The sequence below is a fragment of the Pseudoalteromonas sp. APC 3691 genome, assembly GCF_030408135.1.
Classification (GTDB): Bacteria; Pseudomonadota; Gammaproteobacteria; order Enterobacterales; family Alteromonadaceae; genus Pseudoalteromonas.
The window spans coordinates 57,672-100,447 of the sequence record NZ_JASDCB010000006.1; the positions used below are offsets into that span (position 1 = coordinate 57,672).

Consider the following 42,776-nt stretch of genomic DNA (forward strand, 5'->3'; position numbering starts at 1 on the left):
CTCGTCTGCTGCAAATGCAGGGGAAGATAACTTATGTGCTTGTGCTAATGCGTCTACTTTTACATTGTAACTACCAGGCTGAGCGTCTTTATCTGAGCTAATAGATATAAAATCATCATTGCCAGATGCAGTTCGCTTTTGGTAGTTATCACTATCGCCTAATGCTTCCATTGAGGTTTGCACTTTTTCGAGCGCTGACTTAAGTGCTCCTACAGCTGAAATATCAGTTGTTAACTTGCCTTCTCTTGTATTTAATCGAGCTTCAGCAGGTGCTTGTTCTGCATTTACTAGTGCATCAACAATATCTGATACTGCTAACCCAGAACCTAAACCAGTAAACGAAATAGCCATACTTCACCTCTTCAATACTTAAAAATAAACCAGCTAACTTTTATAAGTTAACACTTATAGGTGCTTACTAAACTGTTTGATCAATCAAAATACCAGCAGATTCAGACAGTTTAGAAACTAGGCTTAATACTTCCTCAGAAGGATATTGCTTAATTACTTCGCCACTGTTTTTATCAAGCACTTTAATTACATCACGACCTGAATCTTCATCTACCTTGAACTGCAAACTGCGATTCATTTCGCCCATAAAATCCTGCAATTGTTGCGCCATTTTTTCTAGCTGTTCACGCTCTAACGGCTGAGCAGTTACTTCTTGGTTATTTTTTTCGTATTGATTTTGCTGTAATCGTTGCTGATTTTGTGTGTCAGCTTGCTTTACATCGTCAACAGCGCGTTCGGTTAGCGAACTAGCTGCTTGCCCAGCTACTTTATCTTCACCCGCTAGCGGGGTTGGTAATGTAACTTCTGCATTGGAATTAATAGTATTCATAACAGATTCCTATTTTTCACTTAATTAAACAATAGCTCAATTAAAACCCTTAAACCACAAAAGGAGGTAGCTAAAGCCACCTCCTTTTTGTAAAACTAATACTGACTTTATGTACTAGCTAACCACTAAGCTATTACTTTAACTTATTAACCTAATAAGCTAAGTGCTGCTTGTGGTAACTGGTTCGCTTGCGACAAGATTGACGTACCTGCTTGTTGCAAGATTTGGTTCTTCGTCATGTTAGCTGTTTCGGTTGCAAAGTCAGTATCTTGAATACGGCTACGTGACGCAGATACATTTTCTTGAATATTAGCAAGGTTACTGATTGTGTGACCAAAACGATTTTGAACCGCACCTAAATCAGCACGCTGACTATCTATTTGTGCAAGTGCATCATCAATTACAGCGATTGCACTTTGTGAACCTAGCTCTGTTGTTAAATCAATATCTTTAACAGAATCGCCTTCAGCAACAACACTCACCGGCGTACCTGCGGCGCCATCCGTTACAGAAAAGTCAACTTTTGAAGATAAGGTTATGGTTTCTGTTGTAGCAGAGGCTGTAACTGCAGCTGTACCAGCATTTACTAACGCAGCATCACCTGTGGTAGTTGAAGTATCACTGTCGGCAAACGTAGCTGAAACTTCATTGCCACCGGTATTACCCGCACCAGCAAAATTAGTCAATGCTATAGGTGCGCCAGCTGTATTTGTAATTGTAATTGTACCTGAACCATCATCTTCTGCAGTATAACCATCCAAATCATTAATCGCTGATGCTATTTCAGTATTAGATGTACCTGTTATCCCTTCCCCACCTATGTCAAATGACATAGTACCGCCAGTGTCAAAATCAAGAGAGCTCAGTGTTGCAGTTGTAACAGAGTTTACTTCCGCAGTAACACCATGGTCACCTGTTGTTTCATTAATCGCAGCCGCTTTACCGGCTGCGTCTGAAGCAGCTGTAGCATCTACATCGTAAGTTTGACCACCTACTGCAAATGAAACGCTTCCAGCTGTAGCAGTGATGTTAGTAGTTGCTTCTAATGAACCAATTTTATCTGCGGCTGTGCTACTTAAACTAATAGAGATAGTTTCATTGGCATTTGAGCCAATTTGGAAGTTTTTTGAACCAAAATCTCCATTTAATAACTGCTGACCACCAAAAGAGGTGGTCTCAGAAATTCGCGTTAACTCATCTTGTAAAGCGGTTACTTCTTTTTGTAGAGAGGCTCTGTCATCATCAGAGTTTGAACCATTCGCTGATTGTAACGCTAGTTCACGCATACGCTGTAAAATGCTAGTAGACTCTTGCATTGAACCTTCAGCAGTTTGCGCCATAGAAATACCATCGTTAGCATTACGCTGAGCTACACCTAAACCGTTTATTTGTGATGTTAAACGGTTTGAAATTTGTAGGCCTGCCGCATCATCTTTTGCGCTGTTGATACGCATACCTGATGATAAACGTTCCATTGACGTTGCAAGGTCAGAACCTGATTGAGATAGGTTACGTTGAGCGTTTAATGAAGATACATTTGTGTTTACTGAAATCATAATAAAACTCCTGATTACTTTCGTAATGTTGCTATTTTAATTTAACCAAGAGCTGTCACAAATGTATGCTCAGCTCCGTACTGATTAAGTTAACGGCAGGAGGTAAATTATCTTTAGGAGTATTTTAAAAATAAATTAGTTTATTTACCCAGAAAAAGCTAACTGACTGTTTTAAATGATTAGTTATTTTAAATTGATTTAAAATACGGTTTGAATATTATGCTTTTAGCTATTTTTTACAATCTAAAAACAAAAAACGCACTTAATTTGAAGTGCGCTTATACAGCCTGATATTAGTTAAACCAATAACTAGCCACCTAATAAACTAATGGCTGCTTGTGGTATTTGGTTTGCTTGCGAAAGTATTGACGTACCCGCTTGCTGTAATATTTGGTTTTTAGTCATTTGTGCAGTTTCGGTCGCAAAATCTGTATCTTGAATACGACTACGTGACGCAGATACATTTTCTTGAATATTAGCAAGGTTGCTAATTGTGTGACCAAAACGATTTTGTACCGCACCTAAACCCGCGCGCTGATCATCAATTTGTGCAAGTGCATTATCAATTACATCAATTGCACTTTGTGAACCTAGCTCTGTTGTTAAATCAATATCTTTAACAGTATCGCCTGCAGCCACAACGCTTACAGGTGTACCTGCAGCGCCATCAGTTACAGCAAAATCAGCTTTTGAAGATAAAGTAACAACTTCCGTTGTAGCTGATGCTGTTGCTGTAGCAGTTGGAGTTGTTTCATTCAAGGCGGTCGTAGCTGGAGTAGCAGCGCTGTCAGTAAATGATGCCGCAGCACCTGTACCTGTACCTGTTCCTGAGAAACTAGTCAGTGCAATAGGAGACCCTGCAGCATTTGTGATTGTGATTGAACCTGAATCATTGACTGCTGTGTAACCGTCTATATCATTTATTGAAGCTGCAAGTGTATCTGCATCAGAACCAGTTACATTATTAGACCCGCCCAATGTAAATTCAATTGTGCCGCCATCAAAGTTCATAGATGTAAGAGTCGCCGTTGTAATATCAGCAACTGCTGCTGTTACACCATGCTCACCTGTTGTTGCATTAATCGCAGCCGCTTTACCGGCTGCGTCTGATGCAGCTGTAGCATCTACATCGTAAGTTTTACCACCTACTGCAAATGAAACGCTTCCAGCTGTAGTAGTAATGTTTGTAGTTGCTTCTAATGTACCAATTTTATCTGCAGCTGTGCTACTTAAGCTAATTGAGATGGTTTCATTGGCGTTCGCGCCAACCTGAAAATTTCGAGTGCCGTAAGAGCCATCTAATAATTGCTGACCACCGAACGATGTAGTGTCGGAGATTCTAGTTAGTTCTTCTTGTAAAGCAGACACTTCTTTTTGCAATGCATCACGGTCTTCGCTTGAATTTGAACCATTGGCAGATTGCAGAGCAAGCTCACGCATACGTTGTAGTATATTAGTCGATTCTTGCATAGCGCCTTCAGCGGTTTGCGCCATTGAAATACCATCATTGGCATTACGCTGAGCAACGGCTAGGCCATTTATTTGCGATGTTAATCTGTTTGAAATTTGTAGGCCGGCGGCATCATCTTTAGCGCTATTAATACGCATACCTGATGATAAACGCTCCATTGACGTTGCTAAGCCTTCGCCAGATCTTGTTAGGTTACGTTGTGCGTTTAGTGACGACACATTAGTATTTACTGTTAATGCCATTTTACCATCTCCTAGGTTTAAACAGAGTGTGGTTCAACACGATTTAACAGGAACCACTGTTCGATAATTTCTTACAATAAGAAAAGCATTTACTGTGCCAACTTTAAATTGGTTTTAACTCATTGTTTTAATTACAAAAAGTTTAGTTTGTTGAGTTTGGAAATAGGGGGTGAGGTTATTTAGAAAGGAGTGACATTTTTTTGCCGCGATTTTGTAGCCAATTTTTGCCGCTTTAAAGTGTTAAAGCGGCAAGGTATTTTTACTTATAATCTGCTTATAATCTGCTTATAAGTAATCGAATAATGAAAGGTTAGTTAAACGACCAAAAGTTGCTTGCGATGCTTGCAGTGCCGTTTCTTGTTTGGTTAGTTCGCTAATAGCTTCTGCCATATCAACTTCAACTAAGTTAGAGCGATTACTTTTATTTTGAATATCGAGTGCTAAGTTAGAATCGCTTACTCTTTCAAGCGCGTTCATACGTCCACCTAAACTTGCTTGGGTAAACACCACTTGCTCACTGGCGTTTTGTAATTGCACTAAGCTATCAGCAAGTACTTGCTGAAAGTCATCACCTTCAAGTGTGCCATCGTTAAGGCCGGTAATAAGTGCTTGCAATGTATTAAGTACGTTTTCTTTATGTGGTTTTTCAAGACTAAAATCGAGTTGGCCTGGAGCATTGCCCTCAAATTGAATTTTCATACCTGCAAATTCAATTGTATCATCTATAACTTCACCAGTTTGAGGCGGGGTAAGCGACACACCATCTTGTAAAATTTCGTATGTATCAGGATCGTTTGTTGTTGCACCAGCGGTTGTGACTACACTAAAAGTATTTGCTGTAGGTGAAACTGGAGTCGTTGGATCGGCATTGTATTTAGCTTGATGGAACTTATCGAACTCGGCTTGGCCATCAACATAAACAGTGCCTTTAGTAATATTATTTGTAGGTGTTGTTGTTGGTATGTCTGCTTTATTATCGAGTACATTTAGTCTGGCATCTGTTTTTTCAAACGTATCAAAGCCGTTATCACTCGCCTTAATTGATACACCTTCAGCTATAGTTATTTGGTGCTGGCCTTGGTCGCCATTATAGGTGTACTCACCCGCTGCAGAATCAAACTGATATGGCTGCGTGCTGTCTTGATATCCTGAAAATATGAATTTCCCGTCTTCTGAGCGGGTGTTCATTAAATTAGCTAACGTTTGTTGAATGCCACTAAGCTCTGATGCAATCGATTTTAAATCGTCTTTGGTGTAAACACCATTACCAGCCTGAATAGTGAGCTCTTGCGCTTGTTGTATATTACTATTTATGCTTTGTAATACGCTTTCTTCAGTTTCTAGCCTGCCGGTAAGCTGGTCGATATTTTTAGTGTATTGCTCATTCGTTTGTATTTTATTTGAATACAGCATAGCTTGCGAAATAGCAGCTGGCGCTTCTGAGGTGGTTAAATACTTTTCACCTGTTGTTACTCGCTCTTGAGCATTTGCAACACCTTGTTGGTTGTCGAGTATTTTATTTATGTTGTTTTGGTACATTAAATTATTTGATAAACGCATAATTACCTCGCCGCATTTAATAAGGTGTCAAAAATTTCTTGAGCTGCTGCTAAAACTTGAGCTGATGCTGAATATGATTGCTGAAAACGCAGTAAATTTGCAGCCTCTTCATCAAGGTTTACACCCGATAGTGATTCATACCATGCCTCAGACTGCTCTGCTAATGCATTAAACGCACTACCGCTTGTTATTGCTTGACCAGTTATAACGCCTATATCACTCACTAACCCTGAATAAGCTTGGTTGAACGTTTTATGGTTGTCGGCCGTTGCTGTTGTTTCTACATTTAAACGGACTAACTCACCATTCTGTAAGTCAGCTAATTTTAAACCATTACGGTTATCATCAAAGCCGCCTTCGTTAAACTCAAGTGTAAAGGTGTCGCCTGTTGCTGGAGTGCCTTCTATGTCAAAATCAAAACCATAATCGCTGTATGGCGTTCCTGCTTGAGATAAAACATTATTGCCTGGCGGTGGAATAATAATTGTTGTTGCCGTATTATTTTCATCAAAAATTTGATATTCGTTTGCAGTGCCTGTTTTAACTAGGGTAATACCGCCATTGGTCAAACCGGGAGCGGTGGTAAAACCACCCGATGTCACGCTTGTTACTTCTCCCACTGAAATAGTAGCGGTGCCTATATTATTTAAATCGTTAGCAGTACGGATTGGCGATGCTAGTGCTAAATCTTCTGCGCGCCCTGTTGCAAGTGTAATACTTGAAGCAGCATCTGAATTAAGCTTTATTTGAAATTGATCTCCCTCAACACCTGCCCCAGACACATTTACTTGAAGACCAAATGATTCGCCTGAGGTAATAGTCGATGAATCAATAACACCTGACGATATATCAGCAAGTGAAGGCTGCCCCAGCGGATCCCCTTTGTTATCTATAGGCTGAATACTTACTTCATTAGCATTGCCTGTATAGGTAATAATAAAGTCACTGGCAGGGAGTTCACTGCCCTTACCTGGCTCTACCGTGGCGGTCATACCGGCAGTACCTGTGTTAGCTTGATATGCATAAGCGCCAACGGTAGGAATATTAAAAATATTATCACCTAGCTGACCTGTTGCATCCATACCCAATTTGTTTTGCTCGTTAAATGCATCAGCTATCGCTAAGCCCATTTGACCAATTTGGTTTTGCGCAGGGACTAATATGTCATCTCTAAAAGCGAGTAAGCCGCCAATTTTGCCTTTAAGCTTACTTACATCAACTTCAAGCGGCACAGCTTTGCCACCATTAACGTCAAGCGTGAATTCTTTAAAGTTAGGATCAGGGTCGCCTGTCATCGAAAATAAGTTAAATGCGCCATTTTGCATAACAACCGCTTCGCCTGTGCCCATAAAAACGAGTTTTTCGCCATTTGGACCATCAAGCGTTTCTATGTCTATTAGCTCTGATAAGTCGCGTATTGCTTTATCACGTTCGTTATAGGTAGAGCTGGCATCTGCGGCGTTATTAGTGCCATTAACTGCTGCAATATTTTGATTTAGCGTGCTAATACTTTGAATGAGTGAGTTTGCTTCATCTGAAAATATTTCGAGCTGCTCGTTCACTATACTTTTTTGATCAAGCACGATGCCTGAAAGCCTATCCATTTGATCAATTAAGCTTTGCGCATCTGTCATTACTAATGAGCGGGCAACGGTAGATGACGGTTGATTTAGTGCTTCTTGCACGTTATTAAATAAAGAGTTAATACCAGTTGATAGATTATTCGACTCTTCAGAAAAAATAGTATCAACTCGATTAGCCTCAGTAATAAACTGATCGAAAAACGATTTATTAGAGGTATCACGATTTAGCTGTGACTGAGCAAACTCGTTTAATAATCGGTATGTTTCGCCTCGCCCTACTTGGTTATCAACCATAGTAGTAAACTCTGTACGCTCGCGCACATAGCCTTCGGTATTAACATTGGCGATATTTTTACTTGTCGTTTGCAATAGCTCCGAGCTTGCTCTAACCCCAGAACTGGCAATGTTTAATAAATTAAACGACATGTTACTCTACTCCTTGGCGGATCACGTTTGCCGCAATGTCTTTTAGCTGACTACTATTGAGCACTTTTTTTATTTTGCTGGCATAATTTGGATCGGTTGCATAACCTGCTTTTTGTAATGAATCTAAAAAGTCGTTTGGTTTAGCTGTATTTTGTAATGCTTCTTTGTAGCGTGGGTTTTGCGTTAAAAAATCAACGAAGTCGTTCACGCTGTCTTTAATTGAATCGTAGGCTCTAAAGCTGGCTTGTTTTTTAACGGGTGTGCCTTGCTCAAACTCAAGCGTTATTTTGCTTGCTTTATCGCCTTCCCAGCTTTTATCTGACTTAATATTAAATAAGTTATTTGAGCTGCCACCGTCATTTTTATTAATAATGTGCTTACCCCAACCGGTTTCAAGTGCCGCTTGTGCAACCATTACCGCAGGATTTAAACCAATTTTTTGCGCTGCCGTTTTAGCGTGTTCCCACACTGAACTTACAAACTCTTCCGCATTTTTAAATGTTGGGCTATCAGCTTTAGTCTCTGTAGTATCAACTTTAGGCTCAGCAATATCGGCTTTAGTACTCTTAACGATAAGATCGGGTTGCTTATTTTTTTGCTCATGAGGAAGCGCGGATCCGACTTGCGTATCGCTAAAGATATCGTTGGTTGTTCTAAGCACCGAGCCTGGCATAAAGTTTTTAGACTCAGGCGATAACTGCTGAACAATTAAATCGGCAAGGCCTAACGAGCCATTTGAAGAAAGCTCTGTTGAAAGTTGCTGATCGTGCATTTCTTCAAAAAACTTTACGCCACTTGAATTAAATGGGCTGTCTTTGTCTTCAAATGCTTCGTTAGCTTTGCGCATTCCTTTGAGCAACATTTGCGTAAAAATAGCTTCAAATTGTGCGGCCGCTTTTTTGAGCGCAGCTTTAGAGGCATCAGTTGATGCATCGCCGCTCGTTAAGGCTTCTTTACGAAGTGAATCTAAGTTGCCTAAATCAAAAAAGTTTTGTTTATCGAGGTGATTAGTTTCCATCGGCTTTTTGACACAAAATGAATAATGCAGTTAAAAATGCAAAAATTGAGCCACTACAGATAAAACAAGGAAGATAAAAATAATAAACTTAAGTTGCTGTAAATAAAAAGCCCTAATTTCAAAAATATGGGGCTTAAGTAATACGTTATTTATTGGCTTGGGTTATTTATATAACAACTAACTGTCCGTTAATTGCGCCGGCTTCTTTTAGTGCTTCTAAAATAGCCATTAAGTCACCAGGCGCTGCGCCTACTTCGTTAATTGCGCGAACTAAATCGTCAAGGCTTACACCTGGATTAAATACAAAGGCGCGCGAGTCGTCTTGGTTTACATCAATAATACTTTGCTGCGTGACAACTGTATCACCGTTTGCTAGCGGGTTTGGTTGTGACACATTTTGTTGTTCTGCAATTGTTACTGTTAAGCCACCATGAGTTATAGCCGCAGGCTGAAGCTTAACGTTTTTGCCAATGACAATTGTACCGGTGCGCGAGTTAACTATAATTTTAGCGGCCATGTCAGCTGGTTTAAATTCTAAGTTTTCGAGTGTTGATAAATACGATACACGCTGGGATGCATCGCGTGGTGCTATAACACGAATAGAAACAGAATCTATTGCTTGTGCGCTATTTGGGCCAACTAAGTCATTAATTGTTTTTTCTAGGCGTTTTGCCGTCGTAAAGTCTGGACGGTTTAGGTTGAAGGTAATGTAATCGCCTTGCATAAATGGGCTTTCTACGGTGCGCTCCACTGTTGCGCCATTTGGTATACGACCAACTGTAGGCGTGTTAATTACAACCTTACTGCCATCAAGACCTTGTGCGCCTAAGCCACCGACAATTAAACTACCTTGTGCAATTGCGTACACGTTACCGTCTACACCCTTTAAAAAAGTTTGTAGTAAAGTACCGCCACGTAAGCTGCCTGCACTACCAATAGAAGAAACCGTAATATCGATTGCTTGCCCAGGCTTTCTAAATGCAGGTAGTTCTGCATGCACCGCCACAGCGGCAACATTTTTAATTTTAGGACTTTGAGTTGAAGGTAGCGTAATACCAAAGCTGTTCAACATGCCTCTAAAACTTTGTTGTGTATATGAATTCTGCTCGCCAGTGCCAGGTAAACCAACCACTAAGCCATAACCAACTAGCTGGTTAGAGCGTACGCCTTCAACCATAGACACATCTTTTATGCGCTCAGCACTGGCGCTAAACTGCCAACCTAATAACACAACTAAACATAAAGCTTTAAGGCTATTCATGTTGTTACCCTCTAAAATGGAAACAGCGAACTGCTAAAGAAACGTGTAAGCCAACCAGGACTTTGCGCTTCTTGCGTTTGCCCTTTACCTGAGTATTGAATACGTGCATTAGCAATGCGGTTTGATTCAACCGTATTATCGGCGCTTACGTCTTGGGGGCGTACTAGCCCTTCTAAACGAATAAACTCTTCGCCGGTATTAAGCGTTAGCCATTTTTCGCCGCGTATAACTAAGTTACCATTAGGTAATACGCGCATTACATTAACCGAAATATCGCCCACTAAGCTGTTTGACTGGTTCGATTTTGAATCGCCTGTAAACGACGAATCGCTGCCAATACCAAACTGAATGCTGTCACCACCTATATTGACAGGTAGGCCACCTAATCCAATAACAGGGTCTAAGCTTGCCTCGGTTTCTTTGTCTGTTTCTGTTTTGGCGGCTTTTGTTGCTTGAGTAGACTCTTGCAGTTTAACCGTAATTATATCGCCAGTACGTAGCGCTTTTTTATCAGAATATAAGTCGTTTGATGTATGAGTATTAAATAATGAACCTGTGGCTACCAGCGGCTCTAAAATAGGCTCGGGGTACATAGGTGCGTAGTAAGGGTCGTCCTGCACTACTTCACTATTTTGCGTAGACATACAGCCACTTAAAAATAATGTGCCCGCTGTAAATAAAATAATATTACGCATAATTCCCCCTACTCTATTAAAGCTGTTGATTAATGTAACTCATCATTTCGTCAACGGCCGAAATTACTTTTGAGTTCATTTCGTAAATACGCTGAGTTTCGATTAGATTTACTAGCTCTTCAGTTACATTTACGTTTGAAGTTTCGAGTGAGCCTTGAATAATGCTCCCTAACCCTTCAACACCCGGGTTACCTTGTACCGGCGCACCACTTACAGCAGTTTCGGTATAAAGGTTTTGACCAATTGGCTCAAGGCCCGATGGATTAATAAAGTCACTAATTGTTAGCTGACCAATGACCACGTTATCGGCTTGCCCTGCAACACGTACAGATACTTCGCCGTCTTGCGAAACTGTAATTGATTGCGCGTCATCAGGTACATTCATTTCTGGCTGAATAACGTAACCAGCGCCCGATGTTACAATTCGTCCATCGCCATCAGTAGTAAACTGACCATTGCGCGAGTAAGCAATATTGCCATCTGGTTGCAGTACTTCAAAAAAACCTTCACCAGAAATCATCCAATCTAGTGAGTTTTCGGTGGTCAACATGTTGCCTTGCGTAAACTCTTTTTGGTTAGCTACAACTTTAGCACCCGCACCTAACATTAAGCCCGATGGCATTTCGGTATCTTGCGATGAACGACCACCTGGTTGATTAATATTTTGATAAAGTAAATCTTCAAATATAGCGCGGCTTTTTTTGTAACCTACGGTACTCGCATTCGCTAAGTTATTTGAAATAACCGATATATCGGTTTGTTGAGCGTCTAGCCCAGTTTTACTGATCCACAATGCTGGATTCATAATCGTGTCCTCACTTTAAAGTTAAACTATGCGTAATAACTGATCTTGACGCTCGTCAATTTCTTCAGCTGTTTTCATTAATTTCACTTGTAATTCAAATTGGCGCTGGTGGCTTATCATATCGACCATTTCATGAACTGGGTTCACATTCGACATTTCAAGCGAACCACTTAAAACTTTTACATTGGCAGAGGTATCTACTGTTACATTTGCTTTTGGTCTAAATAAACCATCGTTACCTTTTTCGAGCTGTGAGCTATTAGCTTCTACCACTCTAAGCGTATCTATTTCTTCTAAAAAGTTAGCGGGAGCGCCTTGTGGTCGTACTTGAATAGCGCCATCTTGGCTAAACCCTATTTTTTCGACTGGGACGGGTAAAATAACAGGTCCCCCTTCGCCAATTACTTGACGACCACCGCTGGTTACTAACATGCCTTGCGCTGTAATATTGAGCGTACCTACTTTGGTATAAGCTTCGTTGCCTGAGGCATCTTGCACGGCAAGCCAAGCGTTATCACTCATCGCGATATCTAAGTCGCGCCCGGTTTGAACAATGCCACCCGATACCATGTTAGAACCCGGACGCTCTTGCATTGAAAATACACGGGTAGGTAAACCTTCGCCAAACGCTTGCATAGAACGCGCCTGCGCAAAGTCGGCTTTAAATCCTGTTGTATTTGCATTCGCCAAATTATTGGCTTTAAGCGCAAGCCCTTGTAGGCTTTGCTTAGCGCCAGAGGCCGCAATGTAGACCATTTTGTCCATAGTATCGACTCACATAAAAAATCTCTGAACTTATAAATGCAAAATAGGTGCCAGATTAAATTTGACGCAACATTGAGAGGTATTTAGAAGGGCTTACAAAGAGGACTTATAAAAAAGGCTGCAAAAATGCAGCCTAATATATTCAATGGGGTTTAACTTATCGAATCTGCAAAATACTTTGCTGAATTGTTGAGTTAACTTCAAGCGCACGTGAGTTTGCTTGGTAATTACGCTGTGCAGTAATTAAGTCTACAAGCTCAGTGGTTAAATTGGTGTTTGATTGCTCGAGTGCTGATGAATTGATGCTACCTAAAGTACCTGAACCAGGTTCTCCAGCGATAGGCTCACCCGATGTTAAACTCTTCTTCCACGCTGTATCGCCAACTTGTTGTAACCCCTGCGAGTTTGAGAAACGCACCATAGCTACCTGGCCTAAAAATGATGTATCACCATTACTGTATGACGCTACAATTTTACCATCAGTACCAATATCAATGCCGGCTAAACGGCCAACCGTTGCTCCATCTTGCTCAAGCGCTTTCACCTCAAAATTACTAGCATATTGAGTAGGCACTTTATTTGCTGTACCAGTTTCATCACGCCAATTAACTTCGATATTTGCAGGAAAGCTTGCACCATTCGTTAATAAATCAGAAAGGCCTGCTGTACCGGAGGCTGCATCACCTGCAATTATCGAAATAGGATTAAAAGTATTCGCTACATTATCTACAGCTGGATCACCTGTTGTTGACGGTACGCCGCTTGAGTCAAATCCAAAAGTAGTCAAAGGCGCATAAGAGGTGCTTCCGTCCTGAAGTACACCGTCAGCTCCAAAACTGTCACCATCAAGAGTAGTATAAACATCCCATTTATTTGCGTTCTCAGCCACTGTTGCATCATCACGTTTTACAAAAAATAACTGTAAAACATGTGGTTCACCTAATGAGTCATAAACTGTAGTTGATGTTGATGAATTATAAGTAGCACTTTCATCTGGATTAAATGGAAGCGTTGGTGACTCAACTCGCGAATCTAAATTGAATGAGCTATACACACTTGTTGTTGCACGCGGAGAGCCTGATGAATCAGGAATTTGCAAAGCTGATGAAGTGCTTAGGCTTACTGATGTTGTATTACCTGTTGCTTCGTCAACAGGGAAGCCTTGCAAGAAATTTCCTTTAGCATCAACTATGAAATTATCTTGGTTTAACTTAAATGCACCTGCCCGTGTGTATGTTAAGTCTTGCGAAGATAAGTCATCTGTCATCGCGAAGTAACCTTCACCCGTAATCGCTAAATCAAGCGAATTATTAGTGAATTGTAATGACCCTTGATGAAACTGTTGTGCAACCATTGTCGCTTGTACACCATCACCATTTTTAGTCTTACCAGAGCTAAATACTGATGAAGCGTAAACATCGGCAAACTCAGCGCGCGACTCTTTAAAGCCTGTTGTATTTACGTTTGCAATATTATTTGCAGTTACGTCTAAATCTTTTTGTGCGGCAGCTAGGCCGGTTAATGCAATATTGAAGCTCATAATTCACCTCTAACCTGTTAATCTGTGGCCTGCTGGCAGGCAAGAAATATTAAATTTGTTACGCGATTTCTGCAATGTCGGTTAACCTAACCGCACCTTCTTTAGTGTTCACAATGATGCCGCTTGAGCCGTTAATGTTTACACTTTCAATATTTTTGAAAGTTGCAATAGGCAAGCTAGAAAACTGGCCATTGGTACTACCTTGTGCCGATAACGTGTATTCCCCTTCAGGTAAACGCTCACCGCTTTCATTATTACCATCCCAGGCGAAGCGAACAGCGCCCGCAGGCTGAGAACCCATATCAATTGTTCTCACTAGCTGTCCTGAAGCATCAGTTACACTAAGTGTTAAGCTTTCAACTGCACTTTCAGCAACGATAGACCCTTTAGCATCACCTGATTCATTTAAATCAACAGTATTTGACTCTAGTAAAGCCTGCTTGCCAACAAGCGTTGAAGCTTGCAGGGCTGAGTTTGATGTCATCGAAGTAGCCAACGTATCAAAATTTGAATTCAAATCACTAATACCTTGAGCCATCGTAAAGCTCGTCATTTGAGCAATCATTTGGTCATTATCCGCAGGATTACTGGGATCCTGATACGATAATTGCTGAGTTAACAAAGAAAAAAAGTCTTCTTGCGTTAACGCATCACTTTCACCATCGCTGGTCGCTACTTGCTTTTCTTGCCAGCGTATAGAGTCTAAATAGGATGAAGATGTACTAATATCGTTACTCATAACCTACCCTCGGTTACCGCTGCCCTAGCAACAGTGTTTTACTTAGCATTTGCTTTGCTGCATCAGCAACTTGCACGTTTGTTTGGTAAGAACGAGAGGCAGAAATCATATTTGCCATCTCCTCTACAACATTAACGTTGGGTTTATAGATATAGCCATTTTCATCCGCACTTGGATGGTTTGGGTTATATTCAATTTGTAATGGTGCATCGCTTTCAACAATGCCCAAAACTTTAACACCAACTGCGGAGCCCTGCTGATTACTTGCTGATGCTGAAGCTTTTGTTAGCTCAGCCGCAAATACAGGTTGGCGCGCTCGGTACGTTTTGTCTTGAGATGAACTAATGGTATTAGCATTAGAAATATTACTAGCTGTAGTATTTAAGCGAACGTTTTGTGCGCTCATACCCGAACCTGCAATATCAAAAACATTATATAAACTCATAATTTTTATCCTTGACTACCGAGAGCTTTATTCAGACCCTTGAATCTGCCGCTTAAAAATTGCAAGCTGGCCTGATACTCCATAGCATTCTGTGTATACAAGTTTCGTTCCACTTGTATATCAACCGAGTTACCATCGCCCGTATCTGATTGATTTGGCAAACGAAATGATTCAGAGTTGCCCATACTATGAGTACCTCCACCAATGTGTTTATCGTTAGTTCTTACCATGGTATTGCCGCTTTGCTGGGTTGACCTTGCCGCTTTTAATGCCGAGGCAAAGTCTATATCTTTTGCTTTATAGCCAGGCGTATCAGCGTTAGCTATATTAGTTGCAATTAATTCTGCTCGCTGTGAACGGATCAACATGGCTTGCGGATGCACACCTAATGCTTTATCAAAACTGATAGCCATAACCTTCTCCAAAAAATTGACTTACCCATGGATAAAGCAAAAAATAAGCCATTTATAATAAGGAGAGTTATATTTTTATAAGGCCATGTATCTAAATAGAAAAACGACGCTGAGTGCGTCGTTTTAGGGAAAGGAATTAGCTTAATTATTTCTTTTGGTAAATAATACCGGGGTTGCATCTAACCATATCGAACTCAGTACTTAAGCCAGTCAAGGACTCTGACGCGCCTAAAAACAAGTACCCTTTTGGATTTAACGCTTGTGCAAACTGATTAATAATTTTAGCTTTTATTTCAGGTGCAAAGTAAATAAGTACATTGCGGCAAAAAATAATATCAAATTTGCCCATTAACGCGTACGAATCAAGCAAATTTAAATGCCTAAAACTAACTTGTTTTTTTATTGTATCGTTTACTTGTGCCATACCGTTGCCGCTATCTTTAAAAAACTTTTTACGGCGTTCTGCCGATAAGCCTCTGGCAAGTGCAAGCGCGTCGTATTCTGCATTTTTACACATATCGAGCATGGTATTAGATATATCTGTACCAATAATTTGCGCTCCCATACGTAGCACGCCAGGTTGCTTAGTTTGAAACTCGGCAACCGACATGGCAATCGAGTAGGGTTCTTGCCCTGATGAGCTGGCAGCAGACCAAATTTTTAATGGTCTTCTTAACTCTTTAAATTCAGGGAATAATTTATTTTGAAGTAATTCAAATGGGTATTGATCTCTAAACCATAACGTTTCGTTTGTGGTCATTGCATCAACAACAGCGGCTCTTAATTGCCGCTCATGAAGGCCAAGTGTTTTACTTACTAATTGTGATAAAGATTCCACATTAAATCGAGCCATGAGTGGAGCAAGTCGACTTTTAACTAAGTATTGCTTGTTTTCACCTAAAACAATACCGCATTGCTGCTCTAAAAACGAACGAAACTGGTCGTATTCACTTTGCTGCAAATCTTTATTATTCAAATCAATAACACCTATTTTTATTGGTCACTATGGACCCATTTTTTAACCGCTGTTGCTAACTCATCAGGGTTAAATTTGGCGATAAAGTCGTCAGCACCTACTTTTTCTATCATTGCTTGGTTAAACACACCACTCAATGATGTATGTAAAATAACATGTAATGGTGCAAGCTTAGGATCTGCTTTTATTTCAGCTGTTAATGTATAACCGTCCATTTCTGGCATTTCAACATCAGAAATAAGTAATGCAACTCGCTCAGTAATGTCATTTTTACAATCAAGTTCTGCTATTTCTTTAAGCCTAATTAAAGCTTCTTTACCATTTTTAGCAAGCTCTGTTTGCACGCCTAACGGCTCTAGGGCACGTTTAACTTGGTTACGCGCAACAGCGGAGTCGTCTGCAATAAATACGATACGCTCGCCTAAGTCTTTTTGAATGTCGCCACTTTGTGCAACTTCAGCACTTACTTCTGTATTTACTGGGCAAATTTCGTTGAGAATTTTTTCTACGTCTAAAATTTCTACTAATTCATTCTCGATTTCGGTCACGGCTGTTAAATATGAATAACGCCCGGCACCTGATGGCGGTGGCATTATTTTTTCCCAATTCATATTTACAATACGCTCAACCCCGCCCACTAAAAAACCTTGAACCGAGCGGTTGTACTCAGCAATGATGATAAAACTGTCTTTAATATTTTCTATTGGGCGCCCGCCTACAGCCATCGACAGGTCGATTACTGAGATAGTTTGACCACGAATATGAGCAACACCACGAATATAAGCATTCGATTTTGGCATACTTGTAAGTGGAGGACATTGCAATACTTCCCTCACTTTAAATACATTAATGCCAAAACGCTGACGCCCTCTGAGCTTAAATAAAAGTAATTCTAGGCGGTTCTGCCCAACCAACTGCGTGCGTTGGTTTACTGAGTCTAAAATGCCTGCCATTCAAATCTCCTAAAGAAAACAAATAATGCGGAACGATAATTGCTTCCTATTAATAAAGCTACATAACATCGCGGGAGCGTCTACTTTTTGACGCAAAATATTTATACCCTGTTTGAAACCATAAGCATAGTCGAAACATTATGAGTTTGTTAAAAAAAGTCAGAAGATACAGTGTTTTTTATTTTGTTGCTAGCCTCTGCTTTGCATTCCCTTTGCAGGCCAAAGTATTTAGCAAAGATTTATTACAAGAGATGGCTGTTGCTTATATAACTGAGCAGATTGGTATATTAAAAAATACTAATATGCAATTAAGTGCACTGCCTTTAGATAGTCGCATTCCTGATCGTATTTGTAATTCTGACCTTGAATTATCAACTTCCGATGAACCACCATTTAACCGCCAAGTAACTTTACAAGCTAAATGTAATGATGCTCAAACATGGGCTCAATATGTCCATGTAAGAGTTGTTGAAATGGCGCCTGTTGTTGTAGCAATTGCTAACTTAGCTCGTGGTGAGGTAATAACTAAATCGCATTTGAGTGTTGAAATGAAACCAACTCACTTTGTACGAATACAGTATTTAGATGATCCCACAATTTTAATAGGTAGCAGAAGTAAACGAAATATTAGAAGCGGGATGCCCGTTTTACTAAACCAAATTTGTATGGTTTGTAAGGGGGATTCTGTTAATATTTACGCAAACCTCAGAGGCCTTAGAATTAAAACAACAGGTATTGCATTAGAAGACGGTACTTTGGGCGATCAAATACAAATTAAAAACAAAAAGTCAGGTAAAATTTTAAATGCGCGAGTAGATGGTGTAGAGTCTGTTCAAGTAAATATTTAATTTAGATTTATACTAAAGTATCCTACGTATATGCCGATAACTTGGCATAAGTTGGGTAATATACAGGTTTATTATTATGGTTAGTCAAGTTAATGGTAGTAATCAACAAGCTAATGCACTTACAAATGCAAAGCAACAACAAGTTGATTTAAAAAAAGATAATGCAAATACACAAGCTGCTCAGGCTCCTTCGCCTAAGGCTGCAAGTGATTCTGTAAGTTTAACGCCGCAAGCGCAGCAATTAAAAACGCTTCAAGATAAAGCACAGCAATCACCTGGCTTTGACAGCGATAAAGTTGCTGAGCTTAAAAAAGCAATAACTGAAGGTAAATACCAAGTGGATAGTGAAAAGCTTGCCAAAAATTTAGCTGATTTTGAGTTTAACGTATATGGCTGATCATAATAGTTTAATTAGCGTAAAACTAAACCAACAAGTAAGTTGTTTAGACTCTTTGCATACGCTATTAAACGACGAGCTTACTGCTATTGCCTCACGACGTGGTGCTGGTTTAAAAGAAATTGCCCAACAAAAAATGTCTTTTTTAACTAAGTTAAGCACTCTTGATAAAGAGCTAAGTAAGCTAATTGCTAGTAACGACTCACAAAATCCTGAAATATCTGAGCTAATAAGCCAAGTTAAAACTCAACTTGCACAATGCCAAAAACAAAATAACGTTAATGCTCATGCTGCCCGCCAAGCGCAACTAAGTGTTAAACAATTAAAAGAGATATTAATTGGCGCACCAACGTCAATGACCTACGATCAAGCCGGTAAATCTGTAAATACCGAGAGTAAACTGGTTCGTAACTTAAAAGCTTAAGCCCCAAATTTTACATTAAAAAAGCCTTATTGACTTATCAATAAGGCTTTTTTAATGTCCTTTATTCTTAAATTTAGTTATAAATAATACCAATTCACTTAATTATGTAAGCCCCCCCCTTAATAAATAATTAGGGGGGCTTTATTGGTATTAAATATCCGTTTGATTATTACTACTTTCAATTAAGTGTTTAATCATTTCCTCCGATTGATTTTGTACATCAACTGCAGGTGCTGCTGTATCAATGCTTCCCCCGCTTTGGGCTGGGGTATAAGCAATTGCAGAGCCTTCGTCTTCAACCAGTGTATTTAGCGCTATAAGCTGCTCTGCATCTTCGTTCATGATTACATCATCAATATTAAGCGGCTCCGCCGAACTCATTTGCACCGTTTGCTCAGGTGTTGATAGACCACTCAAGTTACCTAAATCTATCGTTTCAGTGCTTAATATGTTGTTGCTTGAAAGCAGATAAAACCTTTGTTATTGAACGATCTAAAATAAGTGGCAATAAAATACATCTGTTGAGCACTACGCAATCTGCTTAAAAATTAATCCTAACAACAGCATAGCACTCAATATAAGAGGATGAGATATTTTGAATAACTTTTTTAATTAACTGGGCTATTTAGTAATAAGTTACTTTTTTAACTTCGCGTGGTTTTACTTCACCTATGTATAAATCGTGCACACGCTTCATATTAAGCTCAAGCTCGGTCACGTAAGTGTCATCTACTGCGTAAGTTTTAATTATTTGTGCACCTTTAATAAGCCCCTGCACTTTACTTTCTAGGTAATCGTCTTGAGCAATTGAACCTTCCACCGTTGTTCCTGCGGTAATTTTTTGCCCATATACTTGTTCAGTAAGCTCGCGGTAAGCCTCAAGCTTAGAAGCTTTAATTGCCATAAGTTGCTTTTGCGACGCGTTAGCGCCTTTTTGTAAGCTAATAGGTGCATACCCTATCGCTTTTAAAACTGGGTAATTATTTGGCTCTACATATTTATATTCAACATGCTTATCAAAAACGCTGCTACAACCACCTAAGGTTAAACACCCAAGTGTAATAAGTAATGAAATCGCTCGCATAGCATCTAGCCCTTGTATAGTAATTAGCAGTACATATGCACGTTTAATGCCATTTATAGTATTACCAAATAACATTGGTACAGTCCTTGCTCTACCTAGTTAATAGCTAACGTTTAATTGGAGTAAAAGTATGAAGTCGTTTTTATCATTGGCATTTGCAGGATTAAGTGTAACGGCATTATTAACTTTCTCCCCTTTTACTAAAGCGCAGTGGTATGAATCAACAGGCCATGCGAACGTTCAAAATGGTGATACGAGCGCAGCTAAATCTGCCGCTATAAAAGATGCGATTACACAAGCGTTAGTGTTCTCTGGCGCACGGGTTAGCTCGGTGCAAACCTTGGTAGATGGCGTGTTAATGCAAGATCAGCTAAAAATTAGCAGCCACGGCGAAATTCAAAAAATTGAACTGATCAGCGAAAATAAATACGACAATAAATTTGCTGTTACATTACGACTCGATATTTTTTCTCAAACAGAGCAATGCCCACAAAATAGTTTTAATAAGTTTGTGGCCGTTACACAAAGCCAACTTGTTCATCGTGAACATGCCAAAATGGGTCAAATATTTGACGTAAGCAAAGCGATTAGCAAAAATATTTTTACCTCTCTGCAAAAATCAAAAATGAGCGCAGTGCCTATTGCTTACTATAATAATGCAATAAGCGTTGATAAATACTTTTCGCAGCAGCACGACTATTCAAACGCTCAATTAGAAGAAATATCTTCGCGCAGTAACGCTCAATATGTTCTGCTTAGCCAAATAACCAGCCTTTCGACTAGCGACAAACTCAATAACGATTATGCATTTTGGCAAGACGAGGCGTATGAGCGCAGTTACAACATTGAGTTTGCACTGTTTGATGGCACTACCTATGAGCAACTTTGGCAAAATAGTTACCATACTGAAGCAATTTGGCCATTTGAAAAAACAACCATAGTTGACGTTAATAGTGATAGATTTTGGCAATCGCCTTATGGGCAAAGCATAACCGATATCAACCAAGCAGTAAGTTATGACATTCAAGCAGCCATGGCGTGTTTACCTACTCAAGGTAAAATAATGCATATGGAAAATAGCAAAATCGTTATTAACTTGGGTAAAGCTCATGGGTTAAAAAAAGGCCAAATGCTAAGCATTGCGCACCATAACTATTTAACCGACGCGGCAGGTAATGTTATGCCGCACACCATCACCACGCTTAATAAAATTCGTGTAGAGCAGCTTTATCAGCAAACCGCAGTAGCAGTCAGTATTGATGAAAAACCGCTACCTGGCGTGCAAATTAACGATGTAGTAGAAATAATCAGCCAAGATCTTTAGAGTTTTTTACTCAATTTAGCTTTTAAATTAGGGTGAGCCGATAACCACTCGCCCAATTGTTCTACACCAGATAAATGCGGATAATGCTTTCTGCATGCAAACACCACATTACGCTGCTGATTAGGGAATATAGGCAAGTAATCAATCCCTACACGGTCGGTACATGCCAACTTTGGTACAAATGTAATACCGTCATCCATGGCCACTAACGCTAATAATGTTTCTAAACTATTACCTTTATACTGGTTAGATACATCGACTCCTGCAGAAAAACAAAACTTTTGGGCTTGATCTTTAAAGCAATGACCATCACTTAACATTAATAGGCTGCATCCTTGAAGATCGCTCAGCGCTACTTTTTTATGCTTAGACAGCGCGTTATCGTGTGATACCGCCACTAAAAAATCTTCTTTGTATAAAGCAACCGTATGGTAATTAATAAGCTCTGGCACATCGGCTAAAATAGCAAAGTCGAGTTCCCCCTTGTTTAAAGCTTCTAAAATTGTTGCTGTTTGCATCTCAATAAACGAAAACTGGCTATCAATAAATGCCGCTTTCATCGATGTTAATAACGCAGGCAACAAGTAAGGCGCAATGGTAGGAATAATACCAATAGTTAATTTACCTTGTAGAGGCTCATTAGAAGTAGCAGCAAGTTCTTTGAGTATTTGCGTTTGTTCTAAAATAATCTCTATTTGCGTCAACAAACGTTCACCTTTAGCTGTTAAGGTAACTTGCTTGGTTGAGCGATCAAACAAAGTAACGCCAAGCTCATTTTCGAGTTTTTTTACTTGGCCACTTAATGTAGGCTGACTAACAAAACATGCATCGGCAGCTTTGCGAAAATGTTTATATTGCGCTATTGCTTTTACATATTCAAAATCTTTTAAGTTCATATTCAGCTCTACGTGATAGTTTATAACTATCAGTTTAATACAAACAAACGATTGGAACTATATTTAATTATTCACCATAATGGCTATCAACAAATCAAGAGGAACAAAAATTATGTTAAACAATATCGAAGGTCAAACGATCCCAAGTGTTACATTTGCAACTCGTCAAAATAACGATTGGAAATCAGTAACAACAAATGACATTTTTAAAGGTAAAACTGTTGTAGTTTTTTCACTACCAGGTGCATTCACACCAACATGTTCATCAACTCACTTACCACGTTACAACGAATTAGCAGGCGTACTTAAGCAAAACGGCGTTGACGAAATTGTATGTTTATCAGTAAACGATACCTTTGTAATGAACGCATGGGCTGAACATCAAGAAGCGCAAAACATTACTTTATTACCAGACGGCAACGGCGAATTTACTGACGGCATGGGCATGTTAGTAGACAAGAACGACCTAGGCTTTGGTAAGCGCAGCTGGAGATACTCTATGCTTGTTAAAGATGGCGTGATTGACAAAATGTTCATCGAACCAGATTTACCAGGTGACCCGTTTGAAGTATCTGACGCAGACACAATGCTTGATTACATCAACCCTAAGCAAGCTAAACCAGAGCCAGTAACTGTATTTACTAAACCTGGTTGTCCGTTCTGTTCAAAAGCTAAAGCGCTTCTTACAGAAAAAGGCTTTGCATTTGAAGAAATTGTTATGGGCTCAGGCGCATCACTAACAAGCCTTAAAGCAGTATCTGGCCGTGAAACCGTTCCACAAGTATTTATTGGCGGTAAGCACATTGGTGGCTCAGACGATTTAGAAAAATACTTTGCTTAATTAATAATTTTGCTCAATTAGTAAATATAAATAGGGGCACTGGTTGCCCCTATTTTATAAGGAAAAAATAATGAAAGAATTGCAAACCGACGTTGTTGTTATTGGTGCGGGTACTGCGGGTTTAAGTGCTTATCGTAATGCTAAACAATTTACAAATAACGTACTTATGATCGAATCAGGCCCTTACGGCACTACCTGCGCACGAGTTGGTTGCATGCCGAGTAAATTATTAATTGCAGCTGCTGAAGCTGCGCACTCAATCACAATGGCACCTGCATTTGGTGTACACAGCTCTGCACCACGTATTAATGGTAAAGAAGTGATGGCACGCGTTAAAAGCGAACGCGACCGCTTTGCCGGATTTGTAGTAGAAGCTGTAGATGAGCTTCCAAGCGATGACAAAATTCGTGGCTATGCTAAATTTTTAGACGCAAACCGCATACAAATAGATGATCACACCATAATTACTGCTAAACGCTTTGTTATAGCAACCGGCTCACGCCCTTCATACCCTGGCGTATTTAATAATTTTGGCGACAAACTTATTATCAACGACGACGTATTTGATTGGGATGACCTACCAGAATCAGTCGCTGTATTTGGCCCTGGTGTTATAGGCCTTGAAATTGGCCAAGCACTTAGCCGACTAGGCGTAAATGTAAAACTATTTGGTGTAGGCGGCGCAATTGGCCCACTTACAGATCCAGTAGTAAAAGACTATGCAAATACTGTTTTTGCTGAAGAATTTTTTGTAGATACCGACTCAAACGTATCTGACATGATGCAAGTTGGCGACAAAGCGCAGCTAACTTACACCGACAAACAAGGTGAAAAGCACACCGAACAGTTTGACTACGTACTTGCAGCCACAGGCCGAGTACCTAACGTAGATAAACTAGGCCTTGAAAACACCGGCATTGAACTTGATGAACGTGGCGTACCGCACGCAGACACGCACACAATGCAATGTGGTGAATCGAATATATTTATAGCAGGTGATGCAAGTAACATGCTCCCATTGCTACACGAAGCATCTGACCAAGGTGCTATTGCAGGTCAAAATGCTGGGCGCTTCCCTGATGTACGTATAGGTCTGCGTAGAGCAAAAATTGCAGCCGTATTTAGCGACCCACAAATAGCAATGGTAGGCGAAAGCTACAAGCAAATTACTGACCGATTAGGCCCATGTGGTTGTTTTGAAGTAGGCGAAGTAAGCTTTGAAAATCAAGGCCGCAGCCGAGTAATGCTAAAAAATAAAGGCCATATGCGAGTATACGCAGAGCAAGGTACAGGCTTATTTTTAGGTGCTGAGTTTATTGGTCCACAAGCCGAACATATTGCTCACTTACTAGCATGGGCTGTACAAAACAAAATGACCATACCAGAAATGCTTGATATGCCATTTTACCACCCAGTAATTGAAGAAGGCTTACGTACAGCACTTCGTGACTTAAACGCCAAACTTAAATTTGGACCAGACATTATTAACCATTGTATGGAATGTGGCCCAGGGGCATAAGCTTAGGACTTAGGGCTTAGGGCTTAGGGCTAAATAAAAATAATCAGCGAGTAAATTTATTTATTCGCTTTTTTATGCTCAACTTAAAGTGAGTGACAGCCAATCGATAATGCAAAATAGTGATATTAATTGATAACATACTTTTTCGTTGGGTTTCGCTGCGCTCAAGCCAACCTACGTATAAGCCACTCCGCCTGCGCGACAAAAACTTGAATAAGGTTTTTTATATCACGACCTAGCTTTAACTTAGTGCTGTAATATTTATTCGACTGAAGTGATAAATTGAATTAGATGTTTAAAATACAGAAGTATTAATAATCTTTTTTGAAAATGAATGCCTGAGTTAGCACTGCTACATATGTGCTAGATGAAGTTTGAATTTCAAAGCACCAACCTCGTAACTAATTGATTTTATTGGTAGCCCCTGCAACCACCATGCTAACCACTTAACTTACTGATTAATATATAAATAATAAAAATAAAAAGGAGTTAGTGTAACTTACAGTGTAACAAAAACATTTTCTCTGCGTAGGTATAAAAAACCTTCGTTATATAACTCAAATCAAAAATTGAATTTAAATATAAATAAACCTATATTTAAAGACTAATCATTCAAAGAGTTACTATCATGGACGATAAGATGAATACGGCTAGAACCATCCTTAACATAACCTCTTCAATTGAGAAAATAAGGAAAGATAAAAACGAGTTTTTCATCATCTTATGGATTGGGCTGGGCTTTTTTTCAGTATTAAAAGAGGAGCTTCTAGTCTCTTGGATTGCGGCAAATATAATCGCTGCTGTTTATGCCTATGGATTTTACAAAAAATGAGTTCAAAAGAATCAAAAAGCTATTACTTACAAATTTACAACTTAAAGAATAAAGGTTATTCAAAATACTGATAGTTATCCCCCAATAGAGATTAACCTGTCACTCTTTTAAGTTTGGAAGGTCTTTCGTAACCGGCATTTTTAGCCTGTAGAGCAGTATATAACCTTTAAACTTTTGATATAACGCGTGTAAACCTAATAAACTAACTGTGCCTAAAAGAATATCATTTTCAGATATACCTGAAAGCTCTGATATTTTAAATTCAAATAGCTCATTAATAACTGTGTATATTAAAAATAGTAACAGTAACTTGTACCCTATTGAGAATATAATATCAAAAGGAAAAAAGAAGATCTCACGCAATGAGCAAGATAACTTTTCTCCATTACTTAACTGTCCCCATAATTTGTAGCCAGTTACCACATTTTTACTACAGCCAGGGCACTTTACTATTGGGGGGCCCACAATTGGGTTTCTGCCATGATACCTATCGATCAGCTGCCCGCAAGATGGGCACTGTTTCTCTGTAATAATTGTCATTTTTTAAATCCTTTTAGAGTTATATCAAACAAATTCTCTATTTTACTTTTTAAAATTATTATTATCGCTTCGATAGTTGTATAACGATTCAGGTATCGTTTCGCTTCATCATCGGAAAAGTAATAGTTCTTTTTACAAACGATACATAATGAGTGGTATTTATCAGGCAAGTCTTTATTTTTAGGTAATATCTGTGTCACATAAATTACGGCGTGGTGATGTTTTTGACAAAACATGCAATAACTAAAACTTGTTTCAAACTTTTTTACTTGTCTGCCAAATTTAAACATCTGTTATGTCCTGTAAAGTTCAATACTTTCATTTAAGTTATCTATACATCCCACAACTATAGCTATATTGATAGTTTCAACAATCTTACATAAATTTCCTTTTTTAATAAATTCGTTTTCAAAATATTCATAAACCTCATCTTCATAATCAAAATCAGGTAAAGAATCTGCAAAAAAAATTTTTTTTTCCGTCTTATTCATAACAAACCTTAAAATCCCTGTTTACCATCAGCAGTATTTTACTAATTATTTTGTAATTAACCTTGATTAATACCTGATCCGACCGTATGATCTTCCTATCTCATCTACCAACGTTTACGTATAAGTGTAGAAGGAGTTACGGTTCCGCCTTCTTCGGAAGGCGAGACTAGCTTTTCCCCTCTCTCAGTTCAGCTTTTATTCCTTTCCCAACGCTTATTGTACTTCTTACGTTGGTGCTCATATTCAATATAAAAAGCAGTCCAGGGTAAAATAAAATCTTTTCTATCTTCTAGCACTACTAAATAACCTTCAGGCTCAAACCAAATATGTATACGCTGGCTACTGCCGCGTTTTTCTGACCATACTTTGAGTGAAGGGTCTGTACTATTGTCAATAATTGGCTTAGGCCAGCATATTCGCTCACAGCGGCGCATATCTGGTGTTCTTTTTGCTTCGTTACTGCCTTCGCTCATCATATGCCAAAACGTTGCTGACTTACCATCATACTCTGGGTGTCTTTTTAACCCTAATCGCTTACCTCTATAAACTGGTTTAGCCAAAACAAAGTCTTTTTCAAAGCAATCATATATAAAATCAAAAAAAGCATTCCAATCACCTTGGAAGTCTTCTAATAAAATGAGATCTGGCAACCACTCTGGGAGTGTATTAGCTGTCATGCTCTTGGCTCCCAAATTAACAAATTAAACTTGGTTTCCATTTGTAAGGTGTTTTTTAACAGCGCATATCCGCAACGTTTTCGAATACGCTCAATAATGGCATTTTTAGCGGTGCTTTCGCTTAATCCCCGGTGAAGATAAGACAAAGCGCCAATTAATAAGTCTGCTAGCTGTAACTGCTCTGCTTCATCTGAATGAACTTGTTGAATACGCTCTACCATTTTGCGTGAGTAGTCATAAGCGTTATTACAAAGCACATCATGTAACGTACTTATTTTTTCAGCGCCAAGCGTGTCTTTAATATCAATATAAACACGGTATTTTGATTGCGGTTTAAAAATAGCTTTTAGCATCACAAAGTACATTTTGTAATACCAATCATCATGACTTTGACCAAACTTATCATGTTCTAAAATATTTTTATCTGGCGCAACTACACCTCTAAAATGTAGATCATCGTCATCAAAAAAATAGTCAATAACATCTAAATAAAACGCAAGCTTACTGGGGCTGACCTTAGTCCACTTAATCTCAAATTGTTTTGATAAACCGTGTTTTTGTTTAATCTCACGAACGCGCTCAGCAACCTCTCGTCGCTTATCTGTAGCACACCATACTGCGCCCAGCACCATCGCTTTTTGCTTGTCATTTTCTAAGTGGCAAGACTCGTCACAATAAACGTTATATGTCTGGCTCATAATATCTCCTACTTACAACGCCTGTTCGACTATGGCGTCCGTTAGATGGAGTTTAGTGGTTTGTGCGTCGGTTAATCGGGCTTTGAGTTGATCGCAGAATGCCATTAATTCATCGACTTTAGAGACGATTCGATGTTGTTCGGCTAGAGGTGGAATTCCCATTGTCATTCTTCTAAAATCACCAACGTTAACACCAGGGAGAGCAACCCCCTTGGTTTCCCCTTTCATAAATTGTTGTCCTATAGGGGAATCAATAATAAAGCGCATGTAGTATTTATTTAACTCGGAGGAAATCGCATACCTCAATACATGCTGAGTAATATTTCCTCCTTCTAATTCGACCGGAACAAAGGCAGTTTTACCTAAAGTCCCGCCATCTTTAGCAATCAACAAATCTCCTGTAAGTAATGTCGTTTTCTCAAACTTGGCAGCTCTTTCATGACAACACTTAGCTATTCCATCTAATTTTAATTTCCCCTCGACCATATCAGTTATGCGTGCAGTCAAAACACCTTGCTCCTTCCATACCGGTTTTAATATTCCATAAGTAATAATTGTTTCAGGATTGCAAGTATCGACACACTGGCTCCACTCCCACCCACTTGGTAATTCAAACGGTTTCTCTTCGTCGGTGATTTCTGGTAATGGTTTTTGCTTTTTGATTTTTTTGTCTTTAATCAGTTGGGCTTTTTCTGCTGCTATGCGCTCTAGGAGTTTGGCGGCGGGTTCGTCGTTTGGGTTTTGTGGGACGAGTTTGCCCATTACTGCTAGTTGTAAAATAGTTTGTTTTAGCGTGTCGATGCTGGCGGTGGTTGTAAATAGCGTGTCAAAGTGTTCGCTTAAACGCTGCCACTTTTGTTGGAACTGTGCTGTGGCTTGTTCTGCTGTTGCGTTTTGCTCTGGTGCTTTCAGCAAGGCCTCTAACAGCACTTCAACTAATGTTTGATGTGCTGCAATACTATTTTCTGTTTGCGTCTCCAGCGCATCACACAAGCCCATTAGCTCATCGATTTTATCAACCAACAACTGTTGATGGCTCGTTGGGGGTAACGGTATTAAAAAGCCACGTATATCGCCCATAGATATGTTGTCATTTGTGGAGTTTTTAGCTTCTTCAATTACACTTTGTATTAAATTTGTTTGCAAAACGTACTTCAAATATCTGGGCTCAACTTCACTTAAAAGTCTAATACCAGCTACCCTCTGATTCACTAATAAAGGTTCAGAGACATCTTTTAATAACAACGACTTACCAACTGTTCCACCAGTCATCGCCATCAACAAATCGTTTTTGGCAAGTAAAAATGGCTCAAGTTTTGGCTCGTATTCGTATCTAACAATGTTTTCGTTTTTTAGCCCCCTTTCATCAAAATCTGAAATTCTTATCACTCTTGTACCGTCACCAACATATTGGGAGCTTTTGAAAGCAAAACCTCCTGTGAATACAGCTATCTGATCTAATTGAGCAAACTCCCAATTATCTGGTAGTAAATAATCAGGAACAAACTTGTTGTCGATTGCTTTTGGCTTTTTGATTTTTTTATCTTTGATCAACTGTGCTTTTTCAGTGGCTATTCGCTCAAGCAATGATGACGCAGGTTCGTCATTTGGATCTTGTGGTACTAATTTTCCACGCACTGCGAGCTCTAAAATAAGCTCACGGAGCTTTTTTATGCCGTGAAGTGAAAACTTTTTAGATGAGCCGCGACCTAATAACGATTTTTGCTCGATCGCTGTCGTCCAAATATCAAGGTGCTCGGTGATTAACTGATCGGCGTTTTTGTTAGGTGTTTTTAACTCAGCCATTACTCGCCCTCGCTATCTTTTGTAAGGGCTGCTGACAGTATGCCTTTGAGCTGATCGCGCAGTGCTTGTATGTCGGCTTGCTGCTTTGAGTAGTCGGCTAATAACTCTTCTGGATCGTGACTGATTACCTCGCCTACGTGCGAGTTTTTAATGTCGAGGTTGTAGTTACGAGCAATAATATCGTCGATTGATACTTTCCACGCTTGCTCTGTTTCAGTACGGCTGGCAAAGCCGTCTGCCTCATTGCCCCACCATTCAAGTTCGGTTTTAAATTCTTCAAACTTCATGGGTTTTGTTTTGTTGTAATTTTTAACCCCTGCTGGGTAGGGGTGCTCGTAAAACCACACGTCTTTTGTTGGTGTGCCTTTGGTAAAAAACAGTATGTTGGTTTTAATACTGGTGTACGGGGCAAATACACCATTAGGTAAGCGTACTATGGTATGTAAGTTACATTCCTCTACCAATAGCTTTTTGATTTTGGTTTTTACGCCTTCACCAAATAAGGTGCCGTCTGGCAATACTACCGCAGCTCGACCTTTAGTGTTGAGCACTTCTATAATGAGCTGTAAGAACAAGTCGGCGGTTTCACGAGTTTGCATGTCGCTTGGGAAGTTTTTTTCTATGCCGTCTTCTTCTGTACCGCCAAATGGAGGGTTGGTGATGATGACATCTACTTGATCATCCCAGCTTGAAAGCGGTTTATTTAGGGTATTGCCATGTTTAACTTGTACCGGTACTTCAATGCCGTGAAGCATCATATTAGTAGTACACAGTAAGTGCGGAAGTTGTTTTTTTTCTACGCCGTGTATTTGCTTTTGAAGTATTTGGTGGTCGTCGCCCGATTTAACATAGTTTGCTTTTACGTGGTCGAACGCACAGGCTAAAAAGCCACCGGTACCACAAGCCGGGTCCATGATTGACTCGCCTAGTTTTGGGTCGGTTACTGCTACTATAAATTTAGTAATGGCGCGCGGGGTATAAAATTCGCCCGCGTTACCTGCGCTTTGTAAGTCTTTTAGTATTTGCTCGTACAGGTCGCCAAATAAGTGGCGCTCTTTTGAGTCGGTAAAGTCTATTTCGTTTAGTTTGTTGATCACCTGGCGCAGGAGTGTGCCGTTTTTCATATAGTTAAAAGCATCACTAAATGCCTCTTTAACTACATAACCCCGAGGGTTTTTGTCTATGGGTGCGGTTAAGTTTTTAAGTTCAATAAATAGCTTATCGTTTACAAACTCTAAAAGCTCATCGCCCGTTATGCCTTCGTTGTCGGCCGCCCAATTGCGCCATAAAAACTGCTCGGGGATTGGCTCGCGATAGTCGTCTAATTCAAGCTCTAGTTCTTCTTCTTGCGCGTCGAATACTTTTAAAAATAGTAACCACGACATTTGGCCAAGGCGTTGTGCGTCGCCATCGACACCGGCGTCTTTACGCATAATATCTTGAATAGACTTAATAGCTGAACTGATAGACATAGTATTCTCTTGTTTGATTATTTTTATAAACAGCGGCTAAAAGCAAATATGAAAGCTGTTTAATTTAAATGGTTTAATGTTTGCTGTGACTAATACATAGCAACAGCAAACATAAATTTAGGCTGTTTTAGGCGCTGGCATTTGGTAAATTTCGGCTTCGAGCTCTTTAAGTGCTTGCTCGTATTGTGGTTTGCCACCAAAGCCTTTTTTTACTATTTCACTTAGGCTGCCAATTTCGTTAAACGGCGCAACTTTAAGTGCTTGCATAGATTCTATTTCTTGCACACCTACATCGGCATATTTTAACAGAAGGTTCTCGAGTACGGTGTGTGCGGTACCCGAATATTTAGTGAAATAGTTACGCTTTTGTACGTTATCTGCGCGCTCTTTACGGGTTAGTGGAGGTTGGTCGTAAACTACATGGCAAATCATATCGAATGGGTCCATATCTTTGCCTACTTCTTCCTCAAGTGCTGACCAAATAATGCCTTCTTCGGCAAGCTCATCTATTACGGCTTGTTTACGGTCTGATTCGTTCCAGCGTTTTACAAAGTCGTCCAATGAACTGAACTGCTTGCTCATGGTTTTACGGGTGTAATCTATAAATGATTCGGTAACGAGTTTGCCGTCGGTATCGTAATACTGGACTCGCTCTGCCACTTTATTAACGGTAACACCTGATACGCGGTACTTAACCATTTTGTTAGTTTCGTCGTCCCATTCGCCATCAAGTGTGCCATCGCCTTTGGGGTCGTTAATCGTGTCGTTGTTGGTATCGCTTTCATCACCGGTTGATTGATCATCGAATACGCTATCAGGCTGCTCTTCGGCAGTTGTATCGTCTTGTGATTCAAGATCAATGTCTTCGTCTTCAATATCAGTGGGCGTTACTTTTATTATTTTTTCTGGTGTGCCATCAAAGCGTTCATCGGCAAATAATTCGGTGGCTTTTTTAAAGTCGAGTATCGTAAACCAAAGCTTACCGTAGCGATCGTCAATACGGGTACCACGGCCAATGATTTGTTTAAACTTGGTCATTGATTGTATGTTTTGATCAAGCACTACTAGCTTACAGGTTTTAGCGTCTACCCCTGTGGTCATAAGCTCTGAGGTGGTAGCAATAACTGGGTATGGACGTTTAGGGTTTATAAAGTTGTCGAGCTGGCCCTTACCTAGTTCGTCGTCGCCGGTGATCTTCATCACGTATTTATCGTTTTTTGCCATTTGCTCTGGGTTTAAGTTGGCAATGGCACGGCGCATACGTTCTGCGTGATCTATGTCGTTACAAAACACTATGGTTTTAGCCATAGGGTCTGTACGTTTTAAATAGTTGGTAATGGTTTCTGCCACCAGCTGTGTTCGCTCGTCAATTACCATTGTGCGGTCAAAGTCTTTTTGGTTGTATATGCGGTCTTGTATTACTTCACCGTTATTATCAACCTGCCCTTTTGTTGGTCGCCAGCCTTGTAGGTCAACATCAAGATCAACACGTACCACTTTGTATGGCGCTAAAAAGCCATCTTCAATACCTTCTTTTAGGGAATAGGTATAAGCGGGGTCGCCAAAATAGTCAGAGTTTGATACTTCCTCTGTTTCTTTTGGTGTTGCGGTTAAGCCAACTTGGGCAGCACCTTTAAAGTAAGTGAGTATTTCGCGCCAAGCGCTATCTTCACTTGCGCTACCACGGTGGCACTCGTCAATAATAATGAGGTCGAAAAAGTCAGGGTCTACTTGCTTAAACGCTTTTTGAGATTCTTCTGGCCCCGTTAGCGCTTGGTATAGTGCTAGGTGTATTTCGTAAGCAGGATCGATTGTTCTGCCGGTAATTTTGGTCATTGACGTACCAAACGGCTGAAAGTCATTAATACGCGTTTGATCTACTAATATATTGCGGTCGGCTAAAAACAAGATGCGTTTTTTTGCGCGTGATTTCCATAAGCGCCATATGATTTGAAACGCGGTATAGGTTTTACCGGTTCCTGTTGCCATAACTAGTAATACACGGTCTTTACCAGACGATATAGCCTCTACTGTTTTATTAATGGCTTGGAGCTGATAGTAACGCGGGTGCTTACCACTACCATCGTCATAATAGGCTTGGTTTATTATAGGAAGTTGCGATTCTGTATAGCCCTTGTAGGCACAATATTTAGCCCAAAGCTCTTGTGGTGATGGGAAGTCTTCTAAGCGTATTTCGGTTTCGAGGTTATGCGCATCAGGCGTGCCTAGCTTAGTTTTATCGTGGAAAATAAAGCCATCGCCATTAGAAGCAAATATAAACGGTACATCAAGCAGCCTGGCGTAATCTAAGCCTTGTTGTAGGCCTTTGCCTACTTCATGCTTATTTGCTTTAGCTTCAATGACAGCAAGCGGCATGCTAGGTTTATGGTAAAGCACTATATCAGCCGATTTAACCGTTTTACGTACACCAAGTTGCCCACGTACGATTACTTTACCGTCACGTAGTTTAACCTCTTGGCGTATTTGAGTTATGTCGTCCCATCCTGCGGTTTTAACTGCGGGTAGAATAAACTTACTGATTATATCGGTTTCGCTGAGCTTTCTTTTATCCATAACTTAAACCATCCCTAAATACTACACTATGAGTGCGCACAACTCGTTGATTCAACGCGTTTCATGCTATTTAGTGATGCTATATAAAATACGGTTAATAAGCAAAAATAAAAGGTAGAACAAATCGTTTATTTGGTGCTAACTTTGTTCTTCTATGTAAACAAACCACTATACTTACATAGCCTTAAGGAAAAAATGTGTTCCATATTTGTTCCGCACTGTTCCGCTTAACTCTAACCAAATTCGCTTATTAATTCGCAGCTACCTACAATTTAATATTTGGTCGCTTTTAGTTAGCAGTTTATAGCTGGTGATGACATTTTATATACCATCAAATGTTTTGAAATGTTTTGATTTTGGAAAGTTTTTTGAAGAACCGGCAAACCAAAGTAAATTTAAGTTTGCCTAGGTACTACTTCATGGAGTCTTAGCTACACTAAATGTTTAGGTATCTAGCTCTCCGTAATCAGCTAACCACTCAGCATTAGTTTGGTCCTGTGGCTTTGCTTTCTTACCCTCTTTTAGTGATGCTATAGGGGGGAAGGTATTACCTCTTACCGCATCACCTTGATTACTTATATCGTAGTTATTAGAGCCCGTAGTAGTTAATGCCCGTGGTTCATTATGCACGTAGCTATCAATACACGTAGTTTGATCTTTCGCTACGCCTTGCCATGTATGGTTATTGAATGATTCCTTGCCACTACCGGATGCCACTTCACTTTGCCCCCTTAAACTGCCACATGTGGATGCCGCTAGAATGCCACCGTCTAGCCCCCTATTTGCCACTGATATGTCACCGCTTAATGCCTCAAGTATTTGCTCATGTGTAATATTTACTAAGCAAAGTGTTTGAGTATCTAGCTTACTTCCTTTACTAACTTCAGCTTGCCAAACATAATTTTTCATTATGCTTATCTTTTTATAAAGCTCGCTGGGCCTTCTAGGTTTTGGTAAGTTAGATCGATTCCAAAACTTTAATAGTGCTCCTTGAGCTGGTGGATTAAAACGCTTACCAGTTAAGCGTCCGTGCTTTGTTTTGCGGTTCAGCGATACATTAAATATTGTGAAGAAATCTTCATGGGTGTGTAGATCAATAAAACTCATTGTTAGCCCATCAAACCTATTTGAGTATCTTCCCACTGTAAATTTTAAGAACTGATATACTGGTTGCTGAACCACATCACAAACCTGCTTAAGCAAATAGCCTTGATTGCTATACAACCAACTATCTGGCACCGGCCTGCCGCTCTTGGGGATAATTTTTAATTGACCGTTAGTGATGCTAATAACGTCACCACGGTTAATTAAATCATTAAGCTTAACCATATAACCTCCTAATTCCCCAGGAGGTGGTTTATTGGTTTTAAAAGCTCACTTTTTTGTTCTGGCGTAAATTCAGCTAATTTGCGATGAATACGGCTTTTGTTTACAGCTTTAATGATAATTTCAGCAATATCTAATGAGCTATAGCTATATTTATAGTGACCACCGATACCATCTGAATTTGGTATTTTTTCACGGTTAAATTTGAAGAAATATTCACGTTCAAGATTTGTGAAGTAATTCCTTCCGCTTATTAAACCTGCGTTATTCAAAATATCTAATTCAGTTGCGCCCGCTGGGTGAGCTAGAATGTATAAATTAGCCCGCTCTGTTTTAGATTGTGGATTTTTAGGGGCTAGATTAGCGGCTTTAATTCCGCTGAAAGCACTCATTATAGTGCCTCTTTGTGGTGTTTAAAATTAGGTAGATTTACAAGCCATTGCTGAACGTCGCTTTCAAGCCAACCCACCGAATTTAAACCTAACTGCTTTCTAATAGGAAATATCCCAGCGCGCTCTTTACGCCAGATAGTTGCGCGACTTAAGCCTGTAAGTTCTGTTACTTCTTGAATACGTAATATTTTATTGCTCATTGTAATTCGCCTTGTTCCGTTATAGTTCAAGGCGAATATTAGAGATTCAGGAATAAAAATCTCGGAAGCTAACGTTAGCTTCGTCGAAGCTAATGCAACTTATTGTAAGTAATTAACTTTTTTTAATATTTATAATTTTTCTAATATGATCAGCCATTGTATTTACCTCTAATGGTGTAGGCGAGGTTTTTGTACTTCTTTGATTAACTTTACAACCATCGGGCCAATGCGTTTTAGAGTTTTCATATATAGATTCAGCTATTTGAGCAGCTCTTACTTCTCCATTTTTTAAACAATTTTCATAATTATTTGCAAGTTCATAAAAAGCAGCATCAAGAACTGATCTTCTGGTATCTTCATGCCTATTTGTAGACATAGGGCGTTTTTTAGTCTTACTCCCTTCTTGATTAATAGCTAAAGCTTGCTGATTTGATAATAAAAAAGAATTTAAATCAGGAAACACTATATCTGGATATAAAAGGTTTTCCTTAGATACTCCTTCAATCGCCTTATCTAAGTTATTGCTATATAAAGTCCACAATTGTCCATCCAATGACTCAACTCGATCAATCCCACCTAAGGCTAAATTAATCCCTCTTTCCCTTAATTCTTTCTCATCCTCACCATAAGTAGTTATTGTTCTAAAGCGATGAAAACAATATTGCCCATATTCTAAGGGAACTTTATAAATACCTTCTAAACTGTATAGATCGTCCTCATCAAAAAGTTCTGCACTGGAACTGGAACCATAAATATCTCGCTTGTGGGCAAATGAATCATGACCGCTAGTAAATACTTTTTTTTCTGTATTAATAGGAGTGTATGAAGTTACTCCATCATTAATATTCTCTGAGTAATAGATTTTTTTTGCCGCTGAAAAAACTATATCATTTAGCTTCTTAGGTAAATTTTCTTTTTCCTCGTCCTCGGCCAAGGTTAAAATATCGCCAATAATATCTCCAATTTTTCCATCTTTCATAAGGCGATCTAAATCGTTGATCGCATTATAGGGTTCTCCTATCCGGCTATAGGGAAAGCTCTTCCTTCCATGCTTCCCGTTGAGCTCAATATATAAATCAATATCGCCACTTAAATAAAGGTCGATTAATTTAATAGTCTTACTGTTTATATTTACCTCTTTATCAAATGAGAACATCGATAAAGCGACATTGAAAGTTATAAATCCTTTCATTAGACCTCCTTAAATTACTTTTAAATGCTGACTACCAGTAACAGAATAATTACCTCTACTAGCTTCTTCAATATGTTCAGACCACCAGCACATCATTTTACGTCTGCGCTCTAAATAATCAGTTCGATTATAAGCAGCGCGCACTTTATTACTGTCTACATGAGCTAAAGCTGCTTCTATAACATCAGGATCAAACCCTTGCTCGTTTAACGTAGTACTTGCAAGCGCTCGTAAACCGTGCGCAGTTTGTTTACCTATTAACCCCATACGTCTAAATGCTGCGCCCAATGTTTCACGACTAGCATGTGTTCTAGGATCTTTATCCGCAGGGAATATAAACTCTCGATGACCACTAATAGGCTTAAGATATTCGAGTATAGCTAATGCTTGCGGGGTGAGTGGCACCGCGTGGGGTTTGCGCTTTTTCATTCGTTCGGCTGAAATATTCCATAGCTTATTTTCAAAGTCTATTTCATGCCAGGCTGCGCCAGCTGCTTCTCCTGGACGAACCATAGTATGTAGTTGCCATTCAAATAAGCATCGCGTCATTAACTTAATACTCGCGTTATTCACTGTACTAATAAGTTTAGGAAGCTCTTGGGGAGTGAAGCTAGCCATACTTTCATGGGTAGCTGAGTCGAATGCTTTACTGATGCCACTTAAATTATTTGATTGTATTCGCCCAGTATTTATAGCAAATTCCATCACCTCGTTAATCCGACGGCATATACGCCCAAGTATATCTAGCTTATCAGCTGCGGCTAAAGGCTTTAATGTCTCAATAGTTTGTTGCGCCGATAGCTTACTTATAGGTACCTTGCCCAAATAAGGAAAAAGATGAAGCTCAAAACCCCTGCGTAAATTAAAAGCATACTTCGCAGTTACCTTTGGCTCTTTAAGGGCTATCCACTCTCTAACGACTGCTTCAAATGTATTTTTAGCTTCAGCAGCCTTATCATTATTAAATGCCTCTTTATGCTCTTTGGGATCTATATCTTTTGCTAATAGAGCCCTAGCCTCACCTCGGCTTTTTCGAGCATCAAATAAAGTTACATCTGGATACATACCAAAACTAATCTGGGCTCTTTTTTTTGTATAAGGTTTGGAGTATGTGAACAACCACATTTTTGAACCATTGGGCTTAACTCGTAGAGCTAGGCCTTTGCCATCAGCCAAAAGATATTCTTTATCTTTTGGTTTAGCTTTTTTGATTTGCGTGTCATTTAATGGGGTAACTAATTTAGGCATTTAACGCTCCACTGTCGAACGGGCAACCAACGCTTATAAAGCAAGAAAATATAAAAATCTTAATTCTTTCTATAATTTTCATTTGGTTACGGTTTAATGTTACACCGAAAGTACAAAATATGATCGGTGTAACATCCAGTGTAACTAAAAACTTGCACTATGGCGATACCTCTTAAAACAGAGTGAAAGCTAAAGACCTTTATTTTAATGGGTTTCAAGAGTTTTTTGGTACAACGTGAAGTGGTATGAAATGTGTTTTTGGTAGCCCCTGCAAGAATCGAACTTGCAACTGCCCCTTAGGAGGGGGCCGTTATATCCATTTAACTAAGAGGCCACAAATAAGCTGTGTGCTTAGAGGTGTGAATTATAACGGCATCTGGTTTTTTATATCAAGCGACAACTGAACTTAATTGCTTGATAAGTATATATCTTCTTTATTTAGTACATAAATTGGGATTAGTTTTCGACTACTTGCGACGATTTTTTTTGTATGCGCGTTAATTACACGTGTATTTACAACAACAGCATCATGGCGATAAATTAATGTACCCGCTAATACATGGCTCGCCATTTGCTCTTCACTAAGCTTTTCAATATCACGTGAAAAAGCAAAATCACCACGGCTATTTACATCTATTGTTTGGGTTGTTTTAAAATCAACCACGCCATAACCAAACTTTTGTAACTGATGAATTAACGTCTCAGATATTTGATTACCCAATTGATTGCTTTTAGTAAGCGATGAATCAAGATCGACCAAGGTAGTAACGGCAATATTAATATTGGTGTCGGTATCACTTTCAAATTCAAGCGTATCAACCAAATCAAGTGCCATTTGCTCTACATAGTTAGCAAGTGTTTTATGGTGCTTAAGTGGTGTGAACTGCTGAGATGGATCGTATTCAACTTGCAATTGTATTGCTTGATTACTATAAGCAATATTAAGCTGATCATTACCACCGTTTACTGTGTAATCTGTTCGTGTTGTGTTTTCGTTATGCTCATTATTATGCGTCATTGAGCAGCCTGTTAACCCAATTAAAGTAGTAAATCCAACGATAGTAATTAGTATATACGACATAGTTAGCCTCACTTGCTTGCTTGCTTAAGCATTATGCCATCAGTGCGGTAGTTACTATTAAGTGCATCAACAACTGACTGCGGAATAAAACCTTGCGCAGTGCCTACTACGGCTTTGCTTTGCAGCCCAATAATACGTGCATTTACAAGGACTCCTCCTTGACTACTCACTAATGTGCCAGCGAGTACGTATTTAAAGTTTTGATCTTGGTTAAGCTCTAAATAATCTCGACTAAATACAAAGTCTCCTTCAGGTGTAACACGCATGTAGTCGGTTGTTTTAAAGTCAATAACGGGTATGCCAAAATTATGTAGCTCGTGCATAAAGCTTTCTGATATTTGATTACCCAGTAAACTACTGTCATTAAAATCATCATCTAAAAATACAAAGCTTGAAACAGCTAATGGTGTTTTTCCATTAACATATTGCAGATTTTCAACCATGTCTTGCATTATCCCGCGTACATAATGGTTTATGTTCTTTCGCATTGGCGGAGTCGGCTTAGTATGACTATTTTTTTGAGCAAAGTCCGATTGAAATAAACGGTCATTGGATACTGGATCTGCAACATCACGCTGATTATTAACGAGTTGCGTTGTTTGGTTATTATTTTGAACCTGGGTCTCATCCGTACCTGTATTCATACCATTTAGTATATGCGAACAGCCAAAGCCCAAAGGTAAACAGAGGGTAATTAATAGATTTCTCATTTTGTGCTCCTGGTTAGTATTCGCTGCGGTATAAGTAGCCATCGCGTTGCTGTATTTTTTCATTGCCCCACATTACATTAATTGGGATCTCTGTACTGCCGGCAGACAAAACTTGTTTATTATTAATATTTATCAAACGTGCATTTACAATATAAGCGTGTTGCTGACGGGTCACTGTGCCGGTAATAATTAAGTCAATATTCTGACGAGCGCGTAATTTATTTAAATCACGACTGAGTATACTGTCGGCATGTTCTGATAAGTTTAAGTTGTTTCCCAATCTATACTCAACGGTGTTATATCCCAGTTGGGTCATTTGAGTTAAAAGACTTTCTTGGATCTGTTGGCTTAAACCAAAACCTTGCTCTGTCATTAGTTTTGAGTCGATCTTATCGGCAAGAAAAAAGCTACTTACACCAATACGTGCATTTCTACTTAGCGGCCCTTGAAGATTATTAAGTTGGGCTGTTAAGTTATTAACGTATTCGCTTACTGTGTAGGCTGCCATAGCTGCTTTGGGAGCATTAGTACTGACACTCGGCTCGGGTTGAGGCGTTAAACTACAAGCTGCTAGGTTTACAAATAATAAGGGCAATAACAGGCGCATAGTTGCCATCCTCTTTTAAATATATAAGAGTTAAAGCAATTATTATGCCTAAAGATCACTGTTTGTAAGGTTGTTGAACATAATAGCTAACAAAACATGCTACTTGTTGCTTTATAAGAGCTAAACAATCATTTTTCGCATCCGCTGAATTGCTATAAGCACCTAACTTCAATCGATAAAAAGTTGTGTTATTAACACTTACGGTTTCTACATTTATCTCAGTGGATAAGATGATATTTTGTGGTATTTTTTTTGAAATTCGCTGAGCTTCTTTTGCAATGCATTTTTATTTTTAAAAGCGGCAATTTGCAAAGCAAACAATGCCGAATCGGTTTTTAATATACTTTCGTTATTAACTACATCATTTACACGAGTATTTAGAACATCAGACTCATTTAGTTGTTTTAGGTTAGTAGCAAGCTGCGTTAATTTATTTTCTAACTTGAGTAGCTGCTCTACTTTTGGTTGAGAGCTTTCCCATTGTGCCGCAGAGCTTTTGAGCAGCTCCAAATCAGACTTTTCAATAAGAATCGGTTGCGGGGTTGCTTGAGCCATTTTAACTTGTTGAGATGAGTTACATGCAGATAAAACAAGTACACCCATTAGCATCATGCATTCTAAGCTCCGTTTTAAAAGCATTTTCCTTCCCTGAAATGACGTTGTTTTATGGGGTCATATACCCCTAAACGCATTTAATTATGAAGGGTGTATTTTATGGATAAACAGATTTTAAGCAAGTTTCTATTTTAACTACAGCTTTACTGGCTTATCAGTGTAGTTACTTACTATGCAATCGAGTTTGTACAGTTTGAATACGTCACAGTCTGCTTTTGCATTTTTAAAGTTTTGGTAAGAGCCAAGTTTCAGCCTGTAAAACATTTTGTCGTTTATTTTGGCGGTTTCTACGTTAGTCAATATTTTGTCTCTAAACAACGGTGCTGCTTTAGTATTTAGCTCTTGCCATGCTTTAGCCATACCTTGCTCTGAGTCAACCGAAGCTACCTGTAAAGCAAATACATGTTTAGGTTTATTTAATTTTACAGTTTGTTTTTTATTACTGTAATTTTGTTTGACTTGTTGGCGTGATTTAACATTACGTGTGTTTCGTGGTGAGCGTACAGACTTGCTGCTATACCCTTGATTAGACTGCGCAATAGCTTTGCTGTTTATAATATCGATATGATTTACGAGGTAAGTTATTTCTTTTTCTAATCTTAAAATTCGCTCTATGCCTTCACGAGCTTGTTGCCACTGCATTGCGGCATCTTTTAGCTGTGCAAGTTCAAGGGCTGTAATTGATACGTAGTCAGGCGAGTTACTTTGAGGTTGTTCATCAATGGTTTTTATTTCAGGCGAGACGCTGCATGCTGTACCAAATAAAAGCATTAGCAAGCTAAGTAAAAGCCGAATGTTATTTTTTTTATATATAAACATGTATTAGTTGTCCTGAAAGCAGTGTTTTTACACTACATTTCAGTTAAACATTCTCACAAGAAAGCGTTTAACTTTATTTAAGCTGTGAGCTATAAAACTTAGCTCTTCGCATGCTTGTCAGTGTTTCGTAAAACACAACGTTGCATACTCCATCCCTTCCTTGAGAGCATTATTTAATACAAATTCAATGCCAATTAACACAAACTTTACAACATAAATAACAATATGTCTGTAATGACTTAAAAACTTTTATTTTAGAGCTATTCCTTTTCTTATTTGATTCTAGGTCCTGTTGACCTTTCAGGATTAAAATTTGTTCAATCTAGGGGCTATTTAATCGCGGCGCGAGGTTTGTAACCTAGTGGGCTCGATAACTGCTCCTGCATTATTCTAATGGCTTACATCCATGTAAGAATAAGTAAAAACCGAGTAACAAAGAGTAAATTGCCCCGGGGCAGAACCCTTCGGGCAGCGCATGTTTGGCATCTATGCTACGTTATCGCCTATTTATGGGGAATAACCACACTACATAGGCTCTGCCTTGCCTAAATACCAAACAGCCTGCTGCAAATTTAACCTCGAAAGATAAACAGGCCCTGATAAAACTCATAAAAAAGGCGCCGATATAGGCTGTCTCTTGATCACAAGTCTGACTCAAGAGATTTTGCTAAATCGTAGCCTTCCAGGATGGCTTGTAACTTAAGCCATCCTTTCCATAACACTTTCACAGATGCACGCCCTGTGCGCTTGGTATCTTTCCAGCCTCCTAACTTTGCCAGTTCCTGATACGCCCATGACATATTTGGAGCAGTTTCAGGCAATGGTGTTTTTATTCTCTTTAACCACAATAACTTCCATGCTTTGGGAGATAACA

At 39.3% G+C, this 42,776-nt stretch carries 45 protein-coding genes, 1 tRNA gene and 1 pseudogene (1 of these 47 only partly in view); 7 read left to right on the forward strand and 40 right to left on the reverse strand.

Going from position 1 to position 42,776, the window contains the following annotated elements:
• The 17 genes from fliD to QL998_RS03510 form a co-directional block, all read right to left on the reverse strand.
• Nucleotides 1–351, reverse strand: the 5' portion of a protein-coding gene (fliD, locus tag QL998_RS03430) for a flagellar filament capping protein FliD (protein WP_182197101.1). The gene continues 1,083 nt to the left of window position 1, outside the view; only the first 351 of its 1,434 coding nucleotides appear in the window; the start codon lies at nt 349–351; the stop codon falls past the left edge of the window.
• Between the two features lie 67 nt (nt 352–418).
• Nucleotides 419–841: a flagellar protein FlaG gene (locus QL998_RS03435; protein ID WP_182197099.1), complete on the reverse strand. Its 423-nt coding sequence runs from the start codon at nt 839–841 to the stop codon at nt 419–421.
• A gap of 146 nt (nt 842–987) precedes the next feature.
• A complete protein-coding gene (locus QL998_RS03440) occupies nt 988–2,400 on the reverse strand; it encodes a flagellin (protein ID WP_182197109.1) in 1,413 nt (470 codons plus the stop codon).
• 306 nt (nt 2,401–2,706) lie between these two features.
• Nucleotides 2,707–4,110, reverse strand: coding sequence for a flagellin (locus QL998_RS03445; RefSeq protein WP_182197097.1), 1,404 nt, complete (start codon nt 4,108–4,110; stop codon nt 2,707–2,709).
• Nucleotides 4,111–4,395: 285 nt separating this feature from the next.
• Entirely contained in the window at nt 4,396–5,670 is a 1,275-nt protein-coding gene (flgL, locus tag QL998_RS03450) for a flagellar hook-associated protein FlgL (protein WP_182197095.1), read from the reverse strand.
• 2 nt (nt 5,671–5,672) lie between these two features.
• Nucleotides 5,673–7,679 carry a flagellar hook-associated protein FlgK gene (gene flgK / locus QL998_RS03455; RefSeq protein WP_290192151.1) on the reverse strand — a complete coding sequence of 669 codons (2,007 nt, stop codon included), beginning with the start codon at nt 7,677–7,679 and terminating at the stop codon, nt 5,673–5,675.
• Between the two features lies 1 nt (nt 7,680).
• The gene (flgJ, locus tag QL998_RS03460; RefSeq protein ID WP_290192152.1) at nt 7,681–8,697 is read right to left on the reverse strand and encodes a flagellar assembly peptidoglycan hydrolase FlgJ; all 1,017 of its coding nucleotides are present in this window, start codon (nt 8,695–8,697) and stop codon (nt 7,681–7,683) included.
• 166 nt (nt 8,698–8,863) lie between these two features.
• A complete protein-coding gene (locus QL998_RS03465) occupies nt 8,864–9,958 on the reverse strand; it encodes a flagellar basal body P-ring protein FlgI (RefSeq protein ID WP_182197089.1) in 1,095 nt (364 codons plus the stop codon).
• An 11-nt stretch (nt 9,959–9,969) separates the two neighbouring features.
• Complete coding sequence (flgH, locus tag QL998_RS03470) at nt 9,970–10,653, reverse strand: flagellar basal body L-ring protein FlgH (RefSeq protein WP_182197087.1); 684 nt, start codon at nt 10,651–10,653, stop codon at nt 9,970–9,972.
• Nucleotides 10,654–10,669: 16 nt separating this feature from the next.
• Complete coding sequence (gene flgG / locus QL998_RS03475) at nt 10,670–11,458, reverse strand: flagellar basal-body rod protein FlgG (protein WP_002959420.1); 789 nt, start codon at nt 11,456–11,458, stop codon at nt 10,670–10,672.
• A gap of 21 nt (nt 11,459–11,479) precedes the next feature.
• Nucleotides 11,480–12,223: a flagellar basal body rod protein FlgF gene (locus tag QL998_RS03480; protein ID WP_024606229.1), complete on the reverse strand. Its 744-nt coding sequence runs from the start codon at nt 12,221–12,223 to the stop codon at nt 11,480–11,482.
• Nucleotides 12,224–12,380: 157 nt separating this feature from the next.
• The gene (gene flgE, locus QL998_RS03485) at nt 12,381–13,763 is read right to left on the reverse strand and encodes a flagellar hook protein FlgE (protein ID WP_182197085.1); all 1,383 of its coding nucleotides are present in this window, start codon (nt 13,761–13,763) and stop codon (nt 12,381–12,383) included.
• A 58-nt stretch (nt 13,764–13,821) separates the two neighbouring features.
• Entirely contained in the window at nt 13,822–14,502 is a 681-nt protein-coding gene (locus tag QL998_RS03490; protein ID WP_182197083.1) for a flagellar hook assembly protein FlgD, read from the reverse strand.
• Nucleotides 14,503–14,515: 13 nt separating this feature from the next.
• Entirely contained in the window at nt 14,516–14,947 is a 432-nt protein-coding gene (flgC, locus tag QL998_RS03495; RefSeq protein WP_010553247.1) for a flagellar basal body rod protein FlgC, read from the reverse strand.
• A gap of 5 nt (nt 14,948–14,952) precedes the next feature.
• Nucleotides 14,953–15,360, reverse strand: a complete 408-nt coding sequence (gene flgB / locus QL998_RS03500) for a flagellar basal body rod protein FlgB (protein ID WP_024606231.1) — start codon at nt 15,358–15,360, stop codon at nt 14,953–14,955.
• Nucleotides 15,361–15,505: 145 nt separating this feature from the next.
• Nucleotides 15,506–16,336 carry a protein-glutamate O-methyltransferase CheR gene (locus tag QL998_RS03505; protein ID WP_182197081.1) on the reverse strand — a complete coding sequence of 277 codons (831 nt, stop codon included), beginning with the start codon at nt 16,334–16,336 and terminating at the stop codon, nt 15,506–15,508.
• Nucleotides 16,337–16,353: 17 nt separating this feature from the next.
• A complete protein-coding gene (locus tag QL998_RS03510; RefSeq protein WP_010553244.1) occupies nt 16,354–17,289 on the reverse strand; it encodes a chemotaxis protein CheV in 936 nt (311 codons plus the stop codon).
• Between the two features lie 140 nt (nt 17,290–17,429).
• On the opposite strand from QL998_RS03510, the gene flgA reads away from it, so the two are divergent.
• From flgA to QL998_RS03525, 3 genes are all read left to right on the forward strand, one after another.
• A complete protein-coding gene (flgA, locus tag QL998_RS03515) occupies nt 17,430–18,137 on the forward strand; it encodes a flagellar basal body P-ring formation chaperone FlgA (protein WP_182197080.1) in 708 nt (235 codons plus the stop codon).
• 76 nt (nt 18,138–18,213) lie between these two features.
• Nucleotides 18,214–18,534: a flagellar biosynthesis anti-sigma factor FlgM gene (flgM, locus tag QL998_RS03520; protein WP_024606233.1), complete on the forward strand. Its 321-nt coding sequence runs from the start codon at nt 18,214–18,216 to the stop codon at nt 18,532–18,534.
• Nucleotides 18,527–18,958, forward strand: a complete 432-nt coding sequence (locus tag QL998_RS03525) for a flagellar protein FlgN (RefSeq protein ID WP_024595784.1) — start codon at nt 18,527–18,529, stop codon at nt 18,956–18,958. Before flgM ends, QL998_RS03525 begins: the two co-directional genes overlap by 8 nt.
• 150 nt (nt 18,959–19,108) lie before the next feature.
• On the opposite strand, the gene QL998_RS03530 is transcribed toward QL998_RS03525, so the two are convergent.
• On the reverse strand, nt 19,109–19,375 hold the full coding sequence (locus tag QL998_RS03530) for a hypothetical protein (RefSeq protein WP_024606234.1): 267 nt from the start codon (nt 19,373–19,375) through the stop codon (nt 19,109–19,111).
• Between the two features lie 208 nt (nt 19,376–19,583).
• Nucleotides 19,584–20,042 carry an LPP20 family lipoprotein gene (locus tag QL998_RS03535; RefSeq protein WP_008168853.1) on the reverse strand — a complete coding sequence of 153 codons (459 nt, stop codon included), beginning with the start codon at nt 20,040–20,042 and terminating at the stop codon, nt 19,584–19,586.
• 130 nt (nt 20,043–20,172) lie between these two features.
• Between QL998_RS03535 and QL998_RS03540 the strand changes: the two genes are divergently transcribed.
• Nucleotides 20,173–21,366, forward strand: coding sequence for a flagellar assembly protein FlgT (locus QL998_RS03540; protein WP_024606235.1), 1,194 nt, complete (start codon nt 20,173–20,175; stop codon nt 21,364–21,366).
• Here QL998_RS03540 and QL998_RS03545 read toward each other — a convergent pair.
• Nucleotides 21,363–22,262, reverse strand: coding sequence for a LysR substrate-binding domain-containing protein (locus tag QL998_RS03545; RefSeq protein WP_010553232.1), 900 nt, complete (start codon nt 22,260–22,262; stop codon nt 21,363–21,365). The genes QL998_RS03540 and QL998_RS03545 overlap by 4 nt on opposite strands.
• Nucleotides 22,263–22,374: 112 nt before the next feature.
• Between QL998_RS03545 and QL998_RS03550 the strand changes: the two genes are divergently transcribed.
• From QL998_RS03550 to QL998_RS03560, 3 genes are all read left to right on the forward strand, one after another.
• Nucleotides 22,375–23,103: a glutathione peroxidase gene (locus QL998_RS03550; protein ID WP_182197078.1), complete on the forward strand. Its 729-nt coding sequence runs from the start codon at nt 22,375–22,377 to the stop codon at nt 23,101–23,103.
• A gap of 70 nt (nt 23,104–23,173) precedes the next feature.
• Nucleotides 23,174–24,622, forward strand: coding sequence for a dihydrolipoyl dehydrogenase (locus tag QL998_RS03555; RefSeq protein WP_182197076.1), 1,449 nt, complete (start codon nt 23,174–23,176; stop codon nt 24,620–24,622).
• A gap of 628 nt (nt 24,623–25,250) precedes the next feature.
• On the forward strand, nt 25,251–25,454 hold the full coding sequence (locus QL998_RS03560) for a hypothetical protein (protein WP_290192153.1): 204 nt from the start codon (nt 25,251–25,253) through the stop codon (nt 25,452–25,454).
• A 99-nt stretch (nt 25,455–25,553) separates the two neighbouring features.
• Here the strand turns inward: QL998_RS03560 and QL998_RS03565 are convergent, their stop codons facing one another.
• From QL998_RS03565 to QL998_RS03660, 20 genes and pseudogenes are all read right to left on the reverse strand, one after another.
• Nucleotides 25,554–25,994, reverse strand: a complete 441-nt coding sequence (locus tag QL998_RS03565) for a hypothetical protein (RefSeq protein WP_290192154.1) — start codon at nt 25,992–25,994, stop codon at nt 25,554–25,556.
• A gap of 293 nt (nt 25,995–26,287) precedes the next feature.
• A complete protein-coding gene (locus QL998_RS03570; RefSeq protein WP_290192155.1) occupies nt 26,288–26,485 on the reverse strand; it encodes a hypothetical protein in 198 nt (65 codons plus the stop codon).
• A 188-nt stretch (nt 26,486–26,673) separates the two neighbouring features.
• The gene (locus QL998_RS03575) at nt 26,674–27,162 is read right to left on the reverse strand and encodes a hypothetical protein (RefSeq protein ID WP_290192156.1); all 489 of its coding nucleotides are present in this window, start codon (nt 27,160–27,162) and stop codon (nt 26,674–26,676) included.
• On the reverse strand, nt 27,159–27,860 hold the full coding sequence (locus QL998_RS03580; protein ID WP_290192157.1) for a DUF3800 domain-containing protein: 702 nt from the start codon (nt 27,858–27,860) through the stop codon (nt 27,159–27,161). The genes QL998_RS03575 and QL998_RS03580 overlap by 4 nt, the downstream gene beginning before the upstream one ends.
• A gap of 12 nt (nt 27,861–27,872) precedes the next feature.
• Nucleotides 27,873–29,666: a restriction endonuclease subunit S gene (locus QL998_RS03585; RefSeq protein ID WP_290192158.1), complete on the reverse strand. Its 1,794-nt coding sequence runs from the start codon at nt 29,664–29,666 to the stop codon at nt 27,873–27,875.
• On the reverse strand, nt 29,666–31,138 hold the full coding sequence (locus tag QL998_RS03590) for an N-6 DNA methylase (protein ID WP_290192159.1): 1,473 nt from the start codon (nt 31,136–31,138) through the stop codon (nt 29,666–29,668). Before QL998_RS03590 ends, QL998_RS03585 begins: the two co-directional genes overlap by 1 nt.
• Before the next feature lie 117 nt (nt 31,139–31,255).
• On the reverse strand, nt 31,256–33,712 hold the full coding sequence (gene hsdR / locus QL998_RS03595; RefSeq protein WP_290192160.1) for an EcoAI/FtnUII family type I restriction enzme subunit R: 2,457 nt from the start codon (nt 33,710–33,712) through the stop codon (nt 31,256–31,258).
• A gap of 444 nt (nt 33,713–34,156) precedes the next feature.
• A complete protein-coding gene (locus QL998_RS03600; RefSeq protein ID WP_290192161.1) occupies nt 34,157–35,041 on the reverse strand; it encodes a hypothetical protein in 885 nt (294 codons plus the stop codon).
• Between the two features lie 8 nt (nt 35,042–35,049).
• Nucleotides 35,050–35,430: a hypothetical protein gene (locus tag QL998_RS03605; RefSeq protein ID WP_290192162.1), complete on the reverse strand. Its 381-nt coding sequence runs from the start codon at nt 35,428–35,430 to the stop codon at nt 35,050–35,052.
• On the reverse strand, nt 35,430–35,630 hold the full coding sequence (locus QL998_RS03610; protein ID WP_222713150.1) for an AlpA family phage regulatory protein: 201 nt from the start codon (nt 35,628–35,630) through the stop codon (nt 35,430–35,432). Before QL998_RS03610 ends, QL998_RS03605 begins: the two co-directional genes overlap by 1 nt.
• A 112-nt stretch (nt 35,631–35,742) precedes the next feature.
• On the reverse strand, nt 35,743–36,822 hold the full coding sequence (locus tag QL998_RS03615; protein ID WP_290192163.1) for a hypothetical protein: 1,080 nt from the start codon (nt 36,820–36,822) through the stop codon (nt 35,743–35,745).
• A 9-nt stretch (nt 36,823–36,831) separates the two neighbouring features.
• Nucleotides 36,832–38,070 (reverse strand): integrase domain-containing protein, encoded by a 1,239-nt coding sequence (locus QL998_RS03620; RefSeq protein WP_290192164.1) that lies wholly within the window; start codon nt 38,068–38,070, stop codon nt 36,832–36,834.
• Nucleotides 38,071–38,329: 259 nt separating this feature from the next.
• Nucleotides 38,330–38,404 (reverse strand) — tRNA-Arg (locus QL998_RS03625).
• Nucleotides 38,405–38,476: 72 nt separating this feature from the next.
• Nucleotides 38,477–39,151 (reverse strand): FlgO family outer membrane protein, encoded by a 675-nt coding sequence (locus QL998_RS03630; protein ID WP_024606238.1) that lies wholly within the window; start codon nt 39,149–39,151, stop codon nt 38,477–38,479.
• Between the two features lie 8 nt (nt 39,152–39,159).
• Entirely contained in the window at nt 39,160–39,861 is a 702-nt protein-coding gene (locus tag QL998_RS03635) for a FlgO family outer membrane protein (RefSeq protein ID WP_010553226.1), read from the reverse strand.
• A 13-nt stretch (nt 39,862–39,874) separates the two neighbouring features.
• Nucleotides 39,875–40,468, reverse strand: coding sequence for a FlgO family outer membrane protein (locus QL998_RS03640; protein WP_024606239.1), 594 nt, complete (start codon nt 40,466–40,468; stop codon nt 39,875–39,877).
• Between the two features lie 55 nt (nt 40,469–40,523).
• Nucleotides 40,524–40,748, reverse strand: coding sequence for an SPOR domain-containing protein (locus QL998_RS03645; protein ID WP_182197107.1), 225 nt, complete (start codon nt 40,746–40,748; stop codon nt 40,524–40,526).
• On the reverse strand, nt 40,682–41,107 hold the full coding sequence (locus tag QL998_RS03650) for a hypothetical protein (RefSeq protein ID WP_182197074.1): 426 nt from the start codon (nt 41,105–41,107) through the stop codon (nt 40,682–40,684). The genes QL998_RS03645 and QL998_RS03650 overlap by 67 nt, the downstream gene beginning before the upstream one ends.
• Before the next feature lie 111 nt (nt 41,108–41,218).
• A complete protein-coding gene (locus tag QL998_RS03655; RefSeq protein ID WP_182197072.1) occupies nt 41,219–41,902 on the reverse strand; it encodes an SPOR domain-containing protein in 684 nt (227 codons plus the stop codon).
• A gap of 641 nt (nt 41,903–42,543) precedes the next feature.
• A pseudogene (locus QL998_RS03660) lies at nt 42,544–42,776 on the reverse strand (IS4 family transposase); the annotation flags it as partial.

Excerpts from the sequence above, each read along its gene's own strand:
- QL998_RS03465 (WP_182197089.1), bottom strand. The coding sequence starts at position 9,958 with ATGAATAGCCTTAAAGCTTTATGTTTAGTTGTGTTATTAGGTTGGCAG.
- QL998_RS03580 (WP_290192157.1), bottom strand. The coding sequence starts at position 27,860 with ATGAGCCAGACATATAACGTTTATTGTGACGAGTCTTGCCACTTAGAA.
- QL998_RS03510 (WP_010553244.1), bottom strand. The coding sequence starts at position 17,289 with ATGGCAGGCATTTTAGACTCAGTAAACCAACGCACGCAGTTGGTTGGG.
- QL998_RS03585 (WP_290192158.1), bottom strand. The coding sequence starts at position 29,666 with ATGGCTGAGTTAAAAACACCTAACAAAAACGCCGATCAGTTAATCACC.
- QL998_RS03620 (WP_290192164.1), bottom strand. The coding sequence starts at position 38,070 with ATGCCTAAATTAGTTACCCCATTAAATGACACGCAAATCAAAAAAGCT.
- QL998_RS03535 (WP_008168853.1), bottom strand. The coding sequence starts at position 20,042 with ATGCGAGCGATTTCATTACTTATTACACTTGGGTGTTTAACCTTAGGT.
- QL998_RS03555 (WP_182197076.1), top strand. The coding sequence starts at position 23,174 with ATGAAAGAATTGCAAACCGACGTTGTTGTTATTGGTGCGGGTACTGCG.
- QL998_RS03560 (WP_290192153.1), top strand. The coding sequence starts at position 25,251 with ATGGACGATAAGATGAATACGGCTAGAACCATCCTTAACATAACCTCT.
- flgK (WP_290192151.1), bottom strand. The coding sequence starts at position 7,679 with ATGTCGTTTAATTTATTAAACATTGCCAGTTCTGGGGTTAGAGCAAGC.
- QL998_RS03650 (WP_182197074.1), bottom strand. The coding sequence starts at position 41,107 with ATGCTTTTAAAACGGAGCTTAGAATGCATGATGCTAATGGGTGTACTT.
- QL998_RS03445 (WP_182197097.1), bottom strand. The coding sequence starts at position 4,110 with ATGGCATTAACAGTAAATACTAATGTGTCGTCACTAAACGCACAACGT.
- QL998_RS03565 (WP_290192154.1), bottom strand. The coding sequence starts at position 25,994 with ATGACAATTATTACAGAGAAACAGTGCCCATCTTGCGGGCAGCTGATC.
- flgJ (WP_290192152.1), bottom strand. The coding sequence starts at position 8,697 with ATGGAAACTAATCACCTCGATAAACAAAACTTTTTTGATTTAGGCAAC.
- QL998_RS03540 (WP_024606235.1), top strand. The coding sequence starts at position 20,173 with ATGAAGTCGTTTTTATCATTGGCATTTGCAGGATTAAGTGTAACGGCA.
- QL998_RS03570 (WP_290192155.1), bottom strand. The coding sequence starts at position 26,485 with ATGAATAAGACGGAAAAAAAAATTTTTTTTGCAGATTCTTTACCTGAT.
- flgL (WP_182197095.1), bottom strand. The coding sequence starts at position 5,670 with ATGCGTTTATCAAATAATTTAATGTACCAAAACAACATAAATAAAATA.
- flgM (WP_024606233.1), top strand. The coding sequence starts at position 18,214 with ATGGTTAGTCAAGTTAATGGTAGTAATCAACAAGCTAATGCACTTACA.
- flgB (WP_024606231.1), bottom strand. The coding sequence starts at position 15,360 with ATGGCTATCAGTTTTGATAAAGCATTAGGTGTGCATCCGCAAGCCATG.
- QL998_RS03480 (WP_024606229.1), bottom strand. The coding sequence starts at position 12,223 with ATGGACAAAATGGTCTACATTGCGGCCTCTGGCGCTAAGCAAAGCCTA.
- QL998_RS03550 (WP_182197078.1), top strand. The coding sequence starts at position 22,375 with ATGTTAAACAATATCGAAGGTCAAACGATCCCAAGTGTTACATTTGCA.
- QL998_RS03605 (WP_290192162.1), bottom strand. The coding sequence starts at position 35,430 with ATGAGTGCTTTCAGCGGAATTAAAGCCGCTAATCTAGCCCCTAAAAAT.
- QL998_RS03490 (WP_182197083.1), bottom strand. The coding sequence starts at position 14,502 with ATGAGTAACGATATTAGTACATCTTCATCCTATTTAGACTCTATACGC.
- QL998_RS03615 (WP_290192163.1), bottom strand. The coding sequence starts at position 36,822 with ATGAAAGGATTTATAACTTTCAATGTCGCTTTATCGATGTTCTCATTT.
- QL998_RS03610 (WP_222713150.1), bottom strand. The coding sequence starts at position 35,630 with ATGAGCAATAAAATATTACGTATTCAAGAAGTAACAGAACTTACAGGC.
- QL998_RS03525 (WP_024595784.1), top strand. The coding sequence starts at position 18,527 with ATGGCTGATCATAATAGTTTAATTAGCGTAAAACTAAACCAACAAGTA.
- QL998_RS03635 (WP_010553226.1), bottom strand. The coding sequence starts at position 39,861 with ATGAGAAATCTATTAATTACCCTCTGTTTACCTTTGGGCTTTGGCTGT.
- flgA (WP_182197080.1), top strand. The coding sequence starts at position 17,430 with ATGAGTTTGTTAAAAAAAGTCAGAAGATACAGTGTTTTTTATTTTGTT.
- QL998_RS03575 (WP_290192156.1), bottom strand. The coding sequence starts at position 27,162 with ATGACAGCTAATACACTCCCAGAGTGGTTGCCAGATCTCATTTTATTA.
- hsdR (WP_290192160.1), bottom strand. The coding sequence starts at position 33,712 with ATGGATAAAAGAAAGCTCAGCGAAACCGATATAATCAGTAAGTTTATT.
- QL998_RS03630 (WP_024606238.1), bottom strand. The coding sequence starts at position 39,151 with ATGTCGTATATACTAATTACTATCGTTGGATTTACTACTTTAATTGGG.
- flgC (WP_010553247.1), bottom strand. The coding sequence starts at position 14,947 with ATGAGTTTATATAATGTTTTTGATATTGCAGGTTCGGGTATGAGCGCA.
- QL998_RS03590 (WP_290192159.1), bottom strand. The coding sequence starts at position 31,138 with ATGTCTATCAGTTCAGCTATTAAGTCTATTCAAGATATTATGCGTAAA.
- QL998_RS03435 (WP_182197099.1), bottom strand. The coding sequence starts at position 841 with ATGAATACTATTAATTCCAATGCAGAAGTTACATTACCAACCCCGCTA.
- flgE (WP_182197085.1), bottom strand. The coding sequence starts at position 13,763 with ATGAGCTTCAATATTGCATTAACCGGCCTAGCTGCCGCACAAAAAGAT.
- QL998_RS03655 (WP_182197072.1), bottom strand. The coding sequence starts at position 41,902 with ATGTTTATATATAAAAAAAATAACATTCGGCTTTTACTTAGCTTGCTA.
- flgH (WP_182197087.1), bottom strand. The coding sequence starts at position 10,653 with ATGCGTAATATTATTTTATTTACAGCGGGCACATTATTTTTAAGTGGC.
- QL998_RS03600 (WP_290192161.1), bottom strand. The coding sequence starts at position 35,041 with ATGGTTAAGCTTAATGATTTAATTAACCGTGGTGACGTTATTAGCATC.
- QL998_RS03640 (WP_024606239.1), bottom strand. The coding sequence starts at position 40,468 with ATGCGCCTGTTATTGCCCTTATTATTTGTAAACCTAGCAGCTTGTAGT.
- flgG (WP_002959420.1), bottom strand. The coding sequence starts at position 11,458 with ATGAATCCAGCATTGTGGATCAGTAAAACTGGGCTAGACGCTCAACAA.
- QL998_RS03545 (WP_010553232.1), bottom strand. The coding sequence starts at position 22,262 with ATGAACTTAAAAGATTTTGAATATGTAAAAGCAATAGCGCAATATAAA.